The 57,671-nt window shown below is 56.2% G+C and carries 51 protein-coding genes (2 of these 51 cut by a window edge); 25 read left to right on the top strand and 26 right to left on the bottom strand.

Features of this window, described 5'->3' with window-relative positions:
* Both B1C80_RS10975 and B1C80_RS10970 read left to right on the top strand, forming a co-directional pair.
* Positions 1–32: the 3' portion of a hypothetical protein gene (locus B1C80_RS10975; RefSeq protein ID WP_077921170.1), read on the top strand. 430 nt of this gene lie to the left of the window's left edge; 32 of the gene's 462 nt are visible here — the last part of the coding sequence; the start codon falls outside the window, past its left edge; the stop codon is at positions 30–32.
* A 299-nt stretch (positions 33–331) separates the two neighbouring features.
* Positions 332–2,371 carry a M3 family metallopeptidase gene (locus B1C80_RS10970; protein ID WP_236648718.1) on the top strand — a complete coding sequence of 680 codons (2,040 nt, stop codon included), beginning with the start codon at positions 332–334 and terminating at the stop codon, positions 2,369–2,371.
* 93 nt (positions 2,372–2,464) lie between these two features.
* On the opposite strand, the gene B1C80_RS10965 is transcribed toward B1C80_RS10970, so the two are convergent.
* Entirely contained in the window at positions 2,465–3,010 is a 546-nt protein-coding gene (locus tag B1C80_RS10965; RefSeq protein WP_077921128.1) for a YceI family protein, read from the bottom strand.
* Positions 3,011–3,252: 242 nt separating this feature from the next.
* Between B1C80_RS10965 and B1C80_RS10960 the strand changes: the two genes are divergently transcribed.
* The 7 genes from B1C80_RS10960 (at position 3,253) to B1C80_RS10930 (ending at position 9,641) form a co-directional block, all read left to right on the top strand.
* A complete protein-coding gene (locus tag B1C80_RS10960) occupies positions 3,253–3,768 on the top strand; it encodes a DUF4494 domain-containing protein (protein ID WP_077921127.1) in 516 nt (171 codons plus the stop codon).
* A 122-nt stretch (positions 3,769–3,890) separates the two neighbouring features.
* A complete protein-coding gene (locus B1C80_RS10955; RefSeq protein ID WP_077921126.1) occupies positions 3,891–4,343 on the top strand; it encodes a hypothetical protein in 453 nt (150 codons plus the stop codon).
* 81 nt (positions 4,344–4,424) lie between these two features.
* The gene (locus tag B1C80_RS10950; RefSeq protein WP_077921125.1) at positions 4,425–6,695 is read left to right on the top strand and encodes a TonB-dependent receptor domain-containing protein; all 2,271 of its coding nucleotides are present in this window, start codon (positions 4,425–4,427) and stop codon (positions 6,693–6,695) included.
* 6 nt (positions 6,696–6,701) lie between these two features.
* The gene (locus B1C80_RS10945) at positions 6,702–7,268 is read left to right on the top strand and encodes a helix-turn-helix transcriptional regulator (RefSeq protein ID WP_077921124.1); all 567 of its coding nucleotides are present in this window, start codon (positions 6,702–6,704) and stop codon (positions 7,266–7,268) included.
* Between the two features lie 90 nt (positions 7,269–7,358).
* Positions 7,359–7,715, top strand: a complete 357-nt coding sequence (locus B1C80_RS10940; RefSeq protein ID WP_077921123.1) for a four-helix bundle copper-binding protein — start codon at positions 7,359–7,361, stop codon at positions 7,713–7,715.
* 59 nt (positions 7,716–7,774) lie between these two features.
* A complete protein-coding gene (locus tag B1C80_RS10935; protein WP_077921168.1) occupies positions 7,775–9,235 on the top strand; it encodes a hypothetical protein in 1,461 nt (486 codons plus the stop codon).
* Positions 9,236–9,272: 37 nt separating this feature from the next.
* Complete coding sequence (locus B1C80_RS10930; protein ID WP_077921122.1) at positions 9,273–9,641, top strand: heavy-metal-associated domain-containing protein; 369 nt, start codon at positions 9,273–9,275, stop codon at positions 9,639–9,641.
* 77 nt (positions 9,642–9,718) lie between these two features.
* Here the strand turns inward: B1C80_RS10930 and B1C80_RS10925 are convergent, their stop codons facing one another.
* The 8 genes from B1C80_RS10925 to B1C80_RS10890 all read right to left on the bottom strand — a co-directional run bounded on the left by B1C80_RS10925 (position 9,719) and on the right by B1C80_RS10890 (position 18,776).
* A complete protein-coding gene (locus B1C80_RS10925) occupies positions 9,719–11,143 on the bottom strand; it encodes an alpha-L-fucosidase (RefSeq protein ID WP_077921121.1) in 1,425 nt (474 codons plus the stop codon).
* 48 nt (positions 11,144–11,191) lie between these two features.
* Positions 11,192–11,971: an SDR family oxidoreductase gene (locus tag B1C80_RS10920; protein ID WP_077921120.1), complete on the bottom strand. Its 780-nt coding sequence runs from the start codon at positions 11,969–11,971 to the stop codon at positions 11,192–11,194.
* Positions 11,972–12,052: 81 nt separating this feature from the next.
* On the bottom strand, positions 12,053–12,925 hold the full coding sequence (locus B1C80_RS10915) for a fumarylacetoacetate hydrolase family protein (protein WP_077921119.1): 873 nt from the start codon (positions 12,923–12,925) through the stop codon (positions 12,053–12,055).
* Between the two features lie 107 nt (positions 12,926–13,032).
* Positions 13,033–14,376: an alpha-L-fucosidase gene (locus B1C80_RS10910; protein ID WP_077921118.1), complete on the bottom strand. Its 1,344-nt coding sequence runs from the start codon at positions 14,374–14,376 to the stop codon at positions 13,033–13,035.
* A gap of 17 nt (positions 14,377–14,393) precedes the next feature.
* Positions 14,394–16,046, bottom strand: coding sequence for a UxaA family hydrolase (locus B1C80_RS10905; RefSeq protein ID WP_077921117.1), 1,653 nt, complete (start codon positions 16,044–16,046; stop codon positions 14,394–14,396).
* Entirely contained in the window at positions 16,043–16,639 is a 597-nt protein-coding gene (locus tag B1C80_RS10900) for an LUD domain-containing protein (RefSeq protein ID WP_161492750.1), read from the bottom strand. The genes B1C80_RS10905 and B1C80_RS10900 overlap by 4 nt, the downstream gene beginning before the upstream one ends.
* Complete coding sequence (locus B1C80_RS10895) at positions 16,636–18,024, bottom strand: lactate utilization protein B (RefSeq protein WP_077921115.1); 1,389 nt, start codon at positions 18,022–18,024, stop codon at positions 16,636–16,638. Before B1C80_RS10895 ends, B1C80_RS10900 begins: the two co-directional genes overlap by 4 nt.
* Positions 18,025–18,053: 29 nt before the next feature.
* Positions 18,054–18,776 (bottom strand): (Fe-S)-binding protein, encoded by a 723-nt coding sequence (locus B1C80_RS10890; protein ID WP_369822689.1) that lies wholly within the window; start codon positions 18,774–18,776, stop codon positions 18,054–18,056.
* Positions 18,777–18,963: 187 nt separating this feature from the next.
* Here B1C80_RS10890 and B1C80_RS10885 point away from each other — a divergent pair, with 187 nt between their 5' ends.
* Positions 18,964–19,839, top strand: coding sequence for an AraC family transcriptional regulator (locus B1C80_RS10885; RefSeq protein WP_077921114.1), 876 nt, complete (start codon positions 18,964–18,966; stop codon positions 19,837–19,839).
* Positions 19,840–19,930: 91 nt separating this feature from the next.
* Here the strand turns inward: B1C80_RS10885 and B1C80_RS10880 are convergent, their stop codons facing one another.
* A complete protein-coding gene (locus B1C80_RS10880; protein WP_236648714.1) occupies positions 19,931–21,088 on the bottom strand; it encodes an alpha/beta hydrolase in 1,158 nt (385 codons plus the stop codon).
* A gap of 184 nt (positions 21,089–21,272) precedes the next feature.
* Here B1C80_RS10880 and kynU point away from each other — a divergent pair, with 184 nt between their 5' ends.
* Positions 21,273–22,604, top strand: coding sequence for a kynureninase (gene kynU, locus B1C80_RS10875; protein ID WP_077921113.1), 1,332 nt, complete (start codon positions 21,273–21,275; stop codon positions 22,602–22,604).
* Here kynU and B1C80_RS10870 read toward each other — a convergent pair.
* Together B1C80_RS10870 and queG are read right to left on the bottom strand one after the other, a co-directional pair.
* The gene (locus B1C80_RS10870; RefSeq protein WP_077921112.1) at positions 22,557–23,195 is read right to left on the bottom strand and encodes a TetR/AcrR family transcriptional regulator; all 639 of its coding nucleotides are present in this window, start codon (positions 23,193–23,195) and stop codon (positions 22,557–22,559) included. The genes kynU and B1C80_RS10870 overlap by 48 nt on opposite strands.
* A 130-nt stretch (positions 23,196–23,325) precedes the next feature.
* On the bottom strand, positions 23,326–24,267 hold the full coding sequence (gene queG / locus B1C80_RS10865; protein ID WP_077921111.1) for a tRNA epoxyqueuosine(34) reductase QueG: 942 nt from the start codon (positions 24,265–24,267) through the stop codon (positions 23,326–23,328).
* 187 nt (positions 24,268–24,454) lie between these two features.
* Here queG and B1C80_RS10860 point away from each other — a divergent pair, with 187 nt between their 5' ends.
* The 4 genes from B1C80_RS10860 to B1C80_RS10845 all read left to right on the top strand — a co-directional run bounded on the left by B1C80_RS10860 (position 24,455) and on the right by B1C80_RS10845 (position 28,728).
* Positions 24,455–25,093, top strand: coding sequence for a nucleotide exchange factor GrpE (locus B1C80_RS10860; protein WP_077921110.1), 639 nt, complete (start codon positions 24,455–24,457; stop codon positions 25,091–25,093).
* Positions 25,094–25,178: 85 nt separating this feature from the next.
* Positions 25,179–26,345, top strand: coding sequence for a molecular chaperone DnaJ (dnaJ, locus tag B1C80_RS10855; RefSeq protein ID WP_077921109.1), 1,167 nt, complete (start codon positions 25,179–25,181; stop codon positions 26,343–26,345).
* A gap of 145 nt (positions 26,346–26,490) precedes the next feature.
* Positions 26,491–28,089, top strand: coding sequence for a Na+/H+ antiporter (locus tag B1C80_RS10850; protein ID WP_077921108.1), 1,599 nt, complete (start codon positions 26,491–26,493; stop codon positions 28,087–28,089).
* Between the two features lie 180 nt (positions 28,090–28,269).
* Positions 28,270–28,728 (top strand): hypothetical protein, encoded by a 459-nt coding sequence (locus tag B1C80_RS10845; RefSeq protein ID WP_077921107.1) that lies wholly within the window; start codon positions 28,270–28,272, stop codon positions 28,726–28,728.
* 176 nt (positions 28,729–28,904) lie between these two features.
* Here B1C80_RS10845 and B1C80_RS10840 read toward each other — a convergent pair whose 3' ends face one another.
* From B1C80_RS10840 to B1C80_RS10830, 3 genes are all read right to left on the bottom strand, one after another.
* Positions 28,905–31,859, bottom strand: a complete 2,955-nt coding sequence (locus B1C80_RS10840; RefSeq protein WP_077921106.1) for a DUF2723 domain-containing protein — start codon at positions 31,857–31,859, stop codon at positions 28,905–28,907.
* Between the two features lie 134 nt (positions 31,860–31,993).
* Positions 31,994–32,875, bottom strand: coding sequence for a bifunctional 5,10-methylenetetrahydrofolate dehydrogenase/5,10-methenyltetrahydrofolate cyclohydrolase (locus B1C80_RS10835; protein WP_077921105.1), 882 nt, complete (start codon positions 32,873–32,875; stop codon positions 31,994–31,996).
* A 95-nt stretch (positions 32,876–32,970) separates the two neighbouring features.
* Complete coding sequence (locus B1C80_RS10830; RefSeq protein WP_077921165.1) at positions 32,971–33,483, bottom strand: DUF4385 domain-containing protein; 513 nt, start codon at positions 33,481–33,483, stop codon at positions 32,971–32,973.
* 87 nt (positions 33,484–33,570) lie between these two features.
* Between B1C80_RS10830 and B1C80_RS10825 the strand changes: the two genes are divergently transcribed.
* Positions 33,571–34,290, top strand: coding sequence for a hypothetical protein (locus B1C80_RS10825; protein ID WP_077921104.1), 720 nt, complete (start codon positions 33,571–33,573; stop codon positions 34,288–34,290).
* On the opposite strand, the gene B1C80_RS10820 is transcribed toward B1C80_RS10825, so the two are convergent.
* A complete protein-coding gene (locus B1C80_RS10820) occupies positions 34,287–34,898 on the bottom strand; it encodes a pyridoxamine 5'-phosphate oxidase family protein (protein ID WP_077921103.1) in 612 nt (203 codons plus the stop codon). The two genes, B1C80_RS10825 and B1C80_RS10820, sit on opposite strands and share 4 nt — an antisense overlap.
* Positions 34,899–35,080: 182 nt before the next feature.
* Here B1C80_RS10820 and B1C80_RS10815 point away from each other — a divergent pair, with 182 nt between their 5' ends.
* On the top strand, positions 35,081–35,824 hold the full coding sequence (locus tag B1C80_RS10815) for an SOS response-associated peptidase (RefSeq protein ID WP_077921102.1): 744 nt from the start codon (positions 35,081–35,083) through the stop codon (positions 35,822–35,824).
* A 162-nt stretch (positions 35,825–35,986) separates the two neighbouring features.
* Positions 35,987–38,647, top strand: a complete 2,661-nt coding sequence (locus tag B1C80_RS10810; RefSeq protein WP_077921101.1) for a TonB-dependent receptor domain-containing protein — start codon at positions 35,987–35,989, stop codon at positions 38,645–38,647.
* Between the two features lie 78 nt (positions 38,648–38,725).
* On the opposite strand, the gene B1C80_RS10805 is transcribed toward B1C80_RS10810, so the two are convergent.
* On the bottom strand, positions 38,726–39,661 hold the full coding sequence (locus tag B1C80_RS10805) for an ROK family protein (protein ID WP_077921100.1): 936 nt from the start codon (positions 39,659–39,661) through the stop codon (positions 38,726–38,728).
* 190 nt (positions 39,662–39,851) lie between these two features.
* On the opposite strand from B1C80_RS10805, the gene B1C80_RS10800 reads away from it, so the two are divergent.
* Entirely contained in the window at positions 39,852–40,319 is a 468-nt protein-coding gene (locus B1C80_RS10800; RefSeq protein ID WP_077921099.1) for a redoxin domain-containing protein, read from the top strand.
* A gap of 73 nt (positions 40,320–40,392) precedes the next feature.
* Positions 40,393–41,163 (top strand): bifunctional 2-polyprenyl-6-hydroxyphenol methylase/3-demethylubiquinol 3-O-methyltransferase UbiG, encoded by a 771-nt coding sequence (locus B1C80_RS10795; protein ID WP_077921098.1) that lies wholly within the window; start codon positions 40,393–40,395, stop codon positions 41,161–41,163.
* On the opposite strand, the gene B1C80_RS10790 is transcribed toward B1C80_RS10795, so the two are convergent.
* The 4 genes from B1C80_RS10790 to B1C80_RS10775 form a co-directional block, all read right to left on the bottom strand.
* On the bottom strand, positions 41,164–41,883 hold the full coding sequence (locus B1C80_RS10790) for a head GIN domain-containing protein (RefSeq protein WP_077921097.1): 720 nt from the start codon (positions 41,881–41,883) through the stop codon (positions 41,164–41,166).
* Between the two features lie 72 nt (positions 41,884–41,955).
* Positions 41,956–42,471 carry an O-acetyl-ADP-ribose deacetylase gene (locus B1C80_RS10785; RefSeq protein ID WP_077921096.1) on the bottom strand — a complete coding sequence of 172 codons (516 nt, stop codon included), beginning with the start codon at positions 42,469–42,471 and terminating at the stop codon, positions 41,956–41,958.
* A 3-nt stretch (positions 42,472–42,474) separates the two neighbouring features.
* A complete protein-coding gene (locus B1C80_RS10780) occupies positions 42,475–44,151 on the bottom strand; it encodes a S8 family serine peptidase (protein ID WP_077921095.1) in 1,677 nt (558 codons plus the stop codon).
* Complete coding sequence (locus B1C80_RS10775; RefSeq protein WP_077921094.1) at positions 44,105–44,809, bottom strand: hypothetical protein; 705 nt, start codon at positions 44,807–44,809, stop codon at positions 44,105–44,107. The genes B1C80_RS10780 and B1C80_RS10775 overlap by 47 nt, the downstream gene beginning before the upstream one ends.
* Before the next feature lie 75 nt (positions 44,810–44,884).
* Between B1C80_RS10775 and B1C80_RS10770 the strand changes: the two genes are divergently transcribed.
* Positions 44,885–45,289 carry a glyoxalase gene (locus B1C80_RS10770; protein WP_236648712.1) on the top strand — a complete coding sequence of 135 codons (405 nt, stop codon included), beginning with the start codon at positions 44,885–44,887 and terminating at the stop codon, positions 45,287–45,289.
* Between the two features lie 2 nt (positions 45,290–45,291).
* Here the strand turns inward: B1C80_RS10770 and B1C80_RS10765 are convergent, their stop codons facing one another.
* The 5 genes from B1C80_RS10765 to msrA all read right to left on the bottom strand — a co-directional run bounded on the left by B1C80_RS10765 (position 45,292) and on the right by msrA (position 49,820).
* Positions 45,292–45,795, bottom strand: a complete 504-nt coding sequence (locus B1C80_RS10765; RefSeq protein WP_077921092.1) for a hypothetical protein — start codon at positions 45,793–45,795, stop codon at positions 45,292–45,294.
* 114 nt (positions 45,796–45,909) lie between these two features.
* Positions 45,910–46,965 (bottom strand): hypothetical protein, encoded by a 1,056-nt coding sequence (locus B1C80_RS10760; protein WP_077921091.1) that lies wholly within the window; start codon positions 46,963–46,965, stop codon positions 45,910–45,912.
* 103 nt (positions 46,966–47,068) lie between these two features.
* Complete coding sequence (locus B1C80_RS10755; protein ID WP_077921090.1) at positions 47,069–48,100, bottom strand: hypothetical protein; 1,032 nt, start codon at positions 48,098–48,100, stop codon at positions 47,069–47,071.
* A 106-nt stretch (positions 48,101–48,206) separates the two neighbouring features.
* Complete coding sequence (locus B1C80_RS10750) at positions 48,207–48,920, bottom strand: hypothetical protein (protein WP_077921089.1); 714 nt, start codon at positions 48,918–48,920, stop codon at positions 48,207–48,209.
* Between the two features lie 222 nt (positions 48,921–49,142).
* On the bottom strand, positions 49,143–49,820 hold the full coding sequence (msrA, locus tag B1C80_RS10745) for a peptide-methionine (S)-S-oxide reductase MsrA (RefSeq protein ID WP_077921088.1): 678 nt from the start codon (positions 49,818–49,820) through the stop codon (positions 49,143–49,145).
* A 155-nt stretch (positions 49,821–49,975) separates the two neighbouring features.
* Here msrA and B1C80_RS10740 point away from each other — a divergent pair, with 155 nt between their 5' ends.
* From B1C80_RS10740 to B1C80_RS10725, 4 genes are all read left to right on the top strand, one after another.
* The gene (locus tag B1C80_RS10740; RefSeq protein ID WP_077921087.1) at positions 49,976–50,572 is read left to right on the top strand and encodes a tRNA-(ms[2]io[6]A)-hydroxylase; all 597 of its coding nucleotides are present in this window, start codon (positions 49,976–49,978) and stop codon (positions 50,570–50,572) included.
* 156 nt (positions 50,573–50,728) lie between these two features.
* Positions 50,729–53,728 carry a PD-(D/E)XK nuclease family protein gene (locus B1C80_RS10735; RefSeq protein ID WP_077921086.1) on the top strand — a complete coding sequence of 1,000 codons (3,000 nt, stop codon included), beginning with the start codon at positions 50,729–50,731 and terminating at the stop codon, positions 53,726–53,728.
* 575 nt (positions 53,729–54,303) lie between these two features.
* Positions 54,304–57,435, top strand: coding sequence for a TonB-dependent receptor (locus tag B1C80_RS10730; protein WP_077921085.1), 3,132 nt, complete (start codon positions 54,304–54,306; stop codon positions 57,433–57,435).
* 38 nt (positions 57,436–57,473) lie between these two features.
* A protein-coding gene (locus B1C80_RS10725) for a RagB/SusD family nutrient uptake outer membrane protein (protein ID WP_077921084.1) crosses the window boundary here: on the top strand, positions 57,474–57,671 show its 5' portion. 1,341 nt of this gene lie beyond the right edge of the window; only the first 198 of its 1,539 coding nucleotides appear in the window; its start codon is at positions 57,474–57,476; its stop codon lies beyond the right edge, outside the window.

Genomic DNA, 57,671 nt, shown 5'->3' with positions numbered 1-57,671 from the left:
GGGGCCGGGGTTACGAGCCCTACGGATACTAAAAGACATTAAGTTGGATAAAGCAAGAGGATGCCTAAACAGCCGGTCATATTGGCCGGCTGTTTTTTGTTGTCTGGCCAGTGGGCGAGGGCCAAATTCGCAGCAGGGGGTAACCACTTAGCCGATTTGGCGACCGTCGATGCAACACCGTATTGGTGACTTTGTCTTTGTTTCGTATTTTTCAAGGAAACTCAATACCCACAAGCCCATGTTTACACATCAACATCTTAGGAAAACCGGCCTGTTGCTGGCTGTGGTGACCACCACCGCTTTGGCGCAGCCGTCGGTACAACAACCCAAAATGAATCAGAATCCTTTCTTAGCCCCGTACACGACTCCGCACCAGACGGCTCCTTTTGACAAGATCAGGAACGCTGATTTCCTGCCCGCCTTGCAGGAAGGACTGGCGCAGGGCCGCAAAGACGTAGATGCTATCGTAAACAATCCGGCCAAACCGACCTTCGAAAACACGATCGTAGCCCTCGAACGGTCGGGCGATCTGCTGGGTAAGGTAACGTCGGTCCTATTCAATCTGAACAGCGCCGAAACGACCCCTGAGCTGCAGAAAATCGTCAAAGAAGCGTCGCCCCTGCTGAGCGAATACGGCAACGATATCACGCTGAACGAGAAACTGTTTGCCCGTATCAAAGCCGTTTATGAACAGCGGGCCAGCCTGAAGCTCGATACCGAAAGTGCCATGCTGCTGGAAAAGGCCTACAAACGGTTTGCCCGCAACGGCGCCAATCTCGATGCCAAAGGCAAAGAGCGGCTGCGCGCCATCGATAAGGAGATGTCGCAGTTGTCGCTGCAGTTCGGCGAGAACGTGCTCAACGAAACCAACGAGTATTCCATGCTCGTGACGGATGAAAAAGAGCTGGCCGGCCTGCCCGATTACGTACGCGAACTAGCCAGGTCTACGGCTAAGCAGAAAGGCAAAGACGGGTATATGTTCACCCTGCAGGCCCCCAGCTATGGTCCGTTTATGCAGTATGCCGACAACCGGGAGCTGCGTAAGAAACTATATATGGCCTTCAACGGCCGCGGTTTTCACGGCGATAAAAACGACAACTCCGACATTATCCAGAAGATGGTCGCCCTGCGGTACGAACGGGCTAACCTGCTGGGCTACAAAACCCACGCCGACTTCGTACTTGAAGAAAGCATGGCGGGCTCCCGGGATAAAGTGCAGAGCTTCCTTGATGAACTCGTTACCTATGCCCGTCCGGCGGCTGAGCGCCAGCTGGCCGAGCTGACTACCTACGCCAAAGCCCACGGTTTTACCGAGGACAAACTCCAGGCCTGGGATAACAGCTACTACGCCGAGAAGCTTAAGAAAGAAAAATACGACCTCGACGATGAAACCCTCAAGCCGTATTTCAAACTCGAAAACGTCCTGAATGGCGCCTTTACTGTTGCCAGCAAGCTGTACGGCATCACCTTTAAGGAGCGCAAAGACATCCCGGTCTATAACCCGGAGGTGAAAACCTACGATGTGTTCGATAAAGACGGTAAGTTTCTGGCTGTTTTCTACGGCGACTACTTCCCCCGGCCTGGCAAACGATCGGGCGCGTGGATGAACGATGTGCAGGGTCAGAAAGTTGAGAATGGGCAGAACGTACGGCCCCATATCGTCAACGTCTGCAACTTCACCCGACCGACTGATACCAAGCCGTCGCTGCTGACCTTCTACGAGGTAACCACCCTCTTCCACGAGTTTGGCCACGGCCTGCACGGGATGCTCGCCAACGGGAAGTACGAAAGCCTGAGCGGCACGAGCGTTCCGCGCGACTTTGTTGAGCTGCCCTCGCAGGTGATGGAAAACTGGTGCTACGACCCCGAAGCGCTGAAACTGTTCGCCAAACATTATCAGACCGGCGAGGTAATTCCGAACGAGCTGATCGAGAAGATTCGCGCGAGCCAGAACTTCCTGGCCGGACTGGCTAACCTGCGCCAGCTGCGCTTCGGCCTGGTCGATATGTACTACCATGGCCAAAAGCCAACCGGCGAAACCGTCACCCAGGTAGAGAACAAAGTTGATTCGGTGGCCAACCTGTTTCCGCGGGTGGAGGGCGTTGCGTTCAGCCCGGCGTTCTCGCACATTTTTGCGGGTGGCTACTCGGCTGGCTACTACAGCTACAAATGGAGCGAGGTACTGGATGCCGATGCATTCGAATTCTTCAAGGAGAAGGGCGGACTCGATAACAAGACTGCGGCCGACAGCTTCCGCAAAAACGTGCTCGAAAAGGGAGGCAGTGAGAAACCCATGGAATTGTACAAAAAATTCCGGGGCCGCGAGCCATCGCCGAAAGCCATGCTCCGCCGGAGTGGCCTGATACTGTAACGATCCGACTCGCTATTCATAAAAAGACCCCGCCAGATCAATTCTGGCGGGGTCTTTTTATGGTGTTGGGGGGTAACCAGCCAGGCCGTGGAATTAAGCCTGTTTGGTAACCTGAATGTTCATGATCAGCCGGACGTCATCGCTGACAACCACGCCACCGGCTTCGGTAACGCCATCCCAGGTCAGGCCAAACTCTTTCCGTTTCAGCACGCCGACAACTTCGAAACCGGCTTTGGTCTGGCCGTAGAAGTCCTGCATCTGCCCGCCGTATTCAGCTTTCAGGCTTACGGGTTTGGTAACGCCATGCATGGTCAGGTCGCCGTTCAACTCGTAGGTATCCGTGCCGGTTTTCTTCATACCGGTTGAGGTAAAGGTCAGTTTGGGAAACTGCTCAGCGTCGAAGAAGTCGGCTGATTTCAGGTGGCCGTCCCGCTGTTCGTTACCGGTGCTGATGCTGGCCACATCGGCGGAGAAAGTAATGGTTGCATCTTCAAAATCATCGCCTGCCATCTCGAGCTGGCCTTCGTACTGGCTGAAGAGACCGGTCACTGTTGACACCATCAGGTGTTTCACTTTGAACTGAACTTCTGAGTGAGTCGGGTCAATAACCCAGGTGGTGGTTGAGGTTTGCGTTTCCATGGTGATTATCGTGTTTGATGTAATTGCATTTAATGTACATACATGTAAATAAGGGAAAACGTTTCCTGACGTCAAATTTTTTTTTCAATGTTGTTTTGCAGGGCGGAAACAAGGCTCTTGGGGCTCGGGAAGAGCCGGGCGGTATACCGTCGAAAGTAGGGTTCAGCGCTTGGAATTATCTACTTTTTAGGCACTTTTGCGCCCCATTTCATGTTTACTTATTGTACTAAATCAGGTAAAAAATGCCCAACTGGTTTCTCGGAAAAATCCGCTATCAGCAACCCATTGACGACGCGACTGTTGGTACGCGGAACGAAGAATTCATCAAGCAGAAGACGGTAACAGAAGCCTATCTGGTTGATGCCGTCAGCTATACCGATGCCGAAGCCCGGCTCTATCAGGAGATTGCTGCAAACACTCCCGACTTCGATATCACGAATATTTCGCGGATGAAACTGGCCGATGTCTTCTTCAACGAAGATGGGGGCGATATCTGGTTCAAGGTGAAAGCGATGTTTATCACCGACGATGAAAAAACCGGTAAACAGAAAAAGTCGCCCAGTCTGATGCTGGTCAACGCCGAAACGCCCAAGCAGGCCTACGAGCGCGTCGAGCTGAGCCTGCGTACGTCGCTCGACCCGTTCGAAATTACGGACGTTAATACAACCAAGATTCTGGACATCTTCCCGTTCAACGAAGAGCAGCGAAATCTGCGGCCCCTGAGTGAGGTAGCCGAACGGGAAACCGAAGCGGCTTAACCCCCTTTTTTGACGTATTCCGAATGCCATTCTTTACAGGATGGCATTCTGCTTGTATAGAATTACGATTTTATCATCCGAAAACTTGCACCGAATGAGGTGGCTTCGGATATTTGCCCAGTATGAAACGCGCTCTGTTCCAGTTTTTCAACCTCCTGATGGCCTGCGTCGTGCTGCTGAGCAGCACGGGTTTTGGGCTGGTTGAACACTCGTGCCAGATGCGTGGTAAGAAAAAGACGATGATCGTCGCCTTCAGCGATGCCCACGTCAAGAAAGGCTGCTCAGCCGACGGTAAGCCGATGCCCGAACAGGGGACGGTTGTCCGGAAAACAGATTGCTGCCAGGATGACAATCACTACGAAAACGTAGATGCCACCTCGTCACTGACGCAACTGGTCGCCAAATTTGTCAAATCCATCACAGAGACGGTGTTGGCTGGCGTCACGGCGCTGCTGGCCTGGGTGATCGACTGGATTTTTGACCGTGAGATGGCTACCAGCTCACGTAGTATCCCGGCTCCGCCCTCCATATCCGGGCGGGAGATCCTTACCCTCTTGCGTTCCCTGCTGATTTGATGAACTGATTGAAACAATTAGGCCGTACTCGCACATGGGTACCGGTCTGCTGTATTCATTCCTTCATCAATCCGTATATCCATGCGTTTCTTTCTGCTGGGAATGGCCCTATGGGCGGGCGTTCTGCCGTCCCGGGCTCAAACTGATACCCTTACTTCACAACCACCCCTAACCGATTCGATTCCGGCGAAACCGGTACCGGTTATCCGGGGCAACGTTGGTGAGCTGGTCAACGGACAGCGTGTGCCTCTGGTGGGGGCAACCGTTCGCTGGCTTACGACGGGCGTGGGCACCGTCACCGACTCGGTTGGTCGGTTTTCACTGGCCGGGCCGTCGATCCCGGCCCGGCTGCTGATTAGTTATGTCGGCTACCGTACGGATACGGTGGCGGTAACGGACCCGGCTGCGCTGGTCGTGGCAAGCCTGCGGGCCGAACAAACCCTGCAGGAGGTGACGGTATCGGGCGCGCCGGGGCAAATTGACCGGATGAACCCCATCCAGACCGAACTTATCACGCAGCGAACCCTGGCCAAGGCGGCCTGCTGTAATCTGTCAGAAAGCTTCGAAACGAATGCGTCGGTCAGTGTTTCCTACGCCGATGCCGTAACGGGCGCACGTCAGATTCAGTTTCTGGGGTTGGGCGGTCAGTACGTCCAGACCAATGTCGAGAATATCCCGACGGTGCGCGGCCTGGCTACTACGTTCGGGCTGAACTACATTCCGGGCACCTGGATTACGAGCATCGACGTCGGGAAAGGCGCCGGTTCGGTCGTGAATGGGTACGAGTCGATGAGCGGTCAGATGAACATTGAACTGCAGAAGCCCGATGATCCGAACCGACTTTTCCTGAATGGCTACGTAAACAGTTTCGGCCGTCTCGAAGGCAACGTGAACTGGTCACAACCCCTCAGCCCGAAGTGGAGCGTTGGCGTGCTGGGCCATGCCAGCACCCTGCGTACCGAGATCGATCAGAATAACGACGGCTTCCGGGATCTGCCGTTCTATACGCAGCTTAACGGCGTTAACCGATACAAATACAGCTCAGACCGGTTTATGACCCAGTTCGGGGTCAAAGCGCTGTACGAAGACCGGGAAGGGGGGCAGCTGTCGCGTCTGGGTTCTTCCCGTTACCGGTTCGGTAACACGACCCGACGGCTGGAGTTTTTCTCCAAAACGGCCAAACTCTATCCGGAAAAACCGTACAAAGGCCTCGGGTTGATCCTGAACGCTCTTCATCACGACCAGACGGCCAATTTTGGGTTCCGCCCCTATACAGGTCAGCAGCGAACCGTTTATGCCAACCTGATTTATCAGAGTATCATCGGCAACACCAACCATACTTATAAAACGGGGGTAAGCTACCTGCTCGATGACTACCGCGAGCAGCTGGGCGCTACGCCCATGAACCGTACCGAGTCGGTGCCTGGCCTGTTTGCCGAGTACACCTATACTGATCCGGAGCGGCTGGTGCTGGTACTGGGCGGGCGGTTCGATTACCACAACCTGTTCGGAGCGCAGTGGACTCCGAGGGCGCACCTCAAGTATTCGTTCAGTCCGGACCTGACGCTGCGGGCCTCGGCGGGGCGGGGCTTCCGGGTACCCAACCTGTTTGCCGAAAACTTCGGGTATCTGGTCAGCTCGCGGGTTATCATCAATGATGCGCAGCTACGGCCCGAGGTGTCGTGGAATTACGGGGTCAGTCTGTCGCAGGATTTTCAGCTCTTCGGTAAAAAGGCCTCGCTGGTGCTGGATTACCACCGTACCGACTTCCGCGAACAGCTGGTGGTCGATGTGGAGCACCCGCGCGAGCTGCACTTCCACAACCTGTACGGGAAGTCGTTTGCCAATAGTGTTCAGGCCGAGCTGAACTACCAGCCGTTCCGACGGACCGAGGTCAAGCTGGCTTACCGGCTGTTCGACGTAAGGCAGAGCATGACCGTTCCTTCCGAAGATACGCTGCTGCTGCCCAAGATGATGATTCCCCGCGATCGGGTGCTGCTGAACGTTGGCTACGCGCTTCCGTATGACAAATGGAAGGTCGATGCAACCCTGCAATGGAACGGCCGTCGGCGGATTCCGTACCTGCGCGAGGGCCTCGATGCTGACTACAGCGATGTGCCGATTGAATACGCGCCGAGCTACGTGAACCTGAATGCTCAGCTTAGCCGGGCGTTTCGGTCAGGCTGGGAGATATACCTGGGCGGAGAGAACCTGACCGGATTTCGTCAGCTTTCGCCCATTGTGGCTGCCTCTGACCCGTTCGGGCCCGACTTCGATGCCAGTGCGCGGGTGTGGGGTCCCATAACGGGGCGCATGGTTTATCTGGGCTTTCGATTCAAACCTCAACGATAACATACAATGATACTGACCATCCGAAACATGGTGTGCGACCGTTGTAAGCGGGTCGTGCGGGAAGAACTCGAGAAACTGGGACTGACCCTTACGCGCGTCGATCTGGGTGAAGCAGAACTTGATAATCTGCCGCCGGCGGTTTCGCTCGGTGAGGTCCGGCAGGCCCTGCTGGCGAACGGATTCGACCTGATCGACGATCGCAAACAATTGCTGGTCGAGCATATCAAGGTGCTGCTCATCAACGAAATCCAGTATCTGAAAGGCGAGCGGCATGCCAACGAGAACGTCTCGACATTTCTGGAGCGGAAACTCGGGTATGATTACTCGTACCTGAGCGGCTTGTTTTCGGCCAGTGAGGGCCAGACGGTCGAGAAGTACATCATTGCGCTCAAGATCGAAAAGGTAAAAGAGTGGCTGCGGTACGACGAGCTGACACTGACAGAAATGGCCTGGCGACTGAGCTACAGCAGCGTTCACCACCTGTCCAATCAGTTCAGGCAGGTGACGGGACAGACGCCGGGTCAGTTCAGGAAAGCGACGCAGGTTGACCGGCGGGCGCTGGATAGGCTGTAAGTGGGTCGGTAATTATGTAAAATCGGTAAGCACTCTGGCGAGTTATGCAGAAGAGACCAACGGTGGTCTCCCAACTCTCAACTGACGCTCATGGAAACGATGCACCACGACCACAAACACACCGACACCTGCTTTGAATGCGCCGAAGCCTGCGAACGCTGCGTCACCGCCTGTATCGAAATGGGCGACCGCGATAGCAAAGGGCATGACATGACGGCCTGTATCAAGCTCTGCCGCGACTGCGCCGATATATGCACCCTCTGCGGTCGGCTGGAAGCGCGTGGCTCTGAGTTCATGCGCGACTTTATGGTACTCTGCGCCGAAGTCTGCGAAGCCTGCGCCGACGAGTGCGAAAAACATGCGGCCCACCATGCCCACTGCAAAGCCTGCGCCGAAGCCTGCCGCAAATGCGCCGATGAATGCCGGGCTATGTCGGCCAATGCCTGATCGGTCGGATGGCCCTGCCCGTCGGGGCCATTCATGTTCTTACTTCGTTCACCAACGTAATGAAATACGCTTTTTATCTGTTTACTTTTTTACTGGCAGGCCGTAGCCTGGCTCAGCACCAGCACCACGAAGGAATGACCATGCCCACTCCGTCGTCGGCGGTCCAGGCCGATTCGGGCCGTACCGACCACTCCATGCACCAGACCGGTCAGCCTGGCATGGACGCGTCGATGAGCATGAGCCATTCCTTTTCGCGAAACCTGCCCATGAATCGAAACGGATCGGGTACCAGCTGGCACCCCGATCAGACGCCCCTGTATGCGTACATGAAACATACCGGCCCGGAGAACCGCCCCGGCTGGATGTATATGCTGCATTACAGCATCTTTCTGCGGCATACCAATCAGAACATCAACAACCCCGACGGCCGCGGCCGCGACAGCCAGTTCGATGCCCCGAACTGGTTTATGGGAATGGCCCAGCGAACTGTTGGCAAGCGGGGCCTGTTTCTGGCCCGTGCCATGCTGTCGCTGGACCCCGTTACGGTCGGCGCCGACGGGTACCCGTTACTTTTTCAGTCGGGCGAGAGCTACCGGGGGCAGCGGCTGGTAGACCGGCAGCACCAGCACGATCTGTTTTCGGAGTTGTCGGTTGCGTATAGCTACGCCTTCAGCCCGAAGTCCGACGCCTTCATTTACGTGGGTTTTCCGGGTGAACCGGCACTGGGGCCGCCGGCGTTCATGCACCGTATTTCATCGTTCAACAACCCCGATTCACCCCTGGGTCACCACTGGCACGACGCAACTCACATCACCTTCGGTGTGGTGACGGCGGGTTACCGGCTGGGTATTGCCAAGCTGGAAGCGTCTTCGTTTACGGGCCGTGAACCCGACGAAAAGCGGCTTGGGTTCGACCGGCCACGGTTTGACAGCTACGCGTTTCGGGTTTCGGTCAATCCTTCGCCCACACTCGCCCTGCAAGTGTCGCGTGGGTTTATAAAAAGCCCCGAAGCCGTCGAGCCCGACGAGGACGTTAACCGAACCACCGCTTCGGTACTGCACAGTAAACCGCTGGGCGGCCCCGATCGGTACGTAACCTCGGCACTGGTCTGGGGGCTGAACTCACACGATGGCGTCAACGAAAATGCGTATCTGGCCGAAACAAGCCTGCAACTGAATCGGGTGGCGCTATACGGTCGCTACGAGAACGTAACCAAATCGCAGGAGGAGCTGGGCATCAGCCACGACGAAACCCCCAACGGCGCCGGGGCGCATCGGCTGGTGAACGTCAACAACCTGACGCTCGGCATGAACTACCGGCTGATTCGACATCTGAACACCGATCTGGTAGCCGGGGCGCAGCTGACTGCCAGTATGCCGGATCAATTTTTGCAGTCGTACTACGGGAAGCTACCCTTGTCCGGCCAGATCTACCTCCGGCTTACGCCCGCCGTGCTGCTGATGGGAGGTCGATCATCAACCGGGTCGATGAACCACGGCAACGGGCACCATTCTCACTAAATTATCGTTATTTATTCACCATAAACCAATGACAATCATGTTGCGTAACCTGTTTCTAACTGCCTTAACTACACTTGTGCTGGCCAGTGCCAGCTTCGCCGGGACGTCTGTCCGCGACGACAAGGAAAAAGAAGTCAAGATCAAAACATCAGCTATCTGCGGCATGTGCAAAGCCCGCATCGAGCGGAACCTGGCGTTCGAGAAAGGCGTGAAAGATGCCAGTCTCGATGTAAAGTCGAAAGTAGTTACGATCCGGTATAATTCCGGCAAGACCGACGTTGCCCGGCTCAAGGCCAACATCAGCAAATCGGGCTACGACGCCGAGGACCTGCCGGCCGATCAGGCCAGCTACGATAAACTGCCCAGCTGCTGTAAAAAAGGCACCGCTACCCACGACGATCACTAAACCGCAGGCTGCGTCAAAAGACAAACCGCCCCGTGTCAGATGCGATACGGGGCGGTTTGTCTTTTGACGGTATGCAGTTAGTTCACGGCGCCGGTTAGCTTATACACCCAGGCGTACTGGCAGGGTGTGGTAGTCGGTGTGAGGGTAGGGGCTGTCAGGGTAAGTTTCCCATTTTTTACGCTGGTTTTGATGGGACCTTTGTAACCCAGCAGCGACACCGAAGCGGGACTTTTGACCCCGTCGATCGTCAGGTTATCGGCCCATTTGGTGGTGATTACGTATAAATCCTTGCCCTTTGTGGTAAAAAACGTAGTCGTATTCTTGTCTACTTTCGGGGCGTTTTTCCAGGCGCGGGTACTATAGATTCCCTCGCCGTTTACGGACAGCCACTTGCCCATATCATCGAGCCGTTGCTGCATGATGACCGGAATACGACCGTCGGCGGTGGGGCCTATGTTGAGCAGCAGGTTTCCACCGCGCGCTACTTTGTCAATCAGGATTTTTATGAGCTCTTCGGAGGTCGAGTAGTCTTCCAGCACCTCGTTGCGGTTATAACCGAACGAGCCCGCCATACCCCGGCATTCTTCCCAGGGGCGCTCAAAGGTGACGCCCTTCGAATCGTCATCATGAATCAGGTCGTACTCCGTCGTGAAAAAGCCACCGTGTTTGCTACGGGTTTCCTTGCCCCAGCGGTCATTCACGACGACCCGGTCTTTAACCGGCGAATCGTTGTAGAGCCACGACAGGAACTGGGTGCTTTTCAGTGTTTCGGAGGGATAGTCCCACTCGCCATCGGTCCAGAACACGTCGGGTTTATACCGGGTGACCAGCTCCTTCATCTGCGGAATCATATGCTCATCGACGTACTGGTTGATGGTTTCCTTTTTATAGAGCGGATGATACCACTCCAGCAGTGAATAATAGTAGCCCATCTTCAGCCCTTTTGCCTGCACCGCTTTGGTCAGATCGCCCAGTACGTCGCGGTGCGGGCCCACGTCAACGGCGTTCCAGTTCCAGGAGAGCGACGAAGGCCATAGCGCAAACCCCTCGTGATGTTTGGAGGTCAGCACCACATACTGCGCCCCCGACCCTTTGAAGCGGTCGGCCCACTGTTCGGGTTCGAAGAGTTCAGCCTTGAAATCGCGGGCAAAGTCCTGGTACTTGACATTGGGGCCGTACACGCGGTTGTGGAAGTCGTCGAAAAACTTCTGCGAGGGCGATTTGGTGAGCCATCGGCGCCAGTAATGTTCGGCATAGCGTTCATAGGTACCGACTTTATCCCGACCGGTTGGACTGTAGGCCGGAACGGAGTAAACACCCCAGTGGATGAAGATGCCGAATTTGGCGTCTTCGAACCAGGTCGGTACCGGGCGTGAGTCGATCGAAGACCAGGTGGGCTGGTAGGGGCCGGCGGCTGCCGACTGAGCCAGCGACGCCGATGCGGTCAGCAGCTGAGCCGCGAGGCCGAGGGCAATCAGGGTTGGTTTAGAAAAACGGTTCATATAGGTAGGCAGGAATAAAAAGGAAAACGATTAATGAAAGAGCATTGGCTAGAGAGCCCGGTCGAGGTGCACATACCCGCCGTCAACATGAATGAGTTGGCCGGTTGTATGGCTCGACCGCTCCGAGAGCAGAAAGGCAACCATGGAGGCAATCTCTTCGGCCGTTGTCATGCGCTGGCCGAGGGGTATTTTCGATTCAATCTTGTTAAGCATCTCCTCTGGATTGTCGAATGTCCTGATCCAGGTATCGTACAGCGGGGTATAGCACTCCGCTACAATGACGGCGTTGACCCGGATGCCGTACGGCAGCAGTTCAACCGCCCACTCGCGGGTGAGGGCGTTTCGGCCCCCATTGGCAGCGGCATAGGCGGAGGTATTGCCCTGACCCGTTTCTGCCGTTTTGGAGCCGATGTTGACAATAGCGCCTTTGCTTTGTTTCAGGAACGGCAGCGCATACTGGGCCATGAGGTAGTAGTGAACGAGGTTCTTGTGCAGCGAAGCCATGAACCGCTCGTAGCTGCCGGTTTCCAGCCCGACGCCATCGTTTACGCCCGCATTGTTGACCAGGCCGTCGATCCGGCCGAAGGCGGCAACGGCTTGCTCAACGGCCTGCGCACAGGCGTCGGGCTGGGTCAGCTCGGCAGTGATGGCTAAGGCATGACCGCCCGTGGCCTCGATAGCGTCGACGGTCCGCTGGTTATCAGCTGTGTTGCGACCGATAATAACCGGAATAGCCCCTTCTGCAGCCAGTAGCCGGCTGATGCCTTCGCTAATGCCTTTGGCACCGCCCGTAACCAGTATGACTTTTGATGAAAGTTTTAGATGCATGGAACGAATGAGTTTACGAAAAAAAGAAAGCCCACACCCAGGCGAGCGGGGCTTTACTGGTAACTTAACCTATGATGGAACTTAGTCACTGGCGGGGGCATACGCGCGGACACGCTGTCGTGAGGTGCCGAGGCCGTCGATGCCCAATTCTACTACATCACCCGGCTGCAGGTAAACGGGTGGCTTCATGCCCAGCCCCACCCCGGGCGGGGTGCCGGTCGAGATAATGTCGCCGGGTAAGAGGGTCATAAACTGACTGACATAGGCGATGAGCGTGGGTATCTTGAAAATCAGACTGCTGGTATGGCCGGATTGCATGGGTTTGCCGTTCACGGTGAGCCAGAGCCGAAGGTCGTTGACATCGGCAATCTCGTCGGGGGTAGCCAGAAAAGGGCCTATCGGGGCGAACGTATCGCACCCTTTGCCTTTGTCCCAGGTGCCGCCCCGTTCCAGCTGAAACTCGCGTTCCGACACGTCGTTGTGCAGACAATAACCGGCCACGTACTGCAGGGCACTGGCTTCGTCTACGTAGCTGGCCTTCCGACCAATGACCACGGCCAGCTCTACCTCCCAGTCGGTTTTGGTCGAGTTTTTCGGGATGATGATGTCGTCGAAGGGACCACAGTACGCGGTGGTCGCTTTCATAAACAGGACGGGTTCGGCGGGGATGGGCGCTCCCGTTTCGCGGGCGTGGTCTTCGTAGTTGAGGCCAATACAAACCAGCTTCGACGGGCGGGCAACGGGCGGGCCCAGCCGGACCGCGGGGTCGACGACGGGCAGAATACCCGCCGACAGACCAGGACTGTTGAGGTGGTTTCGTAGTCGTTCGAGCTCATTGTCGGCAAAAAAATCTTCATTATAGTCCGTGACAATGGCCGACACATCGAGCCATTGATCAGTCAGAATAACCCCCGGTTTTTCGAGGCCGGGTTCCCCAAATCGAATCAACTTCATGCCTGTCAGGTATTGAGTGTAACAAAACCGCCCTGGAGCGGGTAAGCGCAGCCGGCCCGAAAACCGGCTTTATCGAAACATGGATGGGGTACGTCGTTGGCCACCCATCAGTTGGCCCCGTCTATTTTGCTGCGTTTCTGCTTCGTAGCTTCGGGGGCTTTGAACCGAACATTCTCGATTTTCAGCACCACCGGGTTTGGCCATTTATTGTTGGTGTAAAGCCGGTGACCATTTACAGCACTGATGACCAGGCCGATGGGGCTGGGCGTGCTGTAGAGCTGGGCGTCGAATCCTTCGCGGTACTCGACCAGCTGGCTGCCGTAACCCAGAATACTCACTTTGGTCTGGGCGTTGCCTTCCAGCGTTTTCAGCACAAATTCTTTGCGGGTGCCGTAACTCCAGTCGGTACCGCCCTGGCAAAAGGCGTAAACCGTATTTCCCTGTTTGGCCTTGACGAACCAGACGTTTCCTTCGCGGATGATCTCCCAGGGGCGGACCTGATGCACGCTCTCCTGATTGACCAGGTGCCAGAGGGCTACTTCCCGCAGGAGTGCTTCCTGCTCGATCTGAATGGTACCGTTGGGTTTAGGGCCTACGTTGAGCAGCAGGTTCCCCCCTTTGGCCCGGGTTTCGATCAGCATGTTGATGATGTCGGTGCCCGACTTGTGGGGGTCGTTGGTGGGTTTATACTGCCAGTCGGTTCCCATCGTGAAGCAGGACTCCCAGGGGCCGGGCAGGGGTTTGTCGGGAATAGTCTGTTCGGGGGTTTCCATCTGTCCGCGCGTTACGACCAGATCGGGCTGAAGTTGCCAGGCATACTGCTTCAGCCCCTCGGCGGGCCCATCGAAGAACAATAGATCTATCTTACCGTAGTTGGTCAGTAGCTCCCTGAGCTGGGCTTTGTCGTGCGCCATCAGGCCCGGGTTTTTCTCCGGGTAGTGCATCGGGTGCTGGAGCCGGCCAATCGGCAGGTTATTCTGGTAGAGGTAGTTGAAGTCTTCGGGCGAGAAGTACAGGCCAATGGCAATGTTCTGCCGGCGAAAGGCGTCCAGAATGTCGCGGGTCAGGTCCCGTTTGCAGGGGGTATTGCTGATGTTAAAGGGCGTTGTCTGGGTTGGCCACATGCAGAAACCGGAGTGGTGCTTGGCCGTAAAGACGACGTATTTCATACCAGCCAGCCGGGCCAGGGTAGCCCACTCGTCGGGATCGAACTGTTTGGGGTTGAAGGTGGCCGGCAGCTCGGTTGTGAATCGCTTCAGGTAATCGGGCGAGGCTCCGGCCATGGAGTGGCTGATCACAGCCCCCACCTGCGAGTCCAGGCTCCAGTGGATGAACATGCCGAAGCCCAGGTCCATGTACCACTGTTCACGCTCGGGTTTATTGGCTGACTGCTGCGCCTGGAGGGGCGAAGTCGCTAACCAGAAAAGGAAGAGAAAAAGGGTTCGTTTCATACGACAGGAATAGTTTACTACAGGTTCACTCCCCGCTGCCAGGGAATAAAATCGTTCTGGCCAAGGTCTTCCGCTTTGGTTCGAATATGCCCCGACGCCAGATCGATGAGCCAGCGCAGCAGCCTTTCGCCCGTTTGCTCGATCGTTTCCTGCCCGGCTATGACCAGGCCGGCGTCGAAGTCAATGATATCGGGCATGCGGTCGGCCAGGCGGGTATTGGTCGCTATTTTTACCGTCGGCGCAATCGGGTTGCCGGTAGGGGTGCCCAGCCCGGTTGTAAACAGGATCAGCGTGGCTCCCGAAGCAGCCATACCCGTCGTGGCAAGTACATCGTTGCCGGGCGTACAGAGCAGATGAAGCCCCGGCCGGGTGGGCAGATCGGTATAGTCGAGGACTCCTGCAATGGGGGCGTACCCACCTTTACGAGCGGCCCCGGCCGACTTGATGGCGTCGGTAATAAGGCCGTCCCTGATGTTGCCGACGGACGGGTTCATGTCGAAACCTGCCCCCACGGCTGCCGCCTGGGCCGCGTACTGCTGCATGAGCCCCACAAACCGATCGGCGTCGGTTGGGTTGGCGCAGCGATCGATCAGTTCCTGCTCAACCCCGCAAAGTTCCGGAAATTCGGCCAGGAGGGTGGTGCCGCCCAGAGTGACCAGCAGATCGGAGAGATGCCCGAGGGCCGGGTTGGCCGAAATGCCCGAGAAGCCGTCTGACCCGCCACATTTGAGGCCTACGCTTAACCGGCTAAGCGGGGCGGGCTGGCGGGTCTGGGCGTTGGCGGCTACCAGTCCGTTGAACGTGTCGCGGATGGCGTCGGTAAGCATGGCGGACTCGGTGCCGTAGGTCTGCTGATCGAAGTAGAGCAGCGGCCGGTCGAACCCCGGCTGCCGCTTCCTGATTTCGGCCCGCAACTGATCGATCTGGGATTTCTGGCACCCCAGGCTCAGCACGGTAACGCCCGCTACATTGGGATTGACGATACAGCCCGCCAGCAGCTGACAGAGGCTATCGGCATCGGCGTTGGTGCCCCCGCATCCCTGCTCATGGGTCAGAAACTGGATGCCATCGATATTTGGAAACAACCGCGGGCGGGCCGCTTCCGGTATAGCTGCGGCTGGTGCCGGGCCAGTCTGCCCCGTCCGATAGGCCTGTACCAGCTGGCGCACCTGATCGACGTAGGTATCCGGCTGGGCATAGCCAAGTTCCCGCTCGAAAGCGGCCTTCATCATCTCTACGTTCCTGTTCTCGCAGAAGACCAGCGGCACTACCAGCCAGAAGTTACGGGTGCCTACGCTCCCATCGCTGCGGTGGTAGCCCGCAAAGGTCAGCGTCTCCCAGTCCGACACATCCGGGGCATGCCAGCTGTATGGCCTGCGCCTGGTGAGGCCATACGGTTCGGCCTCGTGCCTGAGGTTGAAGGTGGTGATGGTGTCGCCAGCGGCAATGGGCTGGGTGGCCTTACCGACCAGCACGCCGTACATCCGTACCGGATCGCCTATGGCCAGGGCTTCGATGGCCACCTTATGCTTGGCGGCTACCGACTGCGTTACCCGTACGGATAGCCCATCCGTGGTAATGCAGTCGCCTTGGGGGATATCCTGCAGGGCTACCACGACATTATCGGTCGGGTGAATACGGAGACAGGAACGGGAGGTCTGGATCGTCATCGGGATGGGTCGGTTGTCAACAGAAAAACGGTCAGGCTGCGCGGTCCATGCGCTCCGATTACCAGCGACTGCTCGATATCGGCGGTTTTGGAAGGCCCGGCTATGAATACGCCATAATCGAAGATGTCGGGGCTTAGCCGGCGATAGGCATCGTGCAGGGTGGGAACCAGCGCCCGCGATGATACGACCAGCGCCAGATGCTGGCAGATGAAGGGCAGGGCCCGGTGGGGTAAATGTCGGCTGTCGAGCCAGATGGCTCCGTTCTCAACCACTCCGAAAGCACCCATGAGCAGGGCCAGGTCAACCGTTTCGAGGGTGTGGCCAGGCACCAGCGGGTCGGACAGACGTTCGCCCAGGGGCAGATCGGGCAGGGTACTGACCAGTCGGGCCGGGGGCGGAAAACGGGTTTGTACATAGCTGACTATGTCGGTCAGGGCGCTGATCGGAACGACCGTACCGCCAATAGCTTCGACCCGCTGGGCAAACCCGTCGGCTGATGCCAGTTCTATCGACGGCTCGGGCAGGGTAGGCATTGGGCGGGTAGCGGGCTGGTTGCGGGCTACCGCGGTCAGGATGACTTGCCGGCTGTTCATACGCGCGATCGGTTTTTGTCGTACCATTCCCCGAAACTTTGAGCGGGCGGGCTGGGCATGTCGCGCCCCTTATACCACGGGTTCAGCCGGTTATTGACCAGCGCCGGAACGTGTTGCATCACCCACCGCCCGATACGGCCCGACAGCCGGTAAACCGTAGGATGGCCCAGCACCCAGGCCATTCCTTTCATAGCCACCGTTTTAGCCGGGGGCGCCAGGCCTTCGGCTGTCAGCGTCTGCCGCCAGTGCCAGAGCTGTTCGTGAATGTTGATCTTGACAGGGCATACGTTGGTACAGCTGCCGCAAAGCGTACTGGCGAAGGGCAGATCGGCGTTTTTGCGCATGTCGAGGTTGGGAGCCAGGATAGAGCCAATAGGCCCGGCCACGGCGTTGTGGTAGCTATGCCCGCCACTCCGGCGGTAAACCGGGCAGGTGTTGAAGCAGGCCCCGCAACGGATGCATTTGAGCGAGTTCCGAAACTCGGGCCGGCCCAGCTGGGTGCTGCGGCCGTTATCGACCAGGATAATATGCATGACCTGCCCGGCCCGGGGTCTGACGAAATGGCTCGAGTAGGTGGTGATCGGCTGGCCGGTTGCCGAGCGGGCCAGCAACCGCAGAAACACGCCCAGATGTTCCTGCCGGGGAATTACTTTTTCGATACCGAGACAGGCGATATGGACGTCGGCCAGATGCACCCCCAGGTCGGCATTTCCTTCGTTGGTACATACCACAAATCCGCCCGTTTCGGCAATGGCGAAGTTGACCCCCGTTATGGCGACAGATGCCGATACGAACTTTTCGCGGAGGTGGTGCCGGGCGGCTTCGGTCAGGTACTGCGGATCTTCGTTGCCGGCTTCGGTGCCCAGGTGCTGCTGGAAAGTGGCGCTGACGTCGGCCTTTTTCAAATGAATGGCCGGTAAGACAATGTGGCTGGGCGCTTCCTGGCGGAGCTGGACAATCCGTTCGCCCAGGTCAGTGTCGACTACCTCGACCCCATGTTTGATCAGAAACTCGTTCAGGTGACACTCTTCGGTCAGCATCGACTTGCTCTTCACCACCCGGGGGGCTGCGGGGCCGGTCTGTTGCCGGATAATGTCCAGTACGATCTGGTTGTGTTCCGCAGCCGTGGCCGCCCAGTGTACCTGAATGCCGTTTGCCAGGGCGTTCTGCTCGAACTGGGTCAGGTACGTACTCAGCTCCGACAGCGCATGGTCTTTAATGCCCGACGCCAGTTCGCGCAGGGCCTCCCATTCGGGAATGGCGTGGGCCGATTTGTCGCGTTTCTGCCGGATAAACCACAACGTTTCATCGTGCCAGTCCGTACGGGCTTCGTCGGTCAGAAACTGGCTGGCGGCCTGGGCGTGGGATACAAATCGCTGACTCATAACGTAGACGGATAGTAGCAGGCTTTGGTTTACAATGCATGATCAACCAGCAACTGAGCAACATGCCGGACCTGTATGGGCGATTGCTGCCGACGAAGAATCCCTTCCAGGTGCATCAGGCAGGACATATCGCCCCCCACGATATAGTCGACCTGGTTGGCCTGGTGCTGGGCCAGGCGGTCTTTCCCCATTTTCACCGAAAGAGCTTCCTGGGTCACGCAGAAGGTGCCGCCAAAGCCACAGCATTCGTCCGGGCGGGCGGGGGTCGTGATGTCGATGCCGTCGACGAGTTTCAGCAGGGCTTCCATCTTCGAGAAATACGGTTCGTTGCGTTCCGACATGGACGACAGACGCAGCCCGCGCTGCCCATGACAACTCTGGTGAATACCGATCCGCAGGGGCCGGCCCGACCGGTGGGGCAGGGCCCGTACCTGCAGGACATCGGTCAGAAATTCGCACAACTCCCAGACCTGGCCGGTCAGAAGCGGATTGTGTTCCCGGACGTGCAGGACACACGAGCCCGATGGACAGACAATATGGTCAAATTTGCCAAAGTTCTGCCTGAAGTTCTGGTCACAGCCGGCGGCCTCGCGAGCAAAGCCCGAGTTGGCCATGGGCTGACCGCAGCAGGTCTGATTACGCGGCACAACGACCTGGCAACCCAGCTGTTCGAGCAACTCGAGGGTCGCGATGGCAACAGCCGGATAGAACTGATCAACGTAGCAGGGAACAAATAAAGCAACGCGCATCATGCATCTGAATCGTTTCAGGATCCGGCCAGTACCAGAGTTTTCTGGAAACCAGACGAATACAGGGCGTATGATTATGTTGCAAATCAATAGTATATTTCAAAGGGGTAGTTTTATAGGATTAACTTGTTTTACCACTATGTTAGCAATTTTGTAAGCTGTTTAAATTCATTGACGCTAATTGATAGGTATGAAGCCACAGCTACTTCTGGTGCCCGTTTCGTCCGAATGTTCGTTTAGTGTGCGGCAGGATGTCGTTCTTCATTTCTACAACCGCTGGCATTATCACCCCGAAATAGAACTACTGCACATTGAGCAGGGCAGCGGCACGCAGTTCGTGGGCGATAGTATTCAGAATTTTCAGTCGGGAGATGTGTTGCTGATCGGTGCCAACCTGCCCCACTACTGGCGCTGCGACAAAGAGTATTTTGAGAACCGGGAGGGTTTGTTTGCCAAAGCTACCGTGGTTCATTTTCGGGATAACTTCTGGGGCGATACGTTTTTGCAACTGCCCGAAAATCGGTACATCGTCCGTTTCCTCGATAAGGCCCGGCAGGGTGTACGGCTCCTCGGCACCACCCGTTCAGCCGTTAAACCGCTGCTGGCGCAGATGCTCGCTGAGCACGGAACCGCCCGAATTGTTTCCCTGATCCAGATCCTCTCGCTGGTGGCCCAGTCAGACGAGCTGGAGTATCTGTCGACCAAAGACTACCCCAGTTATTTCGATGAAGCCGACACCGACCGGCTCAACCAGATATACGCCTACTCGCTGACCCACTTCACCCGGAAAATTTCGCTGGAAGAAATAGCCACGGTGGCAAACATGAGTCCGAACTCATTCTGTCGGTATTTCAAGTCGCGTAGTCGTAAGCCGTATTCGCAGTTTCTGCTCGAACTGCGGGTCAGTCACGCCTGTAAGCTGCTCATTGAAGGGAAGCTCAGTGTGGCGCAGGTGTGTTACGAAAGCGGGTTCAACCAGTTTTCGGGCTTCAACAAGTACTTCAGGCAGATCACGGGAAAAAGCCCCCTCCAGTATCAGAAGTCATTCGGGAAGCCAGTTCGGTAAAAGCTACATGTAGGTGTAACTTCCCCATAAAACATAAGCCCGGCTCATTGCTGAACTGGGCCCTGCGTACGTTACGTCTGTGGGTGATGGATTAATTAAAGGCATTGCGTAGCTGAGTAGCCGCCAGTGCCTGCGCCTGCTGGGCCTCGGGCACGATGGCGTACATGCCGAAAAACTCGTGGGTAACCCCCGTGTAGAGCTGGTACGTTACCGAAACGCCCTGCGACTGAAGTTTGTCGCGCAGTTGCTGACCTTCGGTTTGCAGTGGGTCGATCTCGGCGGCAATGATGGTGGTGGGGGGCAGTCCACTCAGGTCAGTACCGGCATCGATCAGCGAAATCAGGGGCGTTTCGCCGTCGGCGGGTGAGTTGAAGTAGTTGGCAACGAAGTACTCAACCAGCGGCCGACTCAGCGGTTTGGCGTTGGCGTACTGATTATACGAGGGGGTGAACAGGTCGTTGTTAGCCACCGGATAAACCGACAGAATATGAGCGGGTAGCGGCAACTTCCGGGTGCGGGCCATCATGCTGACCCAGACCGCCATATTACCCCCGGCGCTCTCGCCGGCAATGGCTACCTTGTCCGGATTTCCGTTCAGCGACGCCGTATTGTTGCGTACCCATTCGTAGGCAGCATAGGCATCGTAATGGGCCGTGGGGAACTTGTTCTCGGGCGACAGCCGGTAATCGACCGACACCACGATAGCTCCCGTTTCTTCGGCCAGGGCCAGCGTCGAGTTCTCGTACACTTCCGGACTGCCAATGACCCAGCCGCCACCGTGGTAGTACACAATCACCGGCAGGGGGCCGGTGGGGGCGTTGGGCGTATACACCACAACCCGGATCGGTACGTTGTTGTAGCCCGGAATGGTACGCTGGCTACTAGTGACGTTGGCCGTGGGCCGGGGAATCTTGTTCTTATCGAGCAGCGAGTTTACCGCATCTTTGAAGGTTGGCTGTTTGCGGGCTTCGGTAGGAGGCAGCTGTTCCAGCGGAGTAGGCGCCAGGCGGCCCAGCTCTTCGATAACGGCCAGCATCTGCGGCTGAATGGTAGGCGCATAATCTGGTTTGGGTCCCGTTGCCTGAATCTGCTGACCCTGAAAGGGTTCGCGGTGATCTTCGCAGGCGAGCAGGGGGCCCGCCAGCAGCAGACTGTAAAAAGAGGCCGATCGAACGCGACCCGGCATAGAGCGGTACGCAGCCGCTGAACCCGCTGCGATTCGGCGGGCAAGCATGTTGAGATGATTCATAACGTTGGTTTTAATTACTGTAGACTAACTAGGATACTATTTTTAGAGTTATGCAGACTTATTGAACGGTCTTCCATAAACGTTAGGCTGTTATAGCGGTGAGACCCTTTGGGTCGGACGCTTTATGCGAGCTAAATAAAAGACCTGTGGGCAGACAACTAGCCGAATCCATAGTTTTGCAGGTATGACATACGAAAACACGCTGGATTTTGCGCGTCAGCTCGACGCCGATGATTCGCTACGATCCTTTCGGAATCGGTTTTACATCCCGCAGCGAAACGGAACCGATCTGGTTTACCTGTGCGGCAACTCGCTGGGCCTGCAGCCAAAGTCTGCCCGGGCCGCCCTGGATCAGGAGTTGACAACCTGGCAACAGCTGGGGGTAGAGGGCTGGTTCGATAAACCCGAAGGCGCCGAACAGAACTGGCTTGGGTATCACAATACCTGCAAGGGAGCGCTGGGCCAGGTGGTAGGGGCTAACCCTGCCGAAGTTTGCCCCATGAACGCCCTGACCGTCAACCTGCATCTGCTGCTGGCCTCGTTTTACCGACCCGGCCAAAACGGCACCTCCGCATCCGGCAAGCCGAAATACAAGATTCTGACGATCAAAGGCGACTTTCCGTCCGATCAGTATGCGCTGGAGACCCACCTGCAGCATCACGGGCTGACAACGGCCAACGCGCTGGTAGAAGTGGCTCCGCGGCCCGCCGATGGGCTAATACACACTACCGACATACAGGCTGCCATAGCCGAACATGCTGACGAGCTGGCCCTGGTCTGGATGAGCGGGCTGAACTACTACACGGGGCAGGTCTACAATATGGCCGCGCTGGCCGAAGCCGCCCGCCGACATAATGTACCCATCGGTCTGGACCTGGCCCACGCCATCGGGAATGTGCCGCTGCGGTTGCACGACTGGGGTGTCGATTTTGCCACCTGGTGTTCATACAAATACCTGAATGGCGGACCGGGCGCGGTGTCGGGCATCTTTATCCATGAAAAGCACCATGACCAGAACCGGGCAGGTGGTGCGCTGCCCCGACTGGCGGGCTGGTGGGGTTACCGGGAAGACCGGCGGTTTGAGATGACCCCCGGATTCCTGCCGGCCTCGGGAGCCGATGGCTGGCAGCTGAGCACGCCCAACATTATGGCACTCGCGCTACACCGGACCGCGTTGGCTATCACTGCCGAAGCCGGCATGACCGCGCTCCGCCAGAAAAGCGAGCGGTTAACGGGCTTTCTGGAACACATACTCGCCCCCTTTGATGACATACAGAGGCTGACGCCCGACGACCCTAACCAGCGGGGATGCCAGTTGTCGCTGCTCGTCCGTCGAAACGGAAAAGCCCTCTTCAACTACCTAACCGAACAGGGCATCATTGGCGACTGGCGTGAACCTGACTGTATCCGGCTGGCCCCGGTGCCGCTCTATAACACATTTGAGGATGTCTGGCGGGTAGGTGAAGCGCTACGCGGATTTTTTAGCACTGGCCGCCAGGCGTTCCTTGGTGAATAGATAGATGCCCTGGAAAATGTTTTTCAGGGCCTGTTCTATTTCCGCCCAGCCTTCGTCGGTGCTGGGGTCTATGCCCATGACCTGCCGTTTTTGCTGACCGGTAAAGAGCAGAAGAGTCAGGGAGCTGACCAGAATGGCTGCGAAAGGGCGGGCATGGCTACTATGAACGATAGCCGACAGGTCATCGACCATTTTCACCAGCCGTTTCTCTTTCTCGGCGGTTATGGCGTGAACGATACCGTCGTTGCTTAGCAGCTTGGCCTTCAGAAGTTCCTGCGCTTCGATATCATGACGCAGCAACCTGAACTCTTCAATGACGTAGGTATAACAGGTATTGAAAAAGACCTCCAGCGAAGCGCCCTTTAGCTGGTCAATGTCGATAGGCGGTACCGATGATGTTGGACGGGTTCGCTCGAAGTAGGCTTTGAGTAACCCGCCTAATCCCCCAAAGTATCGGTAAATCAGTATTTTATTGACGCCAGCCTGGCTCGCAACCCGGTTGATACCAATATGATCGAAGCCACTTTCCTTGACGAGTTGGCCAACAGCTTCAATAAGTCGGTTCTCCGTTTCCAGACGGCTACGTTGCATAATCTGACAGTTGGTCGTGTAGATAGAACGCAGCAATGTAACCTGTCCGTATCATACCAACAAATCAAAATACGCTGGTTTTGAGGCAACGGCTAACAAATTGACAGGCAGGTCAAAACTGACAAACTGGTTAGTAAGTCGAATTTTTAGCGAACGTAACGTTGCGTTTTAGTCCGTCAAGTTTGGTTCGCTTGACGGCCGACCGCCGGAACACCTCCCGAAAAACCTCTTCCGTGATTTCTTCCCAGTCGGTTCGGCTGAATTCGGCCAGGTCGGGGTGGGGGTCGAAAGCGGGCGTCTGGTGCGGTCGGGCAAAGCGGTTCCAGGGACATACGTTCTGGCAGATGTCGCAGCCAAAGACCCAGTTGTCGAACTTGCCCCGCACCTCGTCCGGAATGGCTTCTTTCAACTCGATGGTGAAGTAAGAGATGCACTTGCTACCGTCAACGACGTAGGGGCTCACGATAGCTTCCGTAGGACAGGCATCCAGACAACGGGTGCAGGTGCCGCAGTAATCGGTGATCGGGCCGTCGGGTTCGAGTTCCAGATCGAGGATCAACTCGCCGATGAAGAAAAACGACCCCATCTGCCGATTGATCAGGTTGCTGTGTTTACCTACCCAGCCCACACCAGACCGTTTGGCCCAGGCTTTGTCCATAACCGGGGCCGAATCGACGAAGGCGCGCCCGCCCACTTCGCCAATTTCTTCGTGGATAAAGGCCATCAGGTCTTTCAGCTTGTCTTTAATGACAAAGTGGTAATCTTCCCCGTAGGCATATTTCGACAGTTTGTAGTCATCCTCGGCTTCGGGCAACGGCTGGCTGGGGTAATAGTTGAGCAGCACCGTAACCACCGACTTGGCCCCCTCAACGAGCAGTCGCGGGTCGAGCCGTTTGTCGAAATGGTTGGCCATGTAATTCATCTGGCCGTGCATCCCGTTTTTTAGCCAGGTTTCGAGCCGGGGTGCTTCCTCATCCAGGAAGTCGGCCCGGGCAATACCGCACACGTCGAACCCCAGTTCAAGGGCTTTGGCTTTCAGGCGGGTCGAATAATAGCTGGCTGGCGCGTGCATGGCAGGAGGTAAATAAAACCGTACAGGTAATGAACAGCGGGCGACGCGTAAAAAATCCGGTTTTTATGACCGAATTCAGCAAAAGCTGACGGAATACTATGTGTCAAGTTGTCAGAAATGACCAGATTGGCCGGTCTTTTGCCCATCTTTGCACATGAATTTCTGGAAGCGAACACGAAGCTCATCAATGGAAAATAAAGACATTCTGGACGAACAATCGTCTACCGATACCACACAGCCTGACAACCTGACAACTGAGACGCCCACTGAAGAGGAAGCCGTAACGATCAACGGCGGTGAGCCCGCCGACGAACCCGTTGCCGAAGCAGCGGCTCCCGTTGAGGCCGAAGCAACCGAAACCGCTGAACCGACCGGGTCGGCCACCGATGCGGCTTACCGGGAGGTTGCAGAACTGAAGGATAAATACCTGCGGCTGTATGCTGATTTCGAAAACTTCCGTCGGCGTACGGCCAAGGAAAAGCTGGAACTGATCGGCCAGGCCAACGAGGGCCTGCTGCAAAGCCTGATTCCGGTCGTAGATGATTTTGAGCGGGCCATGCTGTCGATGGAAAAAACCGAGGACGTGGCGGCTTTGAAAGAAGGCGTTTCGCTGATCTATACCAAGCTGTTCAAGACGCTGGAAGGCAAAGGTCTGAAGCCCATGGTGGCCAAAGGAGAGCTGTTCAACGCCGACCTGCACGAATCGATAACCCAGTTTCCCGCCCCCAGCGATGACCTGAAAGGGAAGGTGATCGATGAGGTGGAAAAAGGGTACTATCTGAACGATAAGGTTATCCGGTTTGCTAAAGTAATTGTAGGAAGCTAATGGTGAAAGAGCGAAAGACTGAAAGAGCGACCCCTGTTGTGCCCGCCACTCTTTCGCTCTTTCTCTCATTCACTCTTTGATAGACATGGCAACGAAGCGCGACTATTACGAAATACTGGGCGTTGACAAGAACGTCTCGGCCGAGGATCTCAAAAAGGCTTATCGAAAGATGGCCATCAAATATCACCCGGATAAAAACCCGGATGATCCGACCGCCGAAGAAAAATTCAAAGAAGCCGCCGAGGCTTACGATGTCCTGAACGACCCTCAGAAAAAAGCCCGCTACGATCAGTTTGGTCATGCTGGTCTGGGTGGTGCGGCCAGTGGCGGTGGCTACGGACCGGGTGGACCGTCGATGGAGGACATATTCAGCCAGTTTGGCGATGTGTTCGGCGACGATTCGCCCTTTGGTAGTTTTTTCCGGGGCGCCAACGGCGGTGGACAGCGGCAACGCGTCCGGCGCGGGTCCGACCTGCGGATCAAACTGAAGCTGAACCTGCAGGAGGTAGCCAACGGTGTTGAGAAGAAAATCAAGGTAAAACGACACGTTACCTGTACCACCTGCGCAGGCAATGGCTCGAAAAACGGGACGGCCGTTCAGACCTGTACCACCTGTAACGGCTCGGGCCAGACCCGCAAGGTAGTCAATACCATGCTGGGTCAGATGGTCTCGACCAGCACCTGTCCGACCTGTAATGGCGAAGGTAAAATCGTTACCGACCGGTGCGACGTTTGTTTTGGCGAGGGTCGGGTACTGCAGGAAGATGTTATCCCCATCAAGATTCCGGCCGGTGTAGCCGAAGGCATTCAGCTGTCGGTGGGGGGCAAAGGCAACGTTCCGCCCCGTGGCGGTGTGGCCGGCGACCTGCTGATCGTCGTTGAGGAAGAAGAGGATGCCGACCTGAAGCGCGATGGCAGTAACGTCGTATTTGATCTGTATGTCAACTTCGTCGATGCGGCCATCGGTACCAGCGTTGAAGTGCCAACCATCGATGGTAAAGCACGCATCACCCTCGAACCCGGTACGCAGAGCGGTAAAATTCTGCGGTTGAAAGGCAAAGGAATCAGAGAGCTTAACGGTTACGGCCGGGGCGACCAGCTCGTACATGTAAATGTATGGACACCCAAAGTGCTGTCGGCTGAAGAGCGGGGCCTGCTGGAGCGGCTGCGTAACTCGCCCAACTTCCAGCCCAAGCCCAACAAGAACGAAAAAGGATTCTTCGATAAAATGAAGGATTTCTTTCACGGATAAACACCGGTGAGGCCGTTTTGGGCTTCATCCGCGATACGATCTGCCAGTTAGTACTGCTGGAAAAGCCCCGAACCTAAACGTCGGGGCTTTTTTTGCGTTGCCAATATGTATTTTAGCATCAGCTACTCAACTTATTCTGCCCTCTATGCACCAAACTGTACTGCTCTGCGTATCCCTCTTACTGGCTGTTTCCCTGTTCGTGGTAGTAGGACAACGATTACGGGTGCCGTCGCCTATTTTTTTGGTGATCAGCGGTCTGGTCATCAGCCTCATACCGGGCATGCCACAGATTGCGGTAGATCCGGATCTGATCTTTCTGATTTTCCTGCCGCCTTTACTGTACGAAGCTGCATGGTTCACCTCCTGGAAGGAGTTCTGGCGCTGGCGACGGATCATCATCACCTTTGCCTTCGGACTGGTTATTGTTACGGCCCTGGCGGTAGCCTATGCCTCCAGCGCCCTGATTCCCGGCTTTACGCTGGCGCTGGGTTTTCTGCTGGGTGGAATCATCTCGCCACCAGACGCCGTGGCGGCAACCTCGGTCCTGCGGGGCATCAACGTGCCGAAGCGCGTGATCAGCATTCTGGAGGGAGAAAGCCTGATCAATGACGCGTCGAGTCTGATCATTTTCCGGTTTGCGATGTCGGCCGTGTTGTCGGGTACGTTTGTGTGGCAGCAGGCCGCCACCGACTTCGTCCTCGTAACGCTGATGGGTATTGCGGTTGGCCTGCTGGTCGGCTGCGTTTTTTACGCCATCCACCGGTGGCTGCCCATCACGACGCGGGTCAGTATTCTGCTGACATTCATTACGCCCTACATCATGTATCTGACGGCCGAAGAGTTTCATTATTCCGGCGTGATGGCGGTCGTGACCGGTGGGCTGTTTTTGTCCAATCGAAGCCACAAAATGCTGAACCATAGCGCCCGGATTCAGGGGACGGGCATGTGGTCTACCGTTGTCTTTGCCCTGAATGGGCTGGTGTTCATCCTGATCGGCCTGGAGCTGCCCCTGATCGTAGCCGGTCTCGGCGATTATTCGCGAACGGAAGCAGTGGTCTATAGCCTCGTCATTACCTCCCTGCTGATTCTGATTCGGCTCGGCTCGGCCCTGGGAAGTGCTGTTTTTACCCGGGTGGTTGGGCGGTTCATTCCGGTAGCGGATCGTAACCCCGGCTGGCGCGGACCGATTATTGTTGGCTGGGCAGGTATGCGGGGTGTCGTGTCGCTGGCGGCTGCCCTGTCTATTCCGCTCACCCTGCCTTCTGGCGCGCCGTTCCCGCACCGGAATCTGATCTTGTTCATCACCTTCGTCGTTATTCTGATTACCCTTATCTTTCAGGGAATGACCCTGCCCCTCGTTATTCGCTGGGTGAAGTTCAGAGATCCCGATAATCGACCACCCGAAGAAGAGCAGGAGTCGACGGTTCGTCTGAAACTGCTGGCCGTAGCCCTCCGGAAACTAAATGATACCTATGCCCGCGAGGTAGAGACCAACGAACTGGTGGCTAACCTGAAGCAGCGTATTGAAACCGACACCCGGCTGACCCGACAGCATTTAAGTTCGCTCGATTGCGATACCGAAGATTTCGATGAATACAATCGAATCCTGTCTGATATTATCACGACGAAGCGCAACGAGCTGATCCGGCTCCGGACCCGCAATGAGTTCGACGATGAAGTGATCCGTAAAGAAGAGGCCCACATCGATCTGGAGGAGGAAAAGCTGGATCATCCGATCCATTGAAAAAGCCTACCTATTGGTTAGTTAGCTAAAATAGGACGGAAATAAAATCAAATCGCAGTCAAAACCGTTGCTTCAAGCAAGTACACGGAGGTGTGAGTTAATGTATCGGGTATGGTTCTTTTTTTAACAGCTTTCGACAAACAGGCAGATGTGCGCGAGTTCTGTTGCCAACTCAACAGTATGGAGGCAACATTCGATTTTTTGAGTAGTCTGGTAGCCAGGGGCGATACGTTGCTGATGGCTTACATGGTAGAGGATAACAAGCGCATCGATCTGCCGCTGGATGCGTTCGACGGGAGCCCATTCCTGGAAGCGATGCAGTATCTTCAGCAGGAATGGCAATCCATACTAGCTCCGGCCACGGATGTAGATGCCGTTCATTACAAAGACATGCTGGTGCTGCTGCAGAAGCGTATTCGTCAGTACGAGACCAGCATCAGCATGCACGAGCGCATGATCAACCAGTTTTCCCATTGGCTTAGGCAGATGCAGAACAGCCCCCTGACCAGTCCAGGGCGCGAACTGTTTATCCGTACTTATCAGCGCATGATTGACCTGCATCGTACACATCTGGCTCGGGATCGATTCAACAGCTACCTGGTTCGTAACCGACTGAACCAGCTGTCGTCTGCCGTTTAACCCGAAACGCGCCAGCCCTTGTACCATAAAGCCCTGATCGGGTGCCGTCCGGTGTTGATTTGCGCGGGCTCGCTCCGGTGATCAAAAACCGCCCAGCCGACACGAACCTGATCCTGGCTAAACTAAAAAGAGGACCCCGACGAGGTCCTCTTTTTAGTTTATGGGCTGGTTGTTGATCAGCCAAAGGCATTGATATGCTTCTGGAAGATGGCGTCGTACTTGGAAGCCGCGGCCGTCTGTTTGGCTTCCTTGCAGGCCTCTACAATCGTTTGCAGAATGTACAGATCGGCATCGGGGCTACCGAACCGGCCGCGTCCCGATTTGTCGTAGGTCAGGTTCTGGTCGGCGCGGGTGGCCATCACGTCGGCAATTTCCAGCGCTTTTTTGGCATCACCCACGGCAAACAGGAACCGTACGTAGTTCGACGAAATCTGGTCGTACGGAATGCTCTTGTCCGGAATGACCTTCAGCGAGTAGTTCAGAACCTCCCGGGCTTTGGCTTCGTTGCCTTCGCGGATGAGCTGATCGGCCAGCCGGAAAAAGGCGATACGGGCCGAAATAACCGGCGGTCCTTTGTACGTTTCGTCATAGTAAACGTCCGGGTTGTCGAACTGGCGCCAGAACGTTTTCTTCGTCATGTTGGTGTACATGATGTCGGAGTTGACGTACCCGTCCGACGCGCCTGGCACGGCTACCGGCATCAGCCGATACGCGTAGCCTTCCAGCTGCATATAGTTTTTCAGATTCAGATAGTTGTCGCTGGCCAGGGTGCTCGAGAAGTAGATAGGCCGCTGCCAGTTGTTGGTAGCAATCATATCGAGCATGATCAGGTCAGGCTTGTACAGATCCTTCTTCCCGATAGTCCACTGCAGCGTATCTTTCATGAATGGCTTCAGGGGTGCCGGTACAAAATTCGCTTTGTCGATAGCGGCCTTGTCGATGGGCAGGAAGAGCACCGACGAGGGCAGCACACTGGTCATATCGCCGTTTGTGAGCGGCACCTGTACCGCCGGACTGTTATTTTTGATCAGGCTGATGTACTGCTTGAGGTCAATACCGCCCTTAACGCCCGGCACCTCGTAGAAGGGGACGATGTCGTTTTTACCCTTGTTAAAGTTATCGTATTCCAGCGAAATGGGCAGGGCTTCTGACTCGTAGGTCTTCCGCTTCATTTGCTGAATATACCATTCCGTACCGAGCAGGCTCAGGTTACACACCCGAACGTCGCGCCGGAACCCTTCAACTTCCTGTACGTACCAGAGCGGGAACGTGTCGTTATCGCCACCCGTAAACAGGACGGCATTGGGCGCGCAGGAGTTCAGCAGGTTCTTGGCAAAATCGACCGACTGGTAGCGGTTGTCGCGGTTGTGGTTATCCCAGCTCTTGGCACCCATCATGACCGGAACCAGCAGGCTCAGCCCGACAATCAGCCCGTTGCGGGTCACGTCGGCTTTGAGCGTATTCCGTAATCCTTCGGCCAGGGCCATTACACCCAGGCCCAGCCAGATAGCGAAGAAATAGAACGACCCTACGTAGATGTAGTCCCGTTCACGCGGCTCGGACGGGGGCGAGTTCAGGAATATCTGCAGGGCGATACCGGTGAACAGGAACAGCAGACCCACAATCAGGAAATCGCGCCGACGCCGGAAATACTGGAATACAATCCCGAACAGCCCCAGTATGAAGGGCAGCATGTAAAAATTATCGCGGGCTTTGTTGGTCTTCAGCAGGTCCGGTACCCCTTCGTCCGACGACCAGGGCAGCAGGTAGCCTGCCCCTTCTTCATCGGATTCGCGACCGGCGAAGTTCCACATCAGGTAGCGCCACCACATGTGTCCGAGCTGGTAGCTGAACATATACTCGAGGTTATCGCCCATGGTCGGTTTCTGCCCTTCGGCGAGGCCGAGCATCTGCCGGTACAGCTGGGGGTGGTTCTGCTGGCTGCTGTACACGCGCGGGAATAGCATCTCGTCGCCGGGCTGGTAGATATACTCCGGCTGGTAATCGAAGATAACGTACTTGTTGCCTTCTTTCTTCCACATCGGCGCACCTCGTTTCTGGTCGATAGGCCGGGCGGTGAAAACGGGTCCGTACAGCAGCGACCGGCTGCCATACTGCTCCCGACGCAGGTACGACAGGAAGTTCAGCGCATCGTCGGGGTTGTTTTCGTTGATGGGCGGGTTGAAGTCGGCCCGAACCAGCACCTGGATGTACGAAGCATAGCCGATCAGTACGAAGGCCAGGGCCAGCAGCGAGGTGTTCAGCACCGGCCGGCTACGACGGGCCGACCAGATAATGCCGTAGGCAACCGCACCCAGAAAGATGATCACGAAGAAGATCATGCCTGAGTTGAACGGCAGCCCCAGGGTGTTCACGAAGAAGCGCTCTACGAAGAAGGCCATACCGGGCAGGCCCGGAATAATGCCCGAGTTGATGATGCCCAGAATAACCAGCCCCACACCGAAGGCAGCCGCTCCGCCCCAGAAGGTAGGTTTTGGGTATTTTTTGAAGTAATAGATCAGGGCCAGCGCAGGCAGGGTAACCAGGTTCAGCAAGTGAACCCCGATCGACAGACCCGTCAGGTAGGCAATGAAGATCAGCCAGCGGTTAGCAGCCGCTTCATCGTCGATGCGCTCCCACTTGAAGGCGGCCCAGACCACAATGGCCGTGAAGAACGACGACATGCCGTATACTTCGGCTTCGACCGCCGAGAACCAGAAGGTATCGGAGAAGGTATAGGCCAGGGCACCAACGGCCCCCGTACCGATGACCAGCAGGGTATCGGCGGTGGTATAATCGCTCTCCTGTTTGCCCAGCAGTTTCTGCGCCAATATGGTAATGGTCCAGAAGAGGAAGGCAATCGTAAAGGCACTGGCCAGTACCGACGCCATATTCACCCAGTAGGCTACGCTCAGCACATCCCCAAACGACAGCATGGAGAAAATCCGGCCCAGCAGCAGGAAGAAGGGCGCGCCGGGGGGGTGGGGCACCTGAAGTTTAAAGGAACACGCAATGAACTCACCGCAGTCCCAGAAACTGGCCGTACGTTCGACGGTGCTCGCGTAGGTAAACAGCGCTACGGCGAACAGCAACCAGCCCGTGAGGGTGTTCAGGCGTTTGAATGACTGCATACAGGTAAAATTTACGGAACTGTTTTTAGGTAAAATGTGGTCAAAAATACGTAAAAAAGCAGCCCGGCCGGGTCAGCGCGGGCTGTTAAAGTTTGTTAAGCCAGACGAGCCCAAAAGGCGCCTGGCGACTGGTATCAGGGGTACACCTCCCGGCGGGCGGCTTTGAGGGTATTCTGCATCAGGGAACAGATCGTCATCAGGCCAACCCCGCCCGGAACGGGGGTGATGAAGCTGGTTTTCGGAGCTACCTCGTCGAATTTGACGTCGCCTTTGAGGGCAAAGCCGCTTTTCTTACTGGCATCGGGTACGCGTTCCAGACCAACGTCGATCACCACGGCCCCTTCTTTCACCATGTCGGCCGTGATGAACTCCGGTCGGCCCAGGGCCGCTACCAGAATATCGGCCGACCGACAGATCTCGGCCAGGTTTTGGGTACGGCTATGGGTAAGCGTTACGGTACAGTTGCCGGGGTAGGTGTTTCGCTGCATGAGGATCGACATGGGCAGACCTACAATCTGGCTGCGACCCACGACCACGCAGTGCTTGCCGGCGGTCTCGATGTGGTAGCGTTTGAGCATCTCAAGTACCCCCTGGGGCGTAGCGGACACGTAGGCTGGCAGGCCTTTGGCCATGCGCCCGATGTTAATGGGGTGGAAGCCGTCAACGTCCTTGGCCGGGTTGATGGTTTCCATAACGCGGTCGGGATTGATGTGATCGGGAAGGGGAAGCTGTACGATCAGCCCGTCCATATCGGGGTTGTCGTTTACCTGCTGCACGGCGTCGAGCAGTTCGGCTTCGGTAACGGTGGGCTCAAACCGGATCAGGGTTGAGTGCATGCCGACTTCTTCGCAGTTTTTCATTTTCGAGGCCACATACGTCTCGCTGGCGCCTTTGTTGCCGACCAGTATGGCTACCAGGTGCGGAATTTTACCCCCTTGCTGGCGAATCTGGGCAACCTCTGCCGCAATTTCCTGTTTGATCTGAGCCGAAAGAAATTTACCGTCTAATAGCTGCATTGTCTCTGTGAATAATTGAATGTCATCCGGGGCTTCTGACTGCAGACCCCTGCTGGATCAGCGCGTGTGAAGACCCCACAAAGATACGCGGAGAATTATCCGTAGGTCTGCTGCCACTCCTTTTTCAATCGTTTGTACGTCTCGTCTTCGCGGGCCCGGAGGTAAACCGCGTAAAAAATACGCGCCGATTCGGCCTTGACGGGGTCTTCTTCACGGGGGAGCTGCGGCCGACCGTGGGCCCCCGACCGACCTTTCTGATCATCGGGAACGGGACCGTCATATTTCTGGCCGGAGCGGTGGTTGGCGTACCGGCGGGAACGGGTGTAGCCCATCTGCAGGAATTTTCGGGCCATGTCCATCCCCACAAAATCACCCTGGGCCTTGTAGTCGAGGAAGAGCTGAAAGATCTTCTCCGACGATTCGCGGGCTATATCGGGGGTTTTGAACCGCCAGTGCGGCAGTATTTCCGATTTGTAGGGTTGAACGAGCAGGACGCCCATCTCGCCTTTACCTACCCGGTACAGTTCGGGCTGTTCGCGCAGGTTCAGCGTTCGGTAGTCGAGGTCGTAGTTGAAGGCGCGGGTTGGGTCGGGTTTAGACTTGGCCATATCGGGTTCTGTAAGACGTATAGCCATAACACGGCTGCGGGTTTCGCGGTTTATTGGCTATACGTATGATTTCCCATTCGCGCGCTGATGATGATGGCCCGGTTTTGCCTGTATGTGTTTTTCCTGTTGGTAGGGGTACCGGTAGCCGGGCTTTGGGCGCAAACTGACGCGGCCGATACGCTGCGACCCGGTCAGAACGAACGACCCGACAAGCCGAAGCTGATCGTAGAAACGGATCAACGGTTTTTCTACCTCAAAAATGCCGATCAGCCCCTGCTGCGTAACCCCGTCAACGTGTGGGGTGCCCGCGCGGGTCTGCTGCTGCCCGTCAACATAAAAGTGGGTGTGGGCTATTATTTTACGAACCAGTCGATCAACGAACCCTGGGACGAGTTTGACGTCAGCCGCCGACGGCTGCAGTATGCTACGGTTTATGTAGAACCCTACTTTTTCCGACGCCGTTTCTGGGAGTTGAGTACGCTGGTGGAAGTAGGGCTGGGGTCTGCCCGCTATGAGATGCTGAACCGCGACACCCAGCAACCCGTTCATCGGCGAACGGTAGCCGTGCCACTGAGTGTCGGGCTGTCGGCTTCGGTTAAACTACCCGTCGTATTCGGCATAAAGCCACTACGCTGGTTTGGCGTCAACTTCATGGCCGGGTACCGCTACACCCTGCACGAACCCGTACCGCTCAGCGAATCAACGCTGAACGGGTTGTTCTACTCGATCAGCCCGGCTATTTTTCTGGACCGTATCTACCAGGATATAGGCGGCTGGCGGAAAGGGCGAAACCGCCGGAAAGGCTAAGGCGCTAACCAGTTGAATCGTTCATTCGGCTCGTACTCGAACCGCGCCCGGGTCTGACCCGCCCGGCTTAACCGCAGATAATCGACCGCCAGTACCCGACATTCGATAACGGCGAAGTTAGGCCGGCCGGCTTCGCTCTCTTCGGGGCTCGGCAGGTTCTCGCCCAGCTCGGGCGGGAAACCAGGGTAGGGGGCTGGTTGAACCGAGCCGGGCGTATGGGCCGAGAGATACTGCTTGCGGCCGCCTACCCACAGCTTTTGCCAGTGGTCATCGGCAACATGATCGTCGGTGTGGAGCCGGGGTTCGATGGTCAGCCGGAGCTGTATCTGCTGGGCCGGGTCCCAGAGCAGCAGGACGGCATTCGGGAACGCTTCGAGTTGAATAACTTTTTCGGCACGGGCGTCAGTATGAAACCAGACATATTTGCGGTCGGCGTCTACCTGGCGGAGCACCACCGTTCGGGCGTCGGCGCCGAGGTGGGTGCAGGTAGCTACGGTCATCGTCTGAAAACCATGGCTTTCAGTACGGTTTTGTTTTTGCTCGAGAGCCGTGGCAAGCTGCTGCCAGCAGTCGGCCTCCAGTTCGGCCAGAGATGGGGCGGGTGTCAAGTCCGTTCAGTGGATTTAGTGTCTGTATGCAATGAACCGCAGCCGACGTGGGTTGTTTAGTATAGACCATCAGGTGGTCCGGGATTGCTCCGAACGTCTGGCTAGTTCAGCCGCTGTCGTGTAGCGGTCGGCCCTGAGTACCCCGTCAACTGTGTCAACCCGCTTAACTGTCTGTTGTAACTATGTGTTATCATAAATCGCTGGCTATTTCGGCCCCCGAACTCGAAGAGCGATACGGGGCCACGCTCGCATCTAGCTCTGCAAACCTGCCCATCTACCACGCCAGCGGGTATCAGTTTCCCGACTGGCCGATCATTACCCGGCAGGAACCCGGCAAGCTACAGCTGATCCAATGGGGCCTGGTGCCGCGCTGGGTTAAGTCGCCCAGCGATGCCGCCGAGATCCGAACGCGCACGCTGAACGCCCGCTCTGAAACGATATACGAGAAGCCATCGTACCGAACCGCAGCCCAGAAAGGTCAGCGCTGCCTGATTCCGGTCACTGGCTTCTATGAGTGGCATACGATGGGGAGCCGGAAGTTTCCGTTTTATATCACATCCGCCGATCAGCCAGTGGCATCGATTGCGGGTCTGTGGGACGAGTGGCCCGATCCCGAAACGGGTGAACTCCACACGACCTACACCCTGCTGACCACCGATGCCAACCCACTGCTGGCGGCTATTCACAACACCAAGAAGCGGATGCCCTGTGTGCTGACGCCCGAAGCCGAGCAGACCTGGCTGCACGAAGACCTGAGCAGCCGGGATGTGCTGGCGCTGCTGGCCGATGCGTATCCGGCCTCCAGGATGCATAGTCATAGCATCAGTAAGCGGATCACATCCCGAACCGATCCGAGCGATGTGCCGGAGGTGATGAAACCGGCCAGTTACCCGGAGTTGGCGCCCTACCCTGAGCTTTTTTCTTAGGTAGTTCGTCCCGTTTGTCCCCGCTCAGGGCCGCTTATGTAGTAAATCGGAGGGTGCGGAAGGTCAGGTACGAAATTCGGTCAACTAAGTTGTCTTATTTCGGGAACAAAACCCTTCTCAGTTGTTACTTCCAGTAAGTAACTATTTCGTATTCTTCAATTTATGAAAAACTCTTTACTCTCCGTTCTGATCGGCATGGCAGCGTTTACCTCACCGGGTATAGCCGTGGCCCAATTTCCGGGTATGCCGGGCGGAGGCTCCCAGCGACCTGCCGGCGCGATTCCGGGTACGTCGACCGACGATACGCCCCGGGGGAATGCTAAACTGACGGGCGTGATTGTTGACTCAACCACCAGCAAACCCGTCGAATTTGCCAGTATTGCGCTCGTTAGCGTACAAACCGGTAAACCCATCGATGGCACCGTTGCCGATGACCAGGGGCGGTTCACGCTCAACAAACTGCCACAGGGCGATTTCCGGCTGCTAATCTCGTTCGTTGGGTACCAGAACAAAATCGTGTCGAGCGTTAAGCTCGATCGCCGGGGCGACGTGAACCTGGGTACTGTTAAGCTGTCGCCGGATGTTCGAACACTGAAGGAGGTAGAGGTGGTGGGTCAGGCTGCGCTGGTTGAGGAAAAAGTAGACCGGCTGGTGTACAACGCCGAAAAAGACGTGACCGCCAAAGGGGGCGATGCTACCGACGTGATGCGGAAAGTGCCGCTGCTCTCGGTCGACCTCGACGGGAACGTAAGCCTGCGGGGCAGCAGTAACGTACGGGTGCTGATCAACAACAAGCCCAGCACCATCGTGGCGAGCAGCGTAGCCGATGCCCTCAAGCAGATTCCGGCCGATATGATCAAGACCGTAGAGGTGATTACCAGCCCTTCGGCCAAATACGACGCGGAAGGGTCGGCCGGTATCATCAACATCATCACCAAGAAAAACAACCTGCAGGGCTTCACGCTCAACCTCGATTCGGGCGTAGGAAACCGGGGAAGCAACCTGGGCCTGAACGGCAACCTGCGTACCGGCAAGATGGGTTTCTCCCTGAGCGGTTTCGGACGGGCCAACTACAACGTACGGGGACGATTTGCCAACACCCAGCAGGTATTCGGCGGAGCCGGTCAGACGACCACTACCGAACAGACCGCCGACACCCGCAGCAGCGGTATTTTCGGGCAGTATACGCTCGGCTGGGATTATGACATTTCCAAGAACAGCGCTATCACGGCCAGCCTGCGGTATGGTGCGCGCAATAACGTGCAGTATCAGGATAATTTTCTGACCAAAACCAGCCGCGCGTTCTTCCCGACCTATAACCTCAGAAACGTTAAGACGGAAGATCTGTCGGGAACCGTCGATGCCAACATCGACTACACCAAGACCTATAAGCCGCAACAGGAGCTGAGCGTATCGGCCCAGTTCAGCCGCAACAACCGCAATAACAACTTCGTGGCTGACATCCTCAGCTCGGCTGATTTCACCACACTGGCGTCCCGTCAGCAGAACCTGAACGACAGCTATAACCAGGAGACCACCATTCAGGCCGACTACCAGACGCCCCTCGCCAAAAACCAGCAGCTTGAGTTTGGCGGCAAGGGAATCTACCGGCAGGTACAGAGCAACTTTGGCTACAACTTCGCTATCGGGAACGGTCCGTTTCAGGAAGACCTCACGAGGCTGTCCAATACGCTGAATTACGACCAGAGCATTGCGGCTGGCTACGTCTCGTACACGATTACTACCAGGAACAAGTACACGATCAAAGCCGGTACCCGGTTCGAACATACCGAGATCAACGCTTTCTTCAGCCAGGCCCAGCCGGGTGAGCAGGGAGCCGCTGCCGGCGAAGATCTGGGTATCCCGAGCTATAACAACGTGGTGCCGAGCCTGAACATCTCCAAAGCGTTAAAAGGCGGCAGAACCATAAAGCTGGCGTATAACCGTCGACTGCAACGGCCGGGTATCCAGTTCCTGAACCCCAACACCAACAACTCGAACCCAACGAACATTACGGTGGGTAACCCGCGACTGGCGCCGGAACTGACCGATAACTTCGAGTTTAGCAGCAGCGCCTACATCAAAAACGTATACGTAAACGCATCGCTGTTTTACCGGCGTACCAACAATTCGATCACCAGCGTGCGTGATACGGTCACGTCCGGCGATGTAGTGAACCCCACCCAGGCACGCCCGATCCGGACAACGTACTTCAACATTGGTCGCGAAGAGTCATACGGGGTTAACGTGTTTGGCAACGCTACCCTCTTTTCGAAATGGCAGATTGGCGGGGGCTTCGATGCGTTCTACGCCTACCTGACCAACAACAGCACCACGTCGATCTACCGGGCCACGAACTCGGGCTGGGTAGTAACCGGGCGCTTCTTCACCAGCCTGAACATCAAAAACGGCTGGGGTCTTCAGGGCTTCGGCTTTATTCGCGGCCGCGAAATTCAGTTGCAGGGATACCGGGGCGGGTTTGCCTTCTACAGCCTGGGGGTGAAGAAAGACTTTAAAGACAAGCGCGGTAGTTTCGGCATTGCGGGCGAGAACTTCTTCAACCACCCCTTCCAGGTACGGTCGGAGTCGTCGTCGCCGATCTTTACCCAGAACACCCTCACGAGCCTGTACAACGCGGGTGTCCGGGCTAACTTCAGTTATAAGTTTGGTAAACTCTCGTTCGATGCGCCCCAACGTCGTCGGGGCCGGTCGGTCGAAAACGACGATATCAAATCGGGCGAAGGGGGCGACAACGGTGGCGGGCAACCGCAGCAGCCCGCCGGTGGTGCGCCGGCCGGCGGTGGCGGTCGCCGACCCCGTTAATCGTAGTGCTCTGGTAACGCAATGGGGCGGCAACGAACATCATTTCGTTGCCGCCCCATTGCGTTTGGTAGTCTAAGTTTACAGCATAGCCGCACCGAATACACCGGCGCTGTCGCCGAGTTTAGGTTTGAGAAACGCTGTCCGGATCTCGCCCGAGTTAAAAACGTACTTCTTGGCACGCTCAACGCCCTCGGTATACAGCAGATCAACGTTCCCGACGCCCCCGCCCAGCACGATAGCGTCGGGGTCGAGTACATTGATAAGGGTGGAAACAGCCCGGCCGAAGTACTCCAGCATCCGGTTTACGGTCTGGCTGGCGGCCAGGTCGTTGCCCGCGTGATAGCGCTCCATAATCTCTTTCATGGTTCGCTGTTCATTACTCAGCTGCTGATAATAGCGCTGAAGAGCCGGACCCGAGATCACCTGTTCGGTGCAGCCGCGTTTGCCGCAGTAGCACGAATGACCGTTTTCTTCGAGGATGTTATGACCCCATTCGCCACCGATACCCTGTAAGCCGTTCAGGACAAATGGAGCGCCGTCGCGGCCCCGAACCACCACCCCTCCGCCAACCCCCGTTCCCATGATGACGCCAAAAACGGTCTGGAAATCGGGTACGACATCGGGCACGATGCCGAGGGTGGCTTCGGCCAGGGCAAAACAGTTTGCATCGTTGGCCAGCTCGACCGGAACCCCCAGCAACTGGGCCAAATCCTGCTTCATGGGTTTGCCATTCAGCGAGGTGGTGTTGCAGTTTTTCATGGTCTGCCGGGCCGGGTCGAAGGTGCCGGGGGTAGCAAAGCCGATGCGTTCGGGTGTGAGACCGGTTTCGGCTTTCAGCAAATCGATGAGCCTGACAACCTGGTTCAGAATATGGTCGTAGCCATTGTGGGCTTCGGTATCAATGCGTTTGCGGATGATGACAGCGTCGGGCGTTGGTGCGGTACCTCGTTCGACTTGCAGAATAACGCCTTCTATCTTGGTGCCGCCCAGGTCAATACCCCAGTAGGTTTGCATTCAGGGAATAGTTTATGTGCAGAGGTTTTGTTGAATACAGCTTGTTTCGGCCAGCCTGCCTATGGAAACACAGGGGCCGATGAACCCTGAAAATTACCCAATTTTCAGACTTGCTTTTGATTCCGCACCGAAAAATGAACAATTTTGGCCGGGTTTGTTATACACTTAACCAACTGCACTACCTGACAAAATGCTCTCCCCCGGACAAAAAGCCCCCGCATTCACGCTCTTCAGCAGCGACAAAAAAGAAGTATCACTGGCTGGTTTTGAGAATAAAAACCTGATTATCCTGTTTTTCCCGATGGCGTTTACCAGCGTCTGCACGGCCGAACTCTGCGAGGTTCGTGACAACATCAGCACCTACGCGGGGCTGAATGCCGACGTGGTGGGTATTTCGGTCGACTCGCCCTTTACGCTGGCCCGATTCAAAGAAGAGCAGAACCTGCCGTTCGATCTCTTATCCGATTTCAACAAAGACGTATCACAGGCTTACGGTGCCTACTATGACACCTTCGTGATGAACATGAAAGGCGTAAGCAAACGCGCGGCCTTTGTGGTAGATCAGCAGGGCATCATCCAGTACGCCGAAGTCCTCGATAACGCCGGCGAAGTGCCCAGCTTCCAGGCCATCCAGGAAACGCTTTCAACTTTAAAGTGATGAGTTAGGAGCGATGAGCGATGTATGTTGAAAGTGACTCATCGCTCATCGCTCCTAACTCATCACTACCACCATGGCCTGGTATCATACTTTTTTTACGGGTTTGCCGCAGCTTGCTTGGAAGGCGGCACAGACCGACGAACAAACCCATCTGGAGCTGGAACTGCTGGTCGAGACCCTCGAGTTCGGCCCCGGCGATCGGGTGCTGGATGTGTTCTGCGGCTACGGTCGACATGCGTTGCCGCTGGCGCGCATGGGGGCCCGGCTAACCGGGGTCGATATTTCGGAGGAGTATATCGATGAACTGGAGCAGGCTGCCCGCGCCGAAAAACTAAGCCTCAACCCGGTTCAGGGTGATTTTCTGGCCGTAGGCCCAACCCTCGAGACAGAAGCCCCTTTTGACGCCGGCTATTGTCTGGGAAACAGCTTTAGTTTTTTCTCCCAGGCCGACATGCTGGCATTTCTGCGCCAGATTGCTGGCTTGCTGAAGCCGGGTGGCCGATTTCTGGCTCATACCGAAATGATTGCCGAATCGGTACTGCCCGACTATCAGGCCCGAAACTGGCAACCCGTGGGCGACCCGGATCAGCCCATTCTGTTTCTGGTCGAAAACGAGTACGACCCCCTCGAAAGCCGGATCGACTCGCACCTGACGTACGTACACGACGGGAAAACGGAGACGCGGGTCGCCCGGCATTACGTCTATACGCTGGGGCACCTGTGTCAGCTTTTTGCCCAGGCTGGTCTCACGGTAGTGGCCTGCTACGGCACTACCGGTGGCGAAACCTATGCCCTGGGCGACGAAGCTGTCTGGATACTGGCTGAACTGAATACGGACGTCTGACTATAGCTGGCTGACCGACGAGCCACCCGACAGGTTCTGCGAAATGCGGGGCGTACCCCGGTACCGAACCCGGCTCCCGCCCGACGCCCGAACGGTCAGCTCCTGACTGACATTAACTTCGGCCACGCTACCCCCCGACGCGTCTACCGTGCAGGCGTTGGCCGGCAGGTTGGCTAGTTTGGCCGTACTACCACCGCTCAGATCGTCGATCGTTACCGTACGGGCCGTACCCGACAGCTCAATTTCTGAACCGCCACTGCCGCTGATGGTCAGGATATCCGTTGTGAGGGGGAGGCCTACGTAGCCACCGCCACTGACCTTTATCGACAAACTCCCCGGCGCGAAATTGTCGTTGCTCGTAACGCGCGCACCGCCCGAGGTGTTCAGGCTCGTCAGGGCTTTCATGGTCACAACGGCCCGGCGCTCGCTCAGGTTACGGGTGTTCAGCCGATTGTCGATGTAAATGCGCAGCACACCGTTGACAACCTCTGTCTTAAAGTATGACTGGTACCCTTCGCGGGCTTCGATGGTAACGCTCTCCGTCGTCCCCTTCACGAGGGTCGTCTGGATGCCATCTTCGATCCGCAGGCCCGAAAAGCCGGAGACAGGCCGCGTGGTTGTCGTGAGGTTGCCTGCCTCCGGGTTTACTTTAGTAAAATGGCAGGCAGTGAATGAAAGAAGCGTCAGGCAGAAAATGCCAGATTTGATAAGCAGTTGCATAAGAGATTCGCATGTTTCCGGATAGACCAGCCAACACGTTCGTACCCCTACGCACGCTCGAAAAAAAGTAGCTCAACCCAGCCCCTGCGTTAAAAGGTCGGTGTACAACTCGTAGTTGTCGCTGTCAAAGCAAACGAAGATAACCTGCCCAACCGAGGTCTGAGCCAGCAAAAACGATTGAACCGTACGGATGGCTACCCGGGCGGCCTCGGCTTTGGGATAGCCGTAAATACCCGTGCTGATGTTAGGAAAGGCGATACTGGTCAGGCCGTGATCCGTTGCCAGTTCGAGCGACCGTTTATAACAGCTGGCCAGTAAGTCCGATTCGCCGTGTCGACCGCCCCGCCACACGGGCCCAACGGCGTGGATGACGTGTTTGGCGGGTAGTCGAAAGCCGCTGGTAATTTTTGCGTCGCCCGTTGCGCAGCCATTCAGCTGCCGGCACGCCATGACCAGTTCGGGCCCTGCCGCCCGGTGAATAGCGCCGTCTACACCACCGCCCCCCAGCAGACTCGTGTTAGCCGCGTTGACGACGGCATCAACGACCTGGCTGGTTATATCACCCCGAACGACCTCTACCTGTGCCATACATTATTGTTTTATGACTTTAATGGACCGCTTCTGATCACCGGCCACCAAAGTCATAACGTATAAGCCTGCCGATAGGTTAAGAGGAGGGAGTACAAAGGCCGCTAAGCCCGCCGGTGTATAGCGATTACTCCAGACTACGCGTCCGGCCAGATCGGTCAGGGTGGCGTCGATAGTCGTGTTGGCCTGGACGTCGCCCCACTGCACGGCCAGGGGCTGGCTATCGCTGAAGGGATTGGGGTAAATCAGGAACTGGCTGTACGTCCGGGCCACTTCCATGGCCCGTTCAAAATTGGGTATTCCATACCCGACTTGATCATCGGGTGAAGTATACTGGCTTCCCGATCGGCGCAGGGCATCGGTAACCTGGGCGGCTGTCAGGCGGGGGTTGGCCTGCCAGAAGCCGGCAGCCAGTCCGGCCACCAGGGGCGTAGCAAACGAGGTGCCGTTTCCCGAGACGATCTGCCCCCCGGGACTGCCGACCAGTGTTCCCTGCCCGCGGGCTGCAAGGTCCGGTTTCACCCGTCCATCGGCCGAGGGGCCAAACGAGCTGAAAGTGGCCCGCTGGCCCGTTTGCGTCACGGCGCCTATGGCCAGCACACCGGCTGCATCGGAAGGAGCCGACAGATACCGCCAGCTGCCCGACCCTTCGTTACCAGCCGCTACCACCACTACCATGCCTGTTTCGGCCGCGATCTGAGCGGCCCGGCTCGAAAGTGCCGTGTTGCCGTTCATGTCCCGGTAGGTATAGCCCGAAGCAGGATCGTCGAAGGTCGTATAGCCCAGCGATGAACTGATCACATCGACGCCGGCGCTGTCGGCGTATTCGGCGCCAAACAGCCAGTTGGCTTCTTCAATACGCTGCTCGCTACCGGCGTCTTCGGTACGTAAGAGAATGAACTGGGCTTTAAAAGCCGTGCCGTATAGCTGGTTATCGGCCGTAGCGGCAATGGCCGACAAACACGACAGGCCGTGGGAATCATCTTCGTAGACGCTGGTCTCCTTCCGAACAAAATCATAGGTCGCCAGAATCCGTTTTTCGTCGAAGAGGGGTTTGAGAAAGCTGAGCTGGTTAGCCCGCAGGAAACCCGAGTCCAGCACCCCAATCAGCATACCTTCGCCCCGGTACCCCGCCTGGTGCATTTTGTCGGCTCCGATCTGGGTTACCTGATTCAGGGAGTTACCGTAGTTCAGCGGCTCAACGGCGCCAAACTTTCCCGCACTCCCGGCCTGGGCCAGGCTGGCGACCCGCCCGGTTTCGCCCAGGCGGGCGTTGGCCAGTGATTTGTCGAATTCCACCCCGGCTACGAACGGGAGTCGCTGGATCGTGGCCAGGGTGGTTTCGTTGGTTTCGACGAGTACGGCGTTGAACCAGCGGGACGTATACCAGATCCGGGCACCCGTCTGCTGAATCTGGGCGACGTAGGCGGGCGTTACGGGCAGATCCCGCTCCAGCACGGCGATGTTTTGTTTCTGCCGACGCTGGATCGCGCGCTGGGACAGGAACTGCCCGGGCCGATCGATGCTGTAGGGCGAGCTGGCTTTGTCGCGCAGCAACACCAGGTACTTGCGATTTGTCTGGCCGGCAACGGAGAACGATACCAGAACAAACAGGGTAACCAGCCAGCCTGTTTTAGTCAATACCAAAGGAACGAATGGAGTAGACTTGTTGAATGCCATAATCAATCTGATTTTTCCCGATACAGTCGGGCGATGAAGTGCAGAAATAAAGCCGGGTCTGTTCGGCGTAGACGAGGCCTACCTGACGGGCATACACCTCGATCCGTTTTTTCTTCGATATAAGGGTCGAGTCAGTCCGGGCCAGCACGGTTACGGTTTCGCTGAACTCTTTATCCTGAACGCGGTAGGGCTGCCCACTATTGCGTAGTATCAACTCATCTGGTTCCGAGCCGTTTCGGCGGTTGCCGTTCCAGGTGAGCAGGTCGCCGGGTGGAAACATCAGCTTGATAAAGTCTCGTCCATTTTCGGTGCGTATGGCTTCATTGTTGACCAGTCTGGCACTCCAGATCGAATCGGGTTGCCAGGGGTCAGTATCGCTGTCTCGCCGGTACCTGTGCAACTGGTAAGCAACCTGTCCGGCTGCGTCCGTATAGGCAAGGCCTGTTACCTCCCGGAGCTGATACGTTTGGGTAACAGGCGCGCTGGTTAGTGCGTAGCGATGCTCGGTTACGTCATAAATCCGGTACTGGCCCGGTTGCAGCGGGAAGTAGTCGTACCCGGCTGAAAACGGGGCGCCGGTCGGCGGCTGGCAACCGACTATCAGCCAACCAGCGAAGGATGTTATCCAGTAAAAAGCGGGGGTAAAGCGTACCGGCATAAGACGTAAGTAACGGGCAGAGATGTGAAAATCGGACGACCGGGAGCCCGCCGGGTAACCATATCGCTCAACAGCATGTCTGTAGAGAGACAACACGGATCAAACAACATGACCGAACGAACCACCCCGTCGCGCCCCACGATCGATACTGAGCCAGGAGCTGTCAGTACCGCCGAGCAATTTCAGAACAAGACCCTCCGGCCCATACTCAAGATGCTGGATAACAGCCTGCTAGCCTGCTGGAGCCACCACTGGCCCAAACGAAAAATCCGGTTCGACCGCTTGTCGAAGCCCGATAAGCTGGCCCAGCTCGAACGGGCCGTTCGGGAAGATACCAAACTGCGGCTCACCCTCGTCGGTATGGTGCTGGGACATTTTACGCCCGAAGAATGGAGCACGTTTACGGCCGAGGAGTCTGAAATTACCCGCCGACTGCTGGCCCTGCTGATTCAGCGGCTACAGAGCCACGTACACGAGTAGCCTTAGAACAAACGGCTCCAGGCGAAGCGGATCAGGAGTAACAGGCCAATGAATCCGACCAGTATGTAGACGAACGGGATGTAGGTAACCGCGTAGATGCGGGTCCGGTCAACGAACCAGAGGATACCCATAATAGCGGCAATGAGCGTCAGAAAGCCAGATAATTTGCCGAATCCGGGTATGTAGCTGAACGGAATCTTTCGCCGGATCATCATCAGCGTGGCCACCATGGTCAGGATGGGCAGCAGCTGAACGGCGAGGTTCATGTCCCAGATGCTTTGGCGCTCAAACAGAAAGAGATAGACGTTCAGGGTCAGTGCAAACACGCCCGGCAGGCACGCCAGATAGACCAGCGCTGCGTACACATAACGCCATTGCCAGATCGATTCGGCCGTGTGGCCCGACCAGAGGTTAACTAAAAATGCTCCTGTGGGTACGGCCGACAGGAGCAGAAAAAGCAGGGTGGGTTGCCCGGAGAGGAGGTCAAATAAGGCGCGTAGTGTCATAGGGTGGGGGTAGGGGATAAATGAAAGGGGAGTTGTGGAACAGGAGCCGGAAACATACGCCACCGCAGGTCTCTCCTCTCGCTTCTCACAACTCCCCCTGTATGGTCTTTTTACTTACTTCAGCGTCAGCAGGTAGCCAATGGTAAAGTTGGCATCCCAGTCGAAGACAAACTGCTCGGCGCCGGTAGCATCGGCAATGGCCCGGTAGATGTTGACCCCTGCTTTCGACTTGGCGTTTTCTACCTTGTAGGCCGAGGGAGCATTCAGCACCGTATAGCGCTCCTTGCCGCTTCGTACCTCTTTGGCCAGTTCAAACGGCACGCCACCGATGATGAAGCATATTTTGCGGTGATCGGCCGGGATCTGTTTGGCCTTGGCCTTCACTTCATTATAAACGGCATCGTCGCTCGTGCCATTCTGGAAGTATTTGGAGCCGTAGGTTTCGATCGCTTTCGTTTGCCCGCCCTCTTTCCAGGATAGCTTGGTATTCCCCGAGCCAATGTCGACAACAAACGCATTGTCGTAGAAGTCGGCGGGTAATACCGCCCGCAGGGCCAGGGAGCCCTCCTGCTCGGGGCTTACGGTATTGACTACGTAATTCAGCGATTTGAGCGCCCGGATAATTTTCTGGGTCCCCTCGGCCTTGACCGCGCCGGAACTGACAACGAACTGGATATCGCGACCACCTACGCCGAAATCGAGCATTTTGCCGATGTAGCTTTTCAAGCCCCCGCGCACATCGTCGTCGGTCGCCATGTTCTCCATGACCAGGCTATTGCCAAATTCAGCTTTTTCGAGTTTCCAGTTTTTCTGATCATCAATCCGCACAATGAACGAGTTGAAGCCGCTGGCGCCCAGCTCAACGACCCCTTTCAGCTTACCATTCTGCGGGGCCGGGGGCGTAAAGGTAAACGGTTGACGCGTGCTGCTGCTGGCCGTCGTTTCGGTAGATGAACTCGACGAACCCGATCCATTGTCCGACGCCACCGACTCGTCGGTCGAGGCTGTCGACTCCTCGTCGGCGCGGGGCATGGTAGCTGATTCAGACTCCTGTTTGGGAGCCAGTTTCCGAAGCGCATCGTTTCCGCCAAAATAACGGAACCCGAAGAAGATAGCGGCCAGGATCAGGGCCGTGATGAGCAGCCGACCGGCCACGGTTAAACGTTGCATAGGGTATAGCGTAAAAGGTGATTTGTTTATTGGTTTTTATTAAGTGAATGAGTGAATTCGTGATTGACCAGGTAGCTGAAACAATCACTCATCCACTCATTGACTAATCCAGCAGGTTGCGGTAGCCAGCGTCTTTGGGTGGGTTGATCTGGCCGGGCTGGGGCGCGGTAATGGGGTTAGGGGCGCCGGGCGTGTCTAACTGAACCATCCTGAATTCGCCTTTATTATAAGCCTCGAGTAGCGCCTGACCCTTGTCAGACAGAATACCGTTCTGAATATCGACGCCATTGATGAAGTCCATGGATAGGTCCATAGCCCGCTTCATCTCGCCCAGTTTCTGGCTCATGTCGTCCTGGATGTATTCCATCGACTGGTCGAAATAGAACTTCTTGTCCGGATCGCCTTTGAAGATGCTGACCGCGGTTTTGAGCGCGTTTGAGCTTTCTTTGACAATCTGGTACTCGGTTTCCTTGAGCCGGACTTTAATCTCGGTTTCCTTGATAATGTAGTCGGCGCTCTGGTTGACCTTTTCCATGAAGGCCAGCACCATCGTAATATTCCGCTGGAGGGGCAGCAGCTTCTCATTCATTTCCTGCAAGCCCGCTCCCTCGATGGTGGCTAGCTGTGCCTGCTCGCGCATACCGGGTCGGTCGGTCATACCGTTGGCTTTGTTAGCCTCCGCGAATTTCTGCTTGATGGTTTCGTTGTTCTGGCTGATGCGTTTGTTCAGCTTGACCAGCTGGCCGGCCAGCGTATCGATCTGCCCCTGCATCTCCTGCCGCTTCTTACGCAGATCGTCGATGTAGATCTTCATGATTGCGATCGGGTTCAGCTGGATAACGGTGCCGGTTATACTGCGCATGAGCGATTTGAACAGGAAGAAAACTGCCGTTCGCACGTCGCGGCTGGTAACCAGAAAGATCACCACGCCCAGCACGCCCAGCAACAGCGCCAGTTCGAGTACGTTTGAGGTGGCCCGGATCAGAAACTCAATGATCCGGTTGAAGTAAACCAGGCCGAAGCCCGCCACCCCGGCCAGCACGATCATGCCCAGTATGCCTTCGGGACGGCTCCAGAACGAACGTTTCTCTACGTCCGTCTTGCCGCCCAGTTGTGAAAAATCAGGAGTTGCCATGTATTTTGTTTTCGTTTGACAGTGTAATCGGTTCGGTTGCGAATGGCTGCGGGTACGATCAGGCAGTAGGCCACCAGTGGTACCCGGAAAACCGCAAACCGTCTTCCTAGTTCAAATAGCTTTTGATCTTGTCGATATCCGCCTTGATCTGATCCGTAAAGTGAGCAAACGTGGCGTCGTAGCTGGCCCGGTTCTGGGTAATCTTCGTACTCTGCTCCGTTATTTCGCCCCCGATAGCGTTCAGCCGCTGGGTGTTGGCATCGATCTGTTTCTGAATCTCCAGCAGCTGTTTGGCCAGTGCTTCGCTTTCAGCCTGTAATCGCTTCTGTTCGTTCTGCAGCCCCCCAACCCGTTCGGCCAGGGCAGCTTCCACGCTTTTGCTGAAACCATCGCGATCCTTGTTCAGGGCCGCTATGTACTGGCTGGCCGTATTGGTCAGTAGACTCACGTCGGCTTTGCCGCTTAGCGCCTTGAAGCTGGCCCAGGCGGCCTGGTACTGCTTCTCTTCCGTCAGGCCCAGGTTGTTCAGGCTACGCAGGGTTTCCCGAAACTCGAAATAGTCCGGTCCGGGCGGATTGTTCTGGGCCAGCACATCCGCAAAATGCTGCGCAAACTTGGGGTCTACCGTACCGGGGGGCACGGCCGGGGTCGGCGCCGGGCCGACTGGCGATGCGGGCACAGGCTGAGCCGGCGCGGCTGGCCGGGGTTGGGCGTTCGTACTGGCCGGGGCGGTTCCGGCAGCGGTTCCGGGCGCGGCTTCCTCCTCTTTGACGAAGAAACTCAGGATTTTGCGGCCAATCGATTGGTCTGGTTCGGGCATGGGCGTCAGTCGTTGGTTGAAAGACTGAGCAATGTTACAAGGTTCCCGTCAATCGCGCAATATACGTTTAAGCCGAACGGTTCCGGGGCTGTGGAAATGGCCGCAGGACTTGATGATGTACAGCTCGAACGGTTGCAGACTACCCGGTCAGGGGCGGTCCGGACTAGTTGGGAGTAAGCTGGTAAACCAGCCACTGTTCCAGACCGCCCTCGATCGGGGTGTTTAGTTGGGCTTCTTCAGCCAGCTGGCCATGCGTTCGCGGAACTTCTCTACTTTAGGCGTAGACACCGAGCTGACATAAAGCTCGTCGGGGTGGGTATAATAGTAGCCCTGGTGATAGACTTCGGCCGGGTAAAAAGCCCGGAACGGTACGACCTGCGTCACAACAGGTCGGCTGTATCGACCCGATTCATTTTCGCGACGGATGGCGGTTTCGATACTGGCTTTCTCGGCGGGGGTCCGGTAAAAGGCAATGGACCGGTATTGCGTGCCTACGTCGGGTCCCTGCCGATTCAGCGAGGTGGCGTCGTGGCCGATGAAGAAAGCTTTGACCAGCGTATCGAACGGAATGACGCGCGGGTCATAATAGACCTGAATCGATTCGGCATGGCCGGTCTGATCGGTGCCGACCTGTTCGTAGGTGGGGTTCTCCAGCTCGCCACCGGCATAGCCCGAAACGACCTCGCGCACCCCGCGCAGCGATTCAAACTGGGCTTCGGTACACCAGAAGCAACCGGCTGCGAACGTGGCTACGGCTTCGCCGGATTGCAGCTCAGGGAGTTTGGCCGGGCTGGTATCTTTGGGTGAGTTGTTGGTAGATGACTGCTGCTGGCAGCCTGTCATCAGCAAGGCCGCTACCAGCAGGGAAGCAGTGGTCAGAAAAGCACGGGTTGTTGTCATACCTGATTAACACCAATCCGCAGCCGCAGGTTGCAGTGGAATTGATCGAACCATACGAAGCCGAAAGGGGCCGTCGACTGACTGGTAAATAGTCGGCCCGGACCTGTTACCTTTGCTTTTTATTGATGGTCACAGTCTGAACTGGCCGGTTGATTATGAGCTTAACGACGCTTGGTCTCGAACTACCTACTGACCCCCGCTGGGTAAACATCGCCGGGATGAACATCGGCGACATCCTGATCGATCACGCTTACTGCGAGCAGAAAGCGGCTTCATCCTGTATCTCCCTCATCGTCAGTTATTCCGATAAGGAAGAGCTGGTTGAGGTGCTGACCCCCGTTGTAGCCGAAGAATGGGGGCATTTTCAGCGGGTGCTGAAAGAACTCCGGAAGCGTAATATTCCCCTGGGACGCCAGCGCAAAGACGAGTATGTAAACCAGCTCCGCAGCCGACTGCGCCGGTCAACGGGCGATCAGAACGAACAGCTGATGGACAACCTGCTCATCAACGCCCTGATCGAAGCCCGCAGCTGCGAACGCTTCAAACTCCTCTCCGAGCATATTGCCGACGAGAGCCTGCGGAAGTTCTACCGCGAGCTGATGATCTCCGAGGCAGGCCACTACCGCAATTTTATCGAACTGGCCGAAACCTACCTGCCCGCCGACCGGGTCCGCGAACGCTGGAAAGAGTTTCTGGCCGTAGAAGCCGATATTATGGCGAACATGGCCGTGCGGGGCGATCGTATGCATTGAGACTCCTGCTCAGCCGGTTAGCCCGCACAGGGGCCTGAACAACGTTGCCGACGGGGGCGGGGATACCGAATTTATACGGGTCATAGGCCAGATGTCGGGGGTGGGGGCGTTATCTTTACTGATTCACTCACCGACTGTCTATCCGACAAGTACTGAATGACGTTTCTTCAACAAACGGCTCGACGCATTTTTGACACCCACGGTCCCAGTCTCCGCGATGTGTGGGTCATATTGCCTACCCGACGGGCTGTTTCGGTATTTCTGGATGAGCTGGCCGCTTTGTCAGACCGTCCATTCCTGGCTCCGCACGCCCTCGCCGTCGACGATTTTATCACCCAGGCCGCCGGGGTGCAGCTGATCGACTCGGTCAGTCTGGTGTTCGAGCTCTACGAGGTCTTCAAAGAAATCGATCCGCTGGTAGAGTTCGAGCAGTTTATCGGCTGGGCCAATGTCTTGCTGACGGATTTTGACCGGATGGATCAGTACCTGGTCAATCCCCACGAACTGTTTAGCTACCTGACGGCGGCCAAAGCCCTCGAGCGCTGGCAGGTCGACATGCCTTCGTCGGCCCAGCCCCTGGTCGAGACGCCCGGTACAGCCCGGTATTTTAAACTTTTCGAAAACCTGCAGGCTGCGTACCACGCCCTCCACCAGCGGCTCAATGAGCAGGGGCTGGCTTACCGGGGTATGGCCTACCGGCTGCTGGCCGAACAGGTCGAGCCGTTGGTTCGCGACAACCTGGCCTACGAACAACTCTATTTTGTGGGGTTCAATGCCCTCAGCCGGGCCGAAGAGCAAATGATTCGGGTGTTGGTGGACGCCAGCAAAGCCGAACTGATCTGGGATGCCGACCTCTATTATATGGACGACCGGCGGCAGGAGGCCGGGGAGTTTCTGCGCCGGTACCGCGACAATGGATGGTTCTTCTCCCGGCAAAACCACGCCGACCTGCGCAACGACTCGAACAACCTGCTCGGTACCGACAAAAACATCCGTGTTATTGGGGTTCCCAACGCCAGTATGCAGGCCAAAGTAGCCGGCAAACTATATCGGGACTGGAGCGATAACGCCAAGAGGGATACCGGAGAGGAGCAAACTCGGTCAACGCACCCGCGGACGGCGATCGTGCTGGCCGACGAAACCCTGCTGGTGCCGGTGCTGTATGCCCTCGACGAAGGGGTTACCGACCTCAACGTAACCATGGGTCTGTCGCTACGATCGTCGCTGCTGTTTACCCTGGTTGATACCCTGTTTGAGATGCAGCGGACTGTACACGAGTTCCGCACCCGCGACGGGCGGGATTTGCGGATTCCGAAGTTTCACCACCGCCACGTGGTGAAGGTACTCAACCACCCCTTTGTTAAGCAGTACGAACGGATTCAGCAGCTGGAGTGGCCCGGCGGAACGGATGAAAAAGGCGTGGTCGAGCCTCCCGAACCGCTGTTTCAGTGGATTGCCAGAACCATCGTAAAAGACCAGCGCGTTTACCTGACCGAAAAAGAACTTCACGAGCTGGGGCTGAACGATCCGCTGGTTCGGGTGCTGTTTACCCGCTGGCCCAGCGACAACCCCGCTCGCGCCATTCAGACCTTCTACGAGCTGATCGATCTGCTGCGCGATGTGTATCGGGTTAGTCAGGACGCTATCGAAATCGAATACCTCTATCTGTTCTATACGCTGCTGCAACAGCTCGAAACCACCCTCGACCGGCAGCGATCCGACGGGCGAACGACCATCACGCTGAAAAGCTTCCGTCAGTTTTTGTATGAGCTGATTCGACAAACCAGTATTCCGTTCACCAGCGAAGGCCGTAGCTCGCTGCAGATTATGGGGATGCTGGAAACGCGCGCCCTTGACTTTGACCGGGTTATCGTGCTGTCGGTCAACGAGGGCGTGCTGCCACAATCGCGCCGGCTGAACTCGCTGATCCCGTTCGATATTGCCCAGGAGCTGCAGCTGCCTACCTATCGGGAGCAGGAAGCCGTTATGGCCTATCACTTCTACCGGCTGCTCCAGCGGGCCAGCGAAATCGTCCTGATTCATACAACCTCGACGGATGCCTACGGGAACAGCAAAGGGGAGCCCAGCCGGTTTGTACGGCAAATTGAACACGAGCTGGTGCCCCGCTCTCAGGGACGCATCCGGCTTACCAAACCTTCGGTGCGGTTTGGTCCCGTTGGAGCCGATAAGTTACCCGGCCTGACCGACCTCCAGGTGCCTAAAACCGATTCGATCCGGGCCGACCTGATTACGTTGCTGACGACCCGGGGGCTGTACCCGTCGTACCTGAACCAGTTTGTGAGCTGCTCCATGCGCTTCTATTTCAGCCGGCTCGTGAAGATCAGTGAGGAAGAGGATATCGAAGAAAAAATGGGCGTTACGGACTTCGGAAACTGGATGCACCTGGTTCTGGAGCGGCTCGACAAGGAATACCGCCTGCTCAACAAACCCATCGACGAACTCTTGATCGTGCAGTTGCTCGAAGAGGAATTTGCCCGGACTATGAAAGGGCGGGTGATGGAATCGGGCATCAATTTGCTGCTCTACGACCTGGCCAAAAAGCTGATGCTCGATTTTCAGCGGCAGCAAAGTGAGCTGAGCGGGCTTACAGTCATCGGCTCCGAACAGACCCTCGATACCTACATCGATGTGCCCCTGAACGGGCGGCAGCTACACGTTCGGATTGCCGGCAAGATCGACCGGATCGAGCAGTACGGCGGGCAAATCCGGATTGTCGATTATAAGACGGGCAAAGTCGATCTGCCCGACAAAACCCCGAAAGACCTGGCCGACAAACTGCTTAACGATGGGTCGGCCGATAAGATGCGGCAGCTGTGGATGTATCGCTATCTAACCCTCAAAAACATCCGCGACTACGGCGGACTGCCCCGCAATAAAGACATTGCCGACGTGTTTCCTGCCCAGGGGATGACGGTTGAGGCTGGCTTCTATTCATTTCGGGATGTACAGGGCGGTTTCAAGTCAAACCCGGTGCGCTTCGATGAAAACGATGATCCTGAGCAGTACATTCAGGATTCAGAGAATTTACTACGCCAGCTGATCCAGCGCATGTTTGACCCCAGCGAGCCCTTCCGCAAAACCGATCAGCTCGAAACCTGTCAGTACTGCGATTACAAAGGTATCTGCGGCCGATAAGCTTGTCATACTATTTCTTTCCAGGGAGTCGCCGTTAGGTGACTCCCTTTTTATTTCCTGAGGACTGTTTACCTGATCCATATCTATGACATAATGTGGATATAAGTATAAATACTTACTAAATTAATTCATTAGAATTTTTGATACTCTAATAAGTATAATAAGTGATTATACTTATTAGAGTATTTATGTTAAAACTTCTATATGTCAAAGAGTAGTCGAAGAGAGAATTAAAATTGGTATTATTAAATTATTTATTAAAATAACGCTAAATAAATTTAAAAATTTATTTTAAATAAAACAATATAATTAAGGAGTTGACTTTTTCTGTTTTAAGATTAATCTACTTTCTTTGCAACAGGGCCATGCAATCGGTATAAAATAGTATTAATTAATGTATAAATATAATATATAGGTGTTATTGTGTGCTATTTTAACTGTTATCAGCTGCAAAATTATGTATTTAACTCATTTCGAAATTATGTATTAAAACTTAAGTAAAGCGTGATTTATTTGATCTTTCTATAGTGCTTTTTGCTTACCAATGTGCTTTTACTAAAACCTAATCCCTATTTATGCAACAACACGTTACTTCAACAGCGGGCGGTGGTTGTGGATGGCTGAGATCAGTCCGTACCACACTACTGATCGGGCTTGTAATTCTGGCAGGCTCAGCCTTTGCCCAGCAACTGACCGGTACGGTGACTACCGAATCGGGTGACCCTCTACCGGGGGTAAACGTAGTCGAGAAGGGTACCTCGCGCGGGGCTACTACCGACAAAAGCGGAAAGTACAGCCTGTCCGTTAGCCGTCAGGCCACACTGGTGTTCAGTTTCATTGGCTATACCCGTCAGGAAGTCGTCGTAGGTAATCGCTCCGTGATCGATATCAAAATGGTGGTTGACCCGCTGGCGCTGAACGAGGTGATTGTAGTTGGCTACGGTACCCAGAAGAAGTCATCGCTCACGGGAGCCGTATCTTCGGTGACGCCCAAGGACCTGCGCGCACTTCCGGTAATCAGTCCGGTACAGGCGCTGCAGGGGCGGGTGCCGGGTGTTTCGGTCACCAACAACAGTAGCCCGGGTAGCGAACCGGTGGTTCGGATCCGCGGGGTCGGCTCGATCAGTCTGAACCCTAACCCGCTCTATGTGATCGACGGTATTCCTTCGGGTGGCCTGAATAACATCGACCCCAAAGACATCGAGTCGCTGGAGGTTTTAAAAGATGCCAGCGCGGCTGCTATTTACGGGTCGCGGGCGGCTAACGGGGTTATTCTGATTACGACCAAAAAAGGCGCTACCAACGGCAAGCTGACCATTAATGTCGATTCGTACTACGGCTCGCAGTCGGCCTGGCGCAAGCTGGACCTGCTCAACAGCCAGGAGTATATCAAGTACGGTACCGCCCTGCTGACAGCGGCCGGCCAGCCGGTTCCGGGCCGTTTCTCGAACCTGAACGTTCCGATTTATGACGGGGCGTCTACCACCTTTGCGCAGACCGAGACCGACTGGCAGGACGTCATGTTCCGGGCGGCTCCTATCCAGGACCATCAGATTTCTCTGTCGGGCGGCAATGCTACGTCTCGTTTTTATACCTCCCTGGGCTATTTCAGCCAGGACGGTATTCTGCCGTTCACCAATTACAATCGGCAAAGCTTCCGGATCAACTCCGATCATAAGGTCAACAAATTTCTGACCATTGGTCAGACGATGCTGGCGTCGACCGATTTCCGGCGGCTCGAGCGTGATGGCGGTGGCCGCAGTCTGCTGATGAACATCATGCGGATGACCCCGTACTGGCCCGTGCGGGACCCAACAAAAATTGGCGGATTCAGCACAACGGCGCAGGGACTCGACGCTACCGACCCCGAGAACCCGCTGCGCGTGGCCGAGCAGGAGCAGCAGTTCCAGACCGACCGGGGCTTCAAACTGCTGGGTTCGATCTTCGCCGACGTTAAGTTCACCGATTTCCTGCGGTACCGGTTCACGTTCGGAGCCGACTATGCCAATGCACGCTTTAACGGGTTTCTGCCGATCTACAACGACGGTAACCGGAGCCGGGTCATTGCGAACGTGAATGAAAACCGGAGCGAATTTTTCTCGTCGGTGATGACCAACCAGCTCACCTTCGAGAAAACCTACGGCAAGCACTTTATCAACCTGACGGGCGTGGCTGAACGGCAGCGCAGCCAGTCGCGGTCCATCAGCGCCAGCGGTCAGCGGCCCGACAACAACATTCAGGTTATTCAGGGCGTGTCGAACCCGAACGGTAACAGCAGCTTGTCCGAAAACCTGCTGATCTCGTACGTAGGCCGACTCAACTATGAGTTTGCCAGCAAGTACCTGATTGGAGCCTCGATTCGTCGCGACGGGTCGTCGAAGTTTGCGCCGGGACGCAAGTGGGGTACGTTCCCGGCGGTTTCGGCAGGCTGGCGGCTGAGTGAAGAATCATTCATGAAGAATATCCCGGCCATCTCCGAACTGAAACTGCGCGGTAGCTACGGCCAGACCGGCTACAACGCCATTGGTGACTACGACTGGCAGCCGCTCATCCAGGCGAACAATACGATCTATCCGTTCGGGAACCAGACTCAGCTGGGCTCCTACTTCAACCAGCTGGGCAACAGTGATCTGAGCTGGGAGGTTACCACCATGAGCAACATTGGTGTGGACGCATCCCTGTTCAATAACAAAATCAGCCTGAGCGCCGAGGTTTACAGCCGGCAAACCGACGGACTGCTGCTGCGCGTGCCGCTACCCGAATCGCAGGGTTACTCTGTGAACCCGCTGGCTAACGTCGGCAGCATGCGCAACCGGGGTTTTGAACTGACGGCGGGCTATAACTACTCCAGCCGGAACTTCAACTGGAACCTGACCGGAACCTTCGATGTAACGCGGAATAACGTGCTGAGCCTGGCGACGCCAAACGCCAACATCAACTCCGGCTCGAACGCTGACTTCGGCGGGTTCGACATTACCCGTACGGAAGTAGGGCAGCCGATTCAGTCGTTCTATGGCTGGGTGGTCGATGGTATTTTCCAGAGCAAAGAAGAGGTTGACCGCTACAATGGCATCGATGGCGACAACAAAAGTTTCTATCAGAATGACAAGACATCGGCAGGGGATATCCGGTTCCGCGATCTGGACGGTAATGGCAAGATCGATGCCAACGACCGCCGGTACCTGGGCAGCTTCATTCCCAAGTTCAGCTACGGCCTGAACTGGTCGGGTAACTACAAGAACTTCGATTTTACGGTGTTCTTCCAGGGCGTACAGGGAAACAAGATCTACAACGGAACCAAAGTCATCGGCCAGGGACAACTCCGGCTGTTTAACGCCACGACCGATGTCCTTAATGCCTGGACACCCCAGAATACCAACACCGACGTACCGCGCTCGATCAGTGGCGACCCGAACCAGAACTCACGCACATCGGACCGCTTCCTCGAAGATGGGTCGTATCTGCGCCTGAAGAACCTGAGCATCGGCTATACCATTCCAGCCGCCGTCATTGGCAAGCTGACCGGCAACGTGCTGAGCAAAACCCGCGTATACGTGTCGAGCCAGAACCTGCTGACATTCACCAAGTATACGGGCTACGATCCGGAAGTGTCGTCGAGGAACTACAACCTGCTCAACAACGGTATCGACTATGTTCAGTACCCGCAAGCCCGTACCGTTATGGTCGGTATCAACCTGGCTTTTTAATGAACCATTCACTTGCATTTTTGATCTGAAAAGTCATCATGAAAAAGACAATCCTCTGCGCTGCCCTGCTGCTCGGCATTGGCATCAGCTGTAGCGACGACGAACTGAACAAGGTGAACCCGAATGGCGTAACCTTCGATACGTACTTTAACAACGCGGACGAGCTGACGGCCGGTGTAAACTCGATCTACGCGCTGGTTCAATCTAACAGTCTGGTTTCGCGGGAGTGGTTTTTT

The organism is Spirosoma sp. 209 (assembly GCF_002006735.1).
GTDB classification, from domain to species: Bacteria; Bacteroidota; Bacteroidia; order Cytophagales; family Spirosomataceae; genus Spirosoma; species Spirosoma sordidisoli.
The sequence above is the reverse complement of the archived record's forward strand: the minus strand, read 5'-3'. Positions and strand labels throughout refer to the sequence as shown.

Coding starts and splice junctions, on each gene's coding strand:
- B1C80_RS10970 (WP_236648718.1), top strand. CDS start 332: ATGAATCAGAATCCTTTCTTAGCCCCGTACACGACTCCGCACCAGACG.
- B1C80_RS10965 (WP_077921128.1), bottom strand. CDS start 3,010: ATGGAAACGCAAACCTCAACCACCACCTGGGTTATTGACCCGACTCAC.
- B1C80_RS10960 (WP_077921127.1), top strand. CDS start 3,253: ATGCCCAACTGGTTTCTCGGAAAAATCCGCTATCAGCAACCCATTGAC.
- B1C80_RS10955 (WP_077921126.1), top strand. CDS start 3,891: ATGAAACGCGCTCTGTTCCAGTTTTTCAACCTCCTGATGGCCTGCGTC.
- B1C80_RS10950 (WP_077921125.1), top strand. CDS start 4,425: ATGCGTTTCTTTCTGCTGGGAATGGCCCTATGGGCGGGCGTTCTGCCG.
- B1C80_RS10945 (WP_077921124.1), top strand. CDS start 6,702: ATGATACTGACCATCCGAAACATGGTGTGCGACCGTTGTAAGCGGGTC.
- B1C80_RS10940 (WP_077921123.1), top strand. CDS start 7,359: ATGGAAACGATGCACCACGACCACAAACACACCGACACCTGCTTTGAA.
- B1C80_RS10935 (WP_077921168.1), top strand. CDS start 7,775: ATGAAATACGCTTTTTATCTGTTTACTTTTTTACTGGCAGGCCGTAGC.
- B1C80_RS10930 (WP_077921122.1), top strand. CDS start 9,273: ATGTTGCGTAACCTGTTTCTAACTGCCTTAACTACACTTGTGCTGGCC.
- B1C80_RS10925 (WP_077921121.1), bottom strand. CDS start 11,143: ATGAACCGTTTTTCTAAACCAACCCTGATTGCCCTCGGCCTCGCGGCT.
- B1C80_RS10920 (WP_077921120.1), bottom strand. CDS start 11,971: ATGCATCTAAAACTTTCATCAAAAGTCATACTGGTTACGGGCGGTGCC.
- B1C80_RS10915 (WP_077921119.1), bottom strand. CDS start 12,925: ATGAAGTTGATTCGATTTGGGGAACCCGGCCTCGAAAAACCGGGGGTT.
- B1C80_RS10910 (WP_077921118.1), bottom strand. CDS start 14,376: ATGAAACGAACCCTTTTTCTCTTCCTTTTCTGGTTAGCGACTTCGCCC.
- B1C80_RS10905 (WP_077921117.1), bottom strand. CDS start 16,046: ATGACGATCCAGACCTCCCGTTCCTGTCTCCGTATTCACCCGACCGAT.
- B1C80_RS10900 (WP_161492750.1), bottom strand. CDS start 16,639: ATGAACAGCCGGCAAGTCATCCTGACCGCGGTAGCCCGCAACCAGCCC.
- B1C80_RS10895 (WP_077921115.1), bottom strand. CDS start 18,024: ATGAGTCAGCGATTTGTATCCCACGCCCAGGCCGCCAGCCAGTTTCTG.
- B1C80_RS10890 (WP_369822689.1), bottom strand. CDS start 18,776: ATGATGCGCGTTGCTTTATTTGTTCCCTGCTACGTTGATCAGTTCTAT.
- B1C80_RS10885 (WP_077921114.1), top strand. CDS start 18,964: ATGAAGCCACAGCTACTTCTGGTGCCCGTTTCGTCCGAATGTTCGTTT.
- B1C80_RS10880 (WP_236648714.1), bottom strand. CDS start 21,088: ATGAATCATCTCAACATGCTTGCCCGCCGAATCGCAGCGGGTTCAGCG.
- kynU (WP_077921113.1), top strand. CDS start 21,273: ATGACATACGAAAACACGCTGGATTTTGCGCGTCAGCTCGACGCCGAT.
- B1C80_RS10870 (WP_077921112.1), bottom strand. CDS start 23,195: ATGCAACGTAGCCGTCTGGAAACGGAGAACCGACTTATTGAAGCTGTT.
- queG (WP_077921111.1), bottom strand. CDS start 24,267: ATGCACGCGCCAGCCAGCTATTATTCGACCCGCCTGAAAGCCAAAGCC.
- B1C80_RS10860 (WP_077921110.1), top strand. CDS start 24,455: ATGGAAAATAAAGACATTCTGGACGAACAATCGTCTACCGATACCACA.
- dnaJ (WP_077921109.1), top strand. CDS start 25,179: ATGGCAACGAAGCGCGACTATTACGAAATACTGGGCGTTGACAAGAAC.
- B1C80_RS10850 (WP_077921108.1), top strand. CDS start 26,491: ATGCACCAAACTGTACTGCTCTGCGTATCCCTCTTACTGGCTGTTTCC.
- B1C80_RS10845 (WP_077921107.1), top strand. CDS start 28,270: ATGGAGGCAACATTCGATTTTTTGAGTAGTCTGGTAGCCAGGGGCGAT.
- B1C80_RS10840 (WP_077921106.1), bottom strand. CDS start 31,859: ATGCAGTCATTCAAACGCCTGAACACCCTCACGGGCTGGTTGCTGTTC.
- B1C80_RS10835 (WP_077921105.1), bottom strand. CDS start 32,875: ATGCAGCTATTAGACGGTAAATTTCTTTCGGCTCAGATCAAACAGGAA.
- B1C80_RS10830 (WP_077921165.1), bottom strand. CDS start 33,483: ATGGCCAAGTCTAAACCCGACCCAACCCGCGCCTTCAACTACGACCTC.
- B1C80_RS10825 (WP_077921104.1), top strand. CDS start 33,571: ATGATGATGGCCCGGTTTTGCCTGTATGTGTTTTTCCTGTTGGTAGGG.
- B1C80_RS10815 (WP_077921102.1), top strand. CDS start 35,081: ATGTGTTATCATAAATCGCTGGCTATTTCGGCCCCCGAACTCGAAGAG.
- B1C80_RS10810 (WP_077921101.1), top strand. CDS start 35,987: ATGAAAAACTCTTTACTCTCCGTTCTGATCGGCATGGCAGCGTTTACC.
- B1C80_RS10805 (WP_077921100.1), bottom strand. CDS start 39,661: ATGCAAACCTACTGGGGTATTGACCTGGGCGGCACCAAGATAGAAGGC.
- B1C80_RS10800 (WP_077921099.1), top strand. CDS start 39,852: ATGCTCTCCCCCGGACAAAAAGCCCCCGCATTCACGCTCTTCAGCAGC.
- B1C80_RS10795 (WP_077921098.1), top strand. CDS start 40,393: ATGGCCTGGTATCATACTTTTTTTACGGGTTTGCCGCAGCTTGCTTGG.
- B1C80_RS10790 (WP_077921097.1), bottom strand. CDS start 41,883: ATGCAACTGCTTATCAAATCTGGCATTTTCTGCCTGACGCTTCTTTCA.
- B1C80_RS10785 (WP_077921096.1), bottom strand. CDS start 42,471: ATGGCACAGGTAGAGGTCGTTCGGGGTGATATAACCAGCCAGGTCGTT.
- B1C80_RS10780 (WP_077921095.1), bottom strand. CDS start 44,151: ATGGCATTCAACAAGTCTACTCCATTCGTTCCTTTGGTATTGACTAAA.
- B1C80_RS10775 (WP_077921094.1), bottom strand. CDS start 44,809: ATGCCGGTACGCTTTACCCCCGCTTTTTACTGGATAACATCCTTCGCT.
- B1C80_RS10770 (WP_236648712.1), top strand. CDS start 44,885: ATGTCTGTAGAGAGACAACACGGATCAAACAACATGACCGAACGAACC.
- B1C80_RS10765 (WP_077921092.1), bottom strand. CDS start 45,795: ATGACACTACGCGCCTTATTTGACCTCCTCTCCGGGCAACCCACCCTG.
- B1C80_RS10760 (WP_077921091.1), bottom strand. CDS start 46,965: ATGCAACGTTTAACCGTGGCCGGTCGGCTGCTCATCACGGCCCTGATC.
- B1C80_RS10755 (WP_077921090.1), bottom strand. CDS start 48,100: ATGGCAACTCCTGATTTTTCACAACTGGGCGGCAAGACGGACGTAGAG.
- B1C80_RS10750 (WP_077921089.1), bottom strand. CDS start 48,920: ATGCCCGAACCAGACCAATCGATTGGCCGCAAAATCCTGAGTTTCTTC.
- msrA (WP_077921088.1), bottom strand. CDS start 49,820: ATGACAACAACCCGTGCTTTTCTGACCACTGCTTCCCTGCTGGTAGCG.
- B1C80_RS10740 (WP_077921087.1), top strand. CDS start 49,976: ATGAGCTTAACGACGCTTGGTCTCGAACTACCTACTGACCCCCGCTGG.
- B1C80_RS10735 (WP_077921086.1), top strand. CDS start 50,729: ATGACGTTTCTTCAACAAACGGCTCGACGCATTTTTGACACCCACGGT.
- B1C80_RS10730 (WP_077921085.1), top strand. CDS start 54,304: ATGCAACAACACGTTACTTCAACAGCGGGCGGTGGTTGTGGATGGCTG.